Annotated in this window: 55 protein-coding genes (2 of these 55 running past the window's edge); 45 read left to right on the top strand and 10 right to left on the bottom strand. The window is 74.5% G+C overall.

What is annotated here, in order from left to right; all coding sequences use genetic code 11:
- Window positions 1-792, bottom strand: the 5' portion of a protein-coding gene (locus tag BLS70_RS16840; protein ID WP_091770304.1) for a sigma-70 family RNA polymerase sigma factor. 12 nt of this gene lie to the left of the window's left edge; 792 of the gene's 804 nt are visible here — the first part of the coding sequence; its start codon is at window positions 790-792; its stop codon lies off the left edge, out of view.
- Between the two features lie 192 nt (window positions 793-984).
- Here BLS70_RS16840 and BLS70_RS16835 point away from each other — a divergent pair, with 192 nt between their 5' ends.
- The 15 genes from BLS70_RS16835 (at window position 985) to BLS70_RS16765 (ending at window position 15,627) form a co-directional block, all read left to right on the top strand.
- Entirely contained in the window at window positions 985-2,580 is a 1,596-nt protein-coding gene (locus BLS70_RS16835; RefSeq protein WP_255362531.1) for an AMP-binding protein, read from the top strand.
- Window positions 2,570-2,830, top strand: coding sequence for a glutaredoxin family protein (locus BLS70_RS16830; RefSeq protein ID WP_091770300.1), 261 nt, complete (start codon window positions 2,570-2,572; stop codon window positions 2,828-2,830). The genes BLS70_RS16835 and BLS70_RS16830 overlap by 11 nt, the downstream gene beginning before the upstream one ends.
- Window positions 2,831-3,079: 249 nt before the next feature.
- A complete protein-coding gene (locus tag BLS70_RS16825) occupies window positions 3,080-3,739 on the top strand; it encodes a redox-sensing transcriptional repressor Rex (protein ID WP_091770298.1) in 660 nt (219 codons plus the stop codon).
- Window positions 3,736-5,097 carry a glutamyl-tRNA reductase gene (locus BLS70_RS16820; RefSeq protein WP_091770297.1) on the top strand — a complete coding sequence of 454 codons (1,362 nt, stop codon included), beginning with the start codon at window positions 3,736-3,738 and terminating at the stop codon, window positions 5,095-5,097. The genes BLS70_RS16825 and BLS70_RS16820 overlap by 4 nt, the downstream gene beginning before the upstream one ends.
- Entirely contained in the window at window positions 5,094-6,080 is a 987-nt protein-coding gene (hemC, locus tag BLS70_RS16815; protein WP_218122463.1) for a hydroxymethylbilane synthase, read from the top strand. The genes BLS70_RS16820 and hemC overlap by 4 nt, the downstream gene beginning before the upstream one ends.
- Before the next feature lie 88 nt (window positions 6,081-6,168).
- A complete protein-coding gene (locus BLS70_RS16810; protein WP_091770295.1) occupies window positions 6,169-7,713 on the top strand; it encodes a uroporphyrinogen-III synthase in 1,545 nt (514 codons plus the stop codon).
- Window positions 7,710-8,708: a porphobilinogen synthase gene (gene hemB, locus BLS70_RS16805; RefSeq protein ID WP_091770293.1), complete on the top strand. Its 999-nt coding sequence runs from the start codon at window positions 7,710-7,712 to the stop codon at window positions 8,706-8,708. The genes BLS70_RS16810 and hemB overlap by 4 nt, the downstream gene beginning before the upstream one ends.
- A 1-nt stretch (window position 8,709) precedes the next feature.
- Entirely contained in the window at window positions 8,710-9,192 is a 483-nt protein-coding gene (gene mce1N / locus BLS70_RS16800; protein ID WP_091770291.1) for a transport-regulating membrane protein Mce1N, read from the top strand.
- Window positions 9,189-10,559, top strand: a complete 1,371-nt coding sequence (hemL, locus tag BLS70_RS16795) for a glutamate-1-semialdehyde 2,1-aminomutase (protein ID WP_091770289.1) — start codon at window positions 9,189-9,191, stop codon at window positions 10,557-10,559. The genes mce1N and hemL overlap by 4 nt, the downstream gene beginning before the upstream one ends.
- 37 nt (window positions 10,560-10,596) lie before the next feature.
- Window positions 10,597-11,232, top strand: a complete 636-nt coding sequence (locus tag BLS70_RS16790) for a histidine phosphatase family protein (RefSeq protein ID WP_091770287.1) — start codon at window positions 10,597-10,599, stop codon at window positions 11,230-11,232.
- Window positions 11,229-11,804 (top strand): TlpA family protein disulfide reductase, encoded by a 576-nt coding sequence (locus tag BLS70_RS16785; protein ID WP_091770286.1) that lies wholly within the window; start codon window positions 11,229-11,231, stop codon window positions 11,802-11,804. Before BLS70_RS16790 ends, BLS70_RS16785 begins: the two co-directional genes overlap by 4 nt.
- Before the next feature lies 1 nt (window position 11,805).
- The gene (locus BLS70_RS16780; protein WP_091770284.1) at window positions 11,806-12,624 is read left to right on the top strand and encodes a cytochrome c biogenesis CcdA family protein; all 819 of its coding nucleotides are present in this window, start codon (window positions 11,806-11,808) and stop codon (window positions 12,622-12,624) included.
- On the top strand, window positions 12,621-14,219 hold the full coding sequence (resB, locus tag BLS70_RS16775; protein WP_091770282.1) for a cytochrome c biogenesis protein ResB: 1,599 nt from the start codon (window positions 12,621-12,623) through the stop codon (window positions 14,217-14,219). The genes BLS70_RS16780 and resB overlap by 4 nt, the downstream gene beginning before the upstream one ends.
- Window positions 14,209-15,180 carry a c-type cytochrome biogenesis protein CcsB gene (gene ccsB, locus BLS70_RS16770; RefSeq protein ID WP_091770281.1) on the top strand — a complete coding sequence of 324 codons (972 nt, stop codon included), beginning with the start codon at window positions 14,209-14,211 and terminating at the stop codon, window positions 15,178-15,180. Before resB ends, ccsB begins: the two co-directional genes overlap by 11 nt.
- A gap of 135 nt (window positions 15,181-15,315) precedes the next feature.
- The gene (locus BLS70_RS16765; protein ID WP_091770279.1) at window positions 15,316-15,627 is read left to right on the top strand and encodes a hypothetical protein; all 312 of its coding nucleotides are present in this window, start codon (window positions 15,316-15,318) and stop codon (window positions 15,625-15,627) included.
- Window positions 15,628-15,651: 24 nt separating this feature from the next.
- Here BLS70_RS16765 and BLS70_RS16760 read toward each other — a convergent pair whose 3' ends face one another.
- On the bottom strand, window positions 15,652-15,873 hold the full coding sequence (locus tag BLS70_RS16760; protein WP_091770277.1) for a hypothetical protein: 222 nt from the start codon (window positions 15,871-15,873) through the stop codon (window positions 15,652-15,654).
- 118 nt (window positions 15,874-15,991) lie between these two features.
- Between BLS70_RS16760 and BLS70_RS16755 the strand changes: the two genes are divergently transcribed.
- Window positions 15,992-16,420: an Lrp/AsnC family transcriptional regulator gene (locus BLS70_RS16755; protein ID WP_218122462.1), complete on the top strand. Its 429-nt coding sequence runs from the start codon at window positions 15,992-15,994 to the stop codon at window positions 16,418-16,420.
- Window positions 16,413-16,748 carry a DUF4229 domain-containing protein gene (locus tag BLS70_RS16750; RefSeq protein WP_091770275.1) on the top strand — a complete coding sequence of 112 codons (336 nt, stop codon included), beginning with the start codon at window positions 16,413-16,415 and terminating at the stop codon, window positions 16,746-16,748. The genes BLS70_RS16755 and BLS70_RS16750 overlap by 8 nt, the downstream gene beginning before the upstream one ends.
- A 3-nt stretch (window positions 16,749-16,751) precedes the next feature.
- Here the strand turns inward: BLS70_RS16750 and BLS70_RS16745 are convergent, their stop codons facing one another.
- Window positions 16,752-17,624, bottom strand: coding sequence for a 1,4-dihydroxy-2-naphthoate polyprenyltransferase (locus tag BLS70_RS16745; protein WP_091770274.1), 873 nt, complete (start codon window positions 17,622-17,624; stop codon window positions 16,752-16,754).
- The gene (gene menE / locus BLS70_RS16740; protein ID WP_091770272.1) at window positions 17,625-18,767 is read right to left on the bottom strand and encodes an o-succinylbenzoate--CoA ligase; all 1,143 of its coding nucleotides are present in this window, start codon (window positions 18,765-18,767) and stop codon (window positions 17,625-17,627) included.
- Window positions 18,768-18,808: 41 nt separating this feature from the next.
- Between menE and BLS70_RS16735 the strand changes: the two genes are divergently transcribed.
- The 4 genes from BLS70_RS16735 (at window position 18,809) to BLS70_RS16720 (ending at window position 24,364) form a co-directional block, all read left to right on the top strand.
- Window positions 18,809-19,774 carry an o-succinylbenzoate synthase gene (locus BLS70_RS16735; RefSeq protein ID WP_091770270.1) on the top strand — a complete coding sequence of 322 codons (966 nt, stop codon included), beginning with the start codon at window positions 18,809-18,811 and terminating at the stop codon, window positions 19,772-19,774.
- Window positions 19,771-21,456: a 2-succinyl-5-enolpyruvyl-6-hydroxy-3-cyclohexene-1-carboxylic-acid synthase gene (gene menD, locus BLS70_RS16730; protein ID WP_091770386.1), complete on the top strand. Its 1,686-nt coding sequence runs from the start codon at window positions 19,771-19,773 to the stop codon at window positions 21,454-21,456. Before BLS70_RS16735 ends, menD begins: the two co-directional genes overlap by 4 nt.
- A gap of 103 nt (window positions 21,457-21,559) precedes the next feature.
- Window positions 21,560-23,332 (top strand): streptophobe family protein, encoded by a 1,773-nt coding sequence (locus BLS70_RS16725; RefSeq protein WP_091770269.1) that lies wholly within the window; start codon window positions 21,560-21,562, stop codon window positions 23,330-23,332.
- A 36-nt stretch (window positions 23,333-23,368) separates the two neighbouring features.
- Window positions 23,369-24,364, top strand: coding sequence for a discoidin/SUN/FTP domain-containing protein (locus BLS70_RS16720; RefSeq protein ID WP_091770267.1), 996 nt, complete (start codon window positions 23,369-23,371; stop codon window positions 24,362-24,364).
- Window positions 24,365-24,370: 6 nt separating this feature from the next.
- On the opposite strand, the gene BLS70_RS16715 is transcribed toward BLS70_RS16720, so the two are convergent.
- Complete coding sequence (locus BLS70_RS16715; protein ID WP_091770265.1) at window positions 24,371-25,621, bottom strand: isochorismate synthase; 1,251 nt, start codon at window positions 25,619-25,621, stop codon at window positions 24,371-24,373.
- Between the two features lie 35 nt (window positions 25,622-25,656).
- Here BLS70_RS16715 and BLS70_RS16710 point away from each other — a divergent pair, with 35 nt between their 5' ends.
- Window positions 25,657-26,379 carry a demethylmenaquinone methyltransferase gene (locus BLS70_RS16710; RefSeq protein WP_091770264.1) on the top strand — a complete coding sequence of 241 codons (723 nt, stop codon included), beginning with the start codon at window positions 25,657-25,659 and terminating at the stop codon, window positions 26,377-26,379.
- Between the two features lies 1 nt (window position 26,380).
- Here BLS70_RS16710 and BLS70_RS16705 read toward each other — a convergent pair whose 3' ends face one another.
- Window positions 26,381-27,097 (bottom strand): VOC family protein, encoded by a 717-nt coding sequence (locus BLS70_RS16705; RefSeq protein WP_091770262.1) that lies wholly within the window; start codon window positions 27,095-27,097, stop codon window positions 26,381-26,383.
- Between the two features lie 120 nt (window positions 27,098-27,217).
- Between BLS70_RS16705 and BLS70_RS20890 the strand changes: the two genes are divergently transcribed.
- From BLS70_RS20890 to BLS70_RS16610, 20 genes are all read left to right on the top strand, one after another.
- Entirely contained in the window at window positions 27,218-27,361 is a 144-nt protein-coding gene (locus BLS70_RS20890; RefSeq protein ID WP_176946454.1) for a hypothetical protein, read from the top strand.
- A gap of 2 nt (window positions 27,362-27,363) precedes the next feature.
- The gene (locus BLS70_RS16700) at window positions 27,364-28,023 is read left to right on the top strand and encodes a phosphoribosyltransferase (protein WP_091770260.1); all 660 of its coding nucleotides are present in this window, start codon (window positions 27,364-27,366) and stop codon (window positions 28,021-28,023) included.
- Window positions 28,024-28,136: 113 nt separating this feature from the next.
- The gene (locus tag BLS70_RS16695; protein ID WP_091770258.1) at window positions 28,137-29,408 is read left to right on the top strand and encodes a geranylgeranyl reductase family protein; all 1,272 of its coding nucleotides are present in this window, start codon (window positions 28,137-28,139) and stop codon (window positions 29,406-29,408) included.
- Window positions 29,409-29,516: 108 nt separating this feature from the next.
- The gene (locus BLS70_RS16690) at window positions 29,517-29,879 is read left to right on the top strand and encodes an NADH-quinone oxidoreductase subunit A (RefSeq protein ID WP_439645392.1); all 363 of its coding nucleotides are present in this window, start codon (window positions 29,517-29,519) and stop codon (window positions 29,877-29,879) included.
- A gap of 22 nt (window positions 29,880-29,901) precedes the next feature.
- Window positions 29,902-30,594 carry a NuoB/complex I 20 kDa subunit family protein gene (locus tag BLS70_RS21715; protein WP_091770256.1) on the top strand — a complete coding sequence of 231 codons (693 nt, stop codon included), beginning with the start codon at window positions 29,902-29,904 and terminating at the stop codon, window positions 30,592-30,594.
- The gene (locus tag BLS70_RS16680) at window positions 30,591-31,340 is read left to right on the top strand and encodes an NADH-quinone oxidoreductase subunit C (protein ID WP_091770254.1); all 750 of its coding nucleotides are present in this window, start codon (window positions 30,591-30,593) and stop codon (window positions 31,338-31,340) included. The genes BLS70_RS21715 and BLS70_RS16680 overlap by 4 nt, the downstream gene beginning before the upstream one ends.
- Before the next feature lie 13 nt (window positions 31,341-31,353).
- Entirely contained in the window at window positions 31,354-32,673 is a 1,320-nt protein-coding gene (locus tag BLS70_RS16675; RefSeq protein ID WP_091770252.1) for an NADH-quinone oxidoreductase subunit D, read from the top strand.
- Window positions 32,670-33,722: an NADH-quinone oxidoreductase subunit NuoE gene (gene nuoE / locus BLS70_RS16670; RefSeq protein ID WP_091770250.1), complete on the top strand. Its 1,053-nt coding sequence runs from the start codon at window positions 32,670-32,672 to the stop codon at window positions 33,720-33,722. The genes BLS70_RS16675 and nuoE overlap by 4 nt, the downstream gene beginning before the upstream one ends.
- 1 nt (window position 33,723) lies before the next feature.
- Window positions 33,724-35,052, top strand: a complete 1,329-nt coding sequence (gene nuoF, locus BLS70_RS16665; protein ID WP_091770248.1) for an NADH-quinone oxidoreductase subunit NuoF — start codon at window positions 33,724-33,726, stop codon at window positions 35,050-35,052.
- Window positions 35,049-37,532, top strand: a complete 2,484-nt coding sequence (locus tag BLS70_RS16660) for an NADH-quinone oxidoreductase subunit G (RefSeq protein WP_091770246.1) — start codon at window positions 35,049-35,051, stop codon at window positions 37,530-37,532. The genes nuoF and BLS70_RS16660 overlap by 4 nt, the downstream gene beginning before the upstream one ends.
- A complete protein-coding gene (gene nuoH / locus BLS70_RS16655; protein WP_091770244.1) occupies window positions 37,532-39,004 on the top strand; it encodes an NADH-quinone oxidoreductase subunit NuoH in 1,473 nt (490 codons plus the stop codon). The genes BLS70_RS16660 and nuoH overlap by 1 nt, the downstream gene beginning before the upstream one ends.
- Window positions 38,994-39,632 carry an NADH-quinone oxidoreductase subunit NuoI gene (nuoI, locus tag BLS70_RS16650; RefSeq protein WP_255362530.1) on the top strand — a complete coding sequence of 213 codons (639 nt, stop codon included), beginning with the start codon at window positions 38,994-38,996 and terminating at the stop codon, window positions 39,630-39,632. The genes nuoH and nuoI overlap by 11 nt, the downstream gene beginning before the upstream one ends.
- A complete protein-coding gene (locus tag BLS70_RS16645; RefSeq protein WP_091770242.1) occupies window positions 39,629-40,447 on the top strand; it encodes an NADH-quinone oxidoreductase subunit J in 819 nt (272 codons plus the stop codon). Before nuoI ends, BLS70_RS16645 begins: the two co-directional genes overlap by 4 nt.
- Window positions 40,444-40,743, top strand: a complete 300-nt coding sequence (gene nuoK, locus BLS70_RS16640) for an NADH-quinone oxidoreductase subunit NuoK (RefSeq protein WP_089336423.1) — start codon at window positions 40,444-40,446, stop codon at window positions 40,741-40,743. Before BLS70_RS16645 ends, nuoK begins: the two co-directional genes overlap by 4 nt.
- Window positions 40,744-40,759: 16 nt before the next feature.
- On the top strand, window positions 40,760-42,694 hold the full coding sequence (gene nuoL / locus BLS70_RS16635) for an NADH-quinone oxidoreductase subunit L (RefSeq protein WP_091770241.1): 1,935 nt from the start codon (window positions 40,760-40,762) through the stop codon (window positions 42,692-42,694).
- Window positions 42,695-42,781: 87 nt separating this feature from the next.
- On the top strand, window positions 42,782-44,398 hold the full coding sequence (locus BLS70_RS16630; RefSeq protein ID WP_091770239.1) for an NADH-quinone oxidoreductase subunit M: 1,617 nt from the start codon (window positions 42,782-42,784) through the stop codon (window positions 44,396-44,398).
- Window positions 44,395-45,954, top strand: coding sequence for an NADH-quinone oxidoreductase subunit NuoN (nuoN, locus tag BLS70_RS16625; protein WP_091770237.1), 1,560 nt, complete (start codon window positions 44,395-44,397; stop codon window positions 45,952-45,954). Before BLS70_RS16630 ends, nuoN begins: the two co-directional genes overlap by 4 nt.
- The gene (locus BLS70_RS16620) at window positions 45,954-47,009 is read left to right on the top strand and encodes a polyprenyl synthetase family protein (protein ID WP_091770236.1); all 1,056 of its coding nucleotides are present in this window, start codon (window positions 45,954-45,956) and stop codon (window positions 47,007-47,009) included. Before nuoN ends, BLS70_RS16620 begins: the two co-directional genes overlap by 1 nt.
- A gap of 15 nt (window positions 47,010-47,024) precedes the next feature.
- On the top strand, window positions 47,025-48,158 hold the full coding sequence (locus BLS70_RS16615; RefSeq protein WP_091770382.1) for a PQQ-dependent sugar dehydrogenase: 1,134 nt from the start codon (window positions 47,025-47,027) through the stop codon (window positions 48,156-48,158).
- Window positions 48,159-48,418: 260 nt separating this feature from the next.
- Window positions 48,419-48,826 carry a hypothetical protein gene (locus BLS70_RS16610; protein WP_091770234.1) on the top strand — a complete coding sequence of 136 codons (408 nt, stop codon included), beginning with the start codon at window positions 48,419-48,421 and terminating at the stop codon, window positions 48,824-48,826.
- A gap of 49 nt (window positions 48,827-48,875) precedes the next feature.
- On the opposite strand, the gene BLS70_RS16605 is transcribed toward BLS70_RS16610, so the two are convergent.
- Complete coding sequence (locus tag BLS70_RS16605; protein ID WP_091770232.1) at window positions 48,876-49,562, bottom strand: pyridoxamine 5'-phosphate oxidase family protein; 687 nt, start codon at window positions 49,560-49,562, stop codon at window positions 48,876-48,878.
- An 83-nt stretch (window positions 49,563-49,645) separates the two neighbouring features.
- Here BLS70_RS16605 and pdxR point away from each other — a divergent pair, with 83 nt between their 5' ends.
- The gene (pdxR, locus tag BLS70_RS16600) at window positions 49,646-51,013 is read left to right on the top strand and encodes a MocR-like pyridoxine biosynthesis transcription factor PdxR (protein ID WP_091770230.1); all 1,368 of its coding nucleotides are present in this window, start codon (window positions 49,646-49,648) and stop codon (window positions 51,011-51,013) included.
- Between the two features lie 65 nt (window positions 51,014-51,078).
- On the opposite strand, the gene BLS70_RS16595 is transcribed toward pdxR, so the two are convergent.
- Together BLS70_RS16595 and BLS70_RS16590 are read right to left on the bottom strand one after the other, a co-directional pair.
- Window positions 51,079-52,182, bottom strand: coding sequence for a 2-oxoacid:ferredoxin oxidoreductase subunit beta (locus BLS70_RS16595; protein WP_255362529.1), 1,104 nt, complete (start codon window positions 52,180-52,182; stop codon window positions 51,079-51,081).
- Window positions 52,179-54,176: a 2-oxoacid:acceptor oxidoreductase subunit alpha gene (locus BLS70_RS16590; RefSeq protein ID WP_091770228.1), complete on the bottom strand. Its 1,998-nt coding sequence runs from the start codon at window positions 54,174-54,176 to the stop codon at window positions 52,179-52,181. The genes BLS70_RS16595 and BLS70_RS16590 overlap by 4 nt, the downstream gene beginning before the upstream one ends.
- Window positions 54,177-54,339: 163 nt before the next feature.
- Between BLS70_RS16590 and htpX the strand changes: the two genes are divergently transcribed.
- On the top strand, window positions 54,340-55,218 hold the full coding sequence (gene htpX, locus BLS70_RS16585; protein WP_091770226.1) for a zinc metalloprotease HtpX: 879 nt from the start codon (window positions 54,340-54,342) through the stop codon (window positions 55,216-55,218).
- Here htpX and BLS70_RS16580 read toward each other — a convergent pair.
- A complete protein-coding gene (locus BLS70_RS16580; protein ID WP_091770224.1) occupies window positions 55,215-55,607 on the bottom strand; it encodes a VOC family protein in 393 nt (130 codons plus the stop codon). The two genes, htpX and BLS70_RS16580, sit on opposite strands and share 4 nt — an antisense overlap.
- An 83-nt stretch (window positions 55,608-55,690) precedes the next feature.
- Between BLS70_RS16580 and BLS70_RS16575 the strand changes: the two genes are divergently transcribed.
- A protein-coding gene (locus BLS70_RS16575; RefSeq protein WP_255362528.1) for a sigma-70 family RNA polymerase sigma factor crosses the window boundary here: on the top strand, window positions 55,691-55,802 show its 5' portion. It continues 773 nt past the right edge of the window; the window shows 112 of its 885 coding nt (coding positions 1-112); its start codon is at window positions 55,691-55,693; the stop codon falls past the right edge of the window.

Below are 55,802 nucleotides of genomic sequence, written 5' to 3'. Positions count from 1 at the left end.
CTCCGGCAGCAGCCCCGCCAGCCGGCGCACGGCCCGGTGCTGCAGGGCCTTGATGGCGCCGTCCTTCTTGCCCATGATCGCGGCGGTCTCGGCCACCGAGAGGCCGTGGATGAACCGCAGCACGATGCACTCCTGCTGTTCGCTGCCCAGCTGCTGCACGCAGGCCAGGAGCTCGCGGTTGGTCAGGTGGGCCACGACGGCGTCCTCGGGGCCGTCGGTGGCCCGGTCGGCGTCGCGCATGTCGGCGGTGGTCACCTCGAGCCGGTACCGGCTGCTCTTCACGTGGTCCAGCACGATGTTGCGCGCGATCGTGACCAGCCAGGCGCCGACGTCGCGGCCCTGGAAGGTGAGCGAGTCGATGCGGCGCAGCGCCCGCACGAAGGTCTCGCTGGTCACGTCCTCGGCGGTCGCCCGGTCGCCGACCCGGTTGTAGACGAACCGGTAGACCAGCGTGACGTAGTGGTCGTAGAGCTGCCCGAACGCCTCGGCGTCCCCTTCCTGCGTCCGGCGCACCCACTCCCAGACGTCCGGCCCGTCGGTGGGCGGCAGGGGAGCTGCCTGTCCGTCCGGGGGCAGGGGGAGGTCGGCTGCCGGCAGGTCCGGCGCGACGGGCTCCGGTGCCACGACGTCGGGCGCGGCGGGGGAGGGCGCGGTGGGGGAGGGCACGGCGGGCGAGGGCGCGACCGCCTCACCGCTCGCCCGCGGGAACGGCGTCGGCCGTGGACGCGGGCTCGGCCGCGGGCGCCGGGCAGCGGCGGGCGCCGGCTGCTCGGCGTCGAGGGGGTGCGGCATTGCGGGCGATGACCTCCTCGTCGGCCCGCCGTACCTGGACCGTCTCCTCCCCGACGCGGACGGCGATCCAGGCGCGTGAGCTGCGGGGCTGGCCCCATGGTGACAACATCGCCCGTGCCCGTCCACGCCAGCCCGCCGGACGCTCCGTCGGCAACCCCGGCGGAACGCGAGGCCCGCGCCACCGGAGGAGATGTGTCGGACCTGGAGGCAGGGAGGTCGCTGGCCGCGCTCGTGCGGTCCGCGGCCCGTCAGCGCCCCGACGCGCCGGCCGTCGTCACCCGGGAAGAACGGCTGACCTGGGCCGAGCTCGACGCCGAGGTGGACCGCGCCGCCGCGGGGTACGCCGCCCGCGACCTGTCGCCCGGCGACCGCGTGGCGGTGCAGTTGCCCAACGGCCTGCCCTGGCTGCGGGCGGTGCTGGGGGCGCTGCGTGCAGGGCTCGTGGTCGTGCCGGTGAACACCGCCTACACCGAGCCCGAGCTCGAGTACGTCCTCTCCGACTCCGGCGCCGCGCTGCTCGTCGCGCCGGGGGAGCGCGACGAGATCGCCGGGGTGCCGGTCTGCCCGGGTGCACCCGAGGGCGACGGTGCGCCGCCCGCGGTCGCCGACGACCCCGCGGAGCTGGCCTTCCTCTGCTACACCAGCGGCACGACCGGCCGGCCGCGCGGCGCGATGCTCACGTCCGGTGCGCTGCGGGCCAACCAGGAGCAGTGCCTGGCGATGGAGCCGCCGCCGGTGCGCGCGGACGACCGCGTCCTCCTGGTGCTGCCGCTGTTCCACGTCTACGGCCTGAACGCCGGCTTCGGGCTGGTCGCGGCCACCGGTGCGTGCGCGGTGCTCGAGGAGACCTTCGACCCGCGCGGCACGCTCGCCGTGATGACCGAGGAGCACGTCAGCGCGGTCCCCGGGGCGCCGCCGATGTACCAGGCCTGGCTGGCCGTGGCCGACGCCGTCGGCAGCGACACCGACCTCCGCCGCGCCTTCGCCGCGGTCCGGCTGGCGTCCTCCGGTGCGGCCCCGCTGCCGGAGGATGTGTGGACGGCGATGCGCGACCGGGCCGCCGTCACCGTCTGGGAGGGCTACGGCCTGACCGAGGCCGCCCCCGTCGTCGCCAGCACCCTGGTCACCGGCCGACCCAAGCCCGACTGCATCGGCGGCCCCCTGCCGGGCATCGAGGTGGCCCTGCGCGACACCGCCGACACCGCGGACCCGGCCGACATCGCCGACGCCGCCCCCGAGGGCGGGGTCCGGGCCGAGGGGACCGAGGAGGACGGCCCCGACGACCTGCCCGGCGAGGGGCCGGGCGAGCTGTGGATCCGCGGACCCAACCTCTTCTCCGGCTACTGGCCCGAGGGCTCCGACGGCCCCGACGCCGACGGCTGGCTGGGCACCGGCGACCTCGCCTACCGGGACGCCGACGGGGACCTGCACCTGGTCGACCGGCGCAGCGACCTGATCCTGGTGAGCGGGTTCAACGTCTACCCGGCCGAGGTCGAGCGGGTGCTCGACACCCACCCGGCGGTCGCGGAGAGCGCCGTCATCGGCGTGCCCGACCCCCGGACGGGCGCCGCGGTGCGCGCGGTGGTGGCCCTGGAGCCGGGGCAGCAGCTGACCTTCGACGAGCTGCGCGACCACGCCGCGGGCTCCCTGGCCCGCTACAAGGTGCCCACCTCGGTGCACTTCCTCCCCAGCCTCCCGCACTCGCTGACCGGCAAGGTCAGCCGCGCCCGGCTGCGCGAGCTCGGGCTCACCGGGGCCGCGACGGACGAGGACGCCGATGGCGAGTGAGCCGGCGCCCCGCCTGCGGCTGATGACCCGGGCGGGTTGCCACCTGTGCGAGGTGGCCGCCGAGACCCTCGAGCGGATCGCCGCCGAGGCCGGACTGCGCCCGGAGGCGGTGGACGTGGACGCCGACCCGGAGCTGCAGGCGGAGTTCGGCGACCGCGTGCCGGTCGTCCTGCTCGACGGGCGCGAGCACTCCTACTTCACCGTCGACGTGCCCCGGCTGCGCCGTGACCTCGGGCTCGGAGGCGCCTGAACGACGCGTGAACGGCCGGTGCACGACCGTCGCCGACGTGGTCTCGGACACAGCGCCACCCGTTCGGGCCGGTCAGCGCAGTGTCGCCCCGTCGCGGACTTTGTTCCTGCGTTCACAAGCGGCTACCGTGGCCTCCGCGAGCACCCCGGTGCCCGTGACCACCGAACCTTGTCGTCGTCGTTCTGCGTGTCGTCGCACCGCCCGGCTTCTGCCGGGTCCTCGGGCGCGGCCGCTGTGGAGAGCCCGTTGATGCAGCCGCGGCCCCGGACCATCCCGGAGGCCACCGTCGCCCGCCTGGCCGTGTACCTCCGGGTGCTGGCCACGCTCGCCGACGGCGGCCGGAGCACCGTCTCCTCCGGTGAGCTCGCCTCGGCCGCCGGCGTGAACCCGGCCGGACTGCGCAAGGACCTCTCGCACCTGGGCCCCTGCGGCGTGCGCGGCGTGGGCTACGACGTCGACCTGCTGCGCGACCGGCTCACCCGCGTCCTGGGCGTGGGGCGGTCCCGGGCCTGCGTCCTGGTCGGCATCGGCAACCTCGGCTCGGCGCTGGCCGACTACGCCGGCTTCGGCACCCGCGGCTTCGAGTTCGTGGGCCTCTTCGACGCCTCGCCCGCCCGGATCGGCCAGCGGATCGGGAACCTGCAGGTCCGCGGGCTGGACGAGCTGGAGGACGTCGTCGCCGCGACCGGTGCCTCGATCGGGGTCATCACGACGCCGGCCGAGGTGGCGCAGGGCATCTGCGACCGGCTGGCCGCGGCCGGGGTGGGGAGCATCCTGAACTTCGCGCCCGTGACCCTCGCGGCCCCTGCCGGGGTCGACGTCCGCAAGGTCGACCTGTCCGTCGAGCTCCAGGTGCTGGCCTTCCTCGGCCAGCAGCGGGTGCCCGCCGAGGTGGGTGAGTCCGCATGAGCCTCCTCGCCGTGGGGATCAGCCACCGCACCGCCCCCGTCGCGCTGCTCGAGCAGTTCGCGATGACCGACGACGACCGGGTCAAGGCCCTGCACGAGCTGGTCGGCGGCGACCACGTCGCCGAGGCCCTGGTCCTCGCGACCTGCAACCGGATCGAGGTCTTCGCCGAGGTCGAGCGCTTCCACGGCGGCGTCACCGACGTCAGCCGGGTGCTGGCCCGCCAGGCCGGCGCCACGGTCGAGGAGCTCTCCCCGTACGTCACCGTCCACTACGAGGACCAGGCCGTCACCCACCTGTTCACCGTCGCCGCCGGGCTGGACTCGATGGTGGTCGGCGAGACGCAGGTGCTCGGGCAGCTGCGCGCCGCCTACGCCCTGGCCCGCGAGGAGGGCACCGTCGGGCGCGCCCTGCACCCGATCGCCCAGCGGGCCCTGCGGGTGGGCAAGCGCGTGCACTCCGAGACCGGCATCGACCGGGCCGGGGCCTCCCTGGTCTCCGTGGCCCTCGACCGCGCCGAGGCCCGGATCGGCGACCTCGCCGGCCGCCGGGCGCTCGTGGTGGGTGCGGGCTCCATGGGCGCCCTCGCCGCGACCACGCTGGCCCGCCGGGGTGCCGACGTCGTGATCGGCAGCCGCACCCACGCCTCGGCGCAGCGGCTGGCCACCACCCTGGGCGGGCGGGCCGTCGAGCTGGCGGACGCGCCCGCGGAGCTCGTCGACGCCGACGTCCTCGTCTCCTGCACCGGCGCCTCCGGCATCGTCGTGAGCACCGACACCGTCGCCACCGCCATGGAGCAGCGGGCGGGCCGGCCCATGGCCGTCGTCGACCTGGCGCTGCCCCGCGACGTCGACCCCGGCGTGGCGGGCCTGCCGGACGTGCACGTCGTCGACCTCGCCCTGCTGCAGGGCGAGCGGGTCGCCGCGCGCGACGCCGGCGCACCGGCCACCGGGCCGGTCGCCGCCGACGACATCGCCGCCGCGCACGCCATGATCGAGGCCGAGGCCGCGCTGCTGCGCGCCGAGCAGCAGGCCGCGGCGGTGGCGCCCACCGTCTCCGCGCTGCGCAGCCAGGCCGCCGACGTCGTGGACGCCGAGCTGCTCCGCCTCTCCACCCGGTTGCCCGACCTCGACCCGCGCTCGCGCGCCGAGATCGCCCGCACCGTCCGGCGGGTCGTGGACAAGCTGCTGCACGAGCCGACCGTCCGGGTCAAGGAGCTCTCCGCCGTGCCGGGCGGCACCGACTACGCCGGTGCCCTGCGCGCCCTGTTCGGCCTGGGCATCGACGCCGAGGTCGCCGAGACCGCCAGCCTGGCCGACGCCGTCACCGCCGACCCCGAGCGCGCCGGAGGTGCCGCGTGACCGCCCTGCGCACCTCGGCCGAGACGGCGTCGGGCACCGCCGTGCTCCGGCTGGGCACCCGCGCCAGCGTGCTGGCCCGCACCCAGTCGCAGACCGTGGCCGACGCGATCACCGCCGCCACCGGGACCCCGGTCGAGCTGGTGCACATCACCACCGAGGGCGACCGGTCGCAGGCCGCCATCGCGCAGCTGGGCGGCACGGGCGTCTTCGTCACCGCGCTGCGCGACGCGCTGCTCGCCGGTGAGATCGACCTGGCCGTGCACAGCTACAAGGACCTGCCCACCGCGGCCGCGCCCGGTCTCATCCTCGCCGCGGTGCCGCCGCGGGAGGACCCGCGCGACGCGCTGGTCGCCCGCGACGGGCTGACCCTCGGCGAGCTGCCCGCCGGCTCGCGGATCGGCACCGGCGCACCCCGCCGCGTCGCCCAGCTGCGCGCGCTGGGCCTCGGTCTGGAGATCGTGCCGATCCGGGGCAACGTCGACACCCGCCTGGGCCGCGTCGCCGGTCTTGGCGGACCCGGCGGCGGTGCTGGTGATCTGGACGCCGTCGTGCTCGCCCGCGCGGGGCTGTCCCGGCTGGGGCGCCTCGCCGTCATCACCGAGACCCTCGACCCGCTCCAGGTCCTGCCCGCACCCGCGCAGGGCGCCCTGGCCGTCGAGTGCCGCACCAGCGACGCCCGCACCCGTGAGCTGCTCGGGCGCCTCGAGGACTCCCGCACCCGGGCCTGCGCCCTGGCCGAGCGGACCACGCTGGGCACCCTCGAGGCCGGCTGCAGCGCCCCCGTGGCCGCCTACGCCGAAGTGGCCGAGGGCGAGCACGGTCCCGAACTGTTCCTGCGCGCGTCGGTCACGGCGATCGACGGCAGCGACGGCGTCCGCGGCTCGCTGAGCGGCCCGCTGGACGACGCCGCGTCGCTCGGCCGCACGCTCGCGGCCGAGCTGCTCGACCGCGGCGCGGCCGAGCTCATGGCGGTCGGCCGGTGACCGAGCTCCCGACGTCCCCCCTGGGCGCATACCGCGCCCCCCAGAACCCAGCAACAAGGGCCCTTCGGGCCAGGATCAGGAGCACGCGATGACGCGCTTCCGCAAGACCGTCGGCAGCACCGGCCGGGTCGTCTTCGTCGGCGCAGGACCGGGCGACCCCGGCATGCTGACCGCACGCGCCACGGCGGCGATCGCCGAGGCCGCCCACGTGCTCGTCGACGTCGACGTGCCCGTCGCCGTCCAGGACGCCGTCCGCGGGATCAACCCCGCGGTCGAGCTCGTCCCCGTCTCCGGCGAGCCGGCCGAGGTCGCCAAGGGCGCCGTCGCCGCGGCCAAGGGCGGTGCGGTGGTCGTGCGCCTGGTCGCCGGCGATCCCTACACCGACGACGCCGTCGTCAAGGAGGTGCTGGCCGTCGGCCGGACCTCCGTCGGCTTCGACGTGGTGCCCGGTGTCGCGCCGGCCACCGCCGTCCCCGCCTTCGCGGGCGTCGCACCGGGCAGCACGGCGCTCACCGCCGACCTGCGGAGCGGGGTGGACCTGGCCGCGCTGGCCGGTGCCACCGCCGCGACCGGCGGCACCCTGGTGCTGCGGGCCACGGTCGAGGAGCTCCCGGACGCCGCCGGCCGGCTGGTCGAGGGCGGACTGTCGGGCAGCACCCCGGTCGTCGTCACCACCGGCGGCTCGTCGACGGCGCAGAAGAGCGTCGTCGCCAAGCTGTCCGCGGTCGCCGAGAAGGCGGCCGGCCTGGACTCCCTGACCGGGCCGGTCGTGGTCACCGTCGGCGCGGCCGTCGACAAGCGCGCCCGGATGTCGTGGTGGGAGAGCCGCCCGCTGTTCGGCTGGCGCGTGCTGGTGCCCCGCACCAAGGACCAGGCCGGCGAGATGAGCGACCGGCTGCGCGCCTACGGCGCCGTCCCGGTCGAGGTGCCGACGATCGCCGTCGAGCCGCCGCGCAGCCCCGCGCAGATGGACCGCGCGGTCAAGGGCCTGGTCACCGGCCGCTACGGTTGGATCGTCTTCACCTCGGTGAACGCGGTGAAGGCCGTGCGCGAGAAGTTCGCCGAGCTGGGCCTGGACGCCCGCGCCTTCGCCGGCGTCAAGGTCGGCTGCGTCGGCGAGCAGACCGCCGATGCCGTGCGCGCGTTCGGCATCGTGCCCGAGCTGGTCCCGGTCGGCGAGCAGTCCAGCCAGGGCCTGCTGGCCGAGTTCCCCGAGTACGACGACGTCCTCGACCCGATCGACCGCGTGCTGCTCCCGCACGCCGACATCGCCACCGAGGTGCTCGCCGCGGGGCTCGTCGAGCGCGGCTGGGAGGTCGACGACGTCACCGCCTACCGCACCGTGCGCGCCGCCCCGCCGGCCGCGTCGGTCCGCGAGGCGATCAAGGGCGGCGGCTTCGACGCGGTCTGCTTCACCTCGTCGAGCACCGTGCGCAACCTCGTCGGCATCGCCGGCAAGCCGCACGCGAAGACCGTCGTCGCCGTGATCGGCCCCGCCACGGCCGCCAGCGCGCAGGAGTTCGGCCTGCGCGTCGACGTGCAGCCCGAGACGGCCGCCGTCGCCCCGCTGGTCGACGCCCTGGCCGAGTACGCCCTGTCGCTGCGCGAGTCGGAGGACGGCGAGGGCAAGTGACCACGGGCAGCGCGAACCCCGGCTTCGCGCGCGGGCGCCGGCTCCGGTCGACGCCCGCGCTGCGGCGGCTGACCGCGCAGACACGGGTGGCCCCCGCCGACCTGGTGCTGCCGGTCTTCGTGAAGCAGGACATCGCCGAGCCGGTGCCGATCGGCTCCATGCCCGGCGTCGTCCAGCACTCGCTGGACTCGCTGCGCAAGGCCGCGCACGAGGCGGCCGAGGCCGGCATCGGTGGGCTGATGCTCTTCGGCATCCCCGCCGAGAAGGACGCCGTGGGCTCCCAGGCCGACGCCGCCGACGGCATCGTCAACGTGGCCCTGCAGCAGCTGCGCGCCGACCTGGGCGACGAGCTCGTGCTCATGGCCGACCTCTGCCTGTGCGAGTACACCGACCACGGGCACTGCGGCGTGGTCACCCCGGCGGGCGTCGTGGACAACGACCCGACGCTGGACCGGTACGCGGCGGTGGCCATCGCCCAGGCCCAGGCCGGCGCCCACCTGGTGGCCCCCAGCGGGATGATGGACGGGCAGGTCGCGGCCATCCGCGCCGGGCTGGACAGCGCCGCCTTCACCGAGGTCCCGATCCTGGCCTACGCGGCCAAGTACGCCTCGGGCTTCTACGGCCCGTTCCGCGAGGCGGCCGAGGGTGCGCCGCAGTTCGGCGACCGCTCGACCTACCAGATGGACCCGCCGAACGCCGACGAGGCGCTGCGCGAGGTGGCGCAGGACCTCGCCGAGGGCGCCGACGCCGTCATGGTGAAGCCCGCGCTGCCCTACCTGGACATCGTGCGCCGGGTCGCCGACGCGGTGCAGGTGCCGGTGAGCGCGTACCAGGTCAGCGGCGAGTACGCGATGGTCGAGGCCGCCGCCGCCAACGGCTGGGTCGACCGCGAGCGGGCGATCCTGGAGACGCTCGTCGCCATCCGCCGCGCGGGTGCCGGGCAGGTGCTCACCTACTGGGCGGTCGAGGCCGCGCGCTGGCTCGCCCGCGGCTGAGATGACTCCGTACGTCGAGCCCGGGGGTTCCTGGCGACCGGTCTGGATCGTCGCCGGTGCCCTCGGGCTCTTCCTCGTCCTGGACCTGGCGCTGCCGGGCCCGGACGTCCCGCTGTGGCTGTGGGCGGTGGCCGTCATCGCCGTCCTCGGCGCGACGTGGATCGGCTGCCTGTCGGCGCAGCGGATCTGGACGGTGCGGGTGAGCTCCGACGGGCTGGTCGTCGGCATGGAGGTCATCCGGCTGGCCGACGTCGACGCAGCGCACCTGGCAACCGTCGAGGGCGGGGTGGACGCCGGGGCGCCGGTGCTCGGCGGGGGATGGGACCTGCCGCCCGGGCGCAGCGGGCTGCCGCTCCGGCTGACCGACGGGCACACCGTGCTGGTGCCCACCCGCGACCCCGTCGCGCTGCGCGCGGCCCTGCTCGCCGCTGTGTCCGACGCCTCCGACGGGCGCCCAGGAAGAGAAGGGACACTGGGGTCGTGACCTCGCCGGACAGCTCGCCCTTCCCCTACGAGGCGCCCGTCTCCGCGGAGCTCTTCGCCCGTGGCCGCGGCGTCACCCCCGGCGGGGTGAACAGCCCGGTGCGCGCCTTCCAGGCCGTCGGGGGGACCCCGCGGTTCATGGTCGAGGGCTCCGGCCCGTGGATCACCGATGCCGACGGACGGCGCTACGTGGACCTGGTGAGCTCGTGGGGCCCGCTGATCCTCGGGCACGCGCACCCCGCCGTCGTCGAGGCGGTCACCGCGGCCGCGCGCCGCGGGCTGACCTTCGGGGCGCCCACCGAGGCCGAACTGGACCTGGCCGAGGAGATCCGCGAGCGGGTCGCGCCGGTGCAGAAGGTCCGGCTGGTCAACTCCGGCACCGAGGCGGTGCTCTCGGCGGTGCGGCTGGCCCGTGGCGTCACCGGGCGCCCGCTGGTCGTGAAGTTCGCCGGCAACTACCACGGTCACGTCGACGCGCTGCTGGCCTCGGCCGGGTCCGGCGTCGCCACCCTGGGGCTGCCCGACACCCCCGGGGTCACCACCGGTGCCGCCGCCGACACCGTGGTCCTGCCCTACAACGACGTCGCCGCCGTCGAGGCGGTCTTCGCCGAGCGCGGCCCGCAGATCGCCTGCGTCATCAGCGAGGCCGCGGCGGGCAACATGGGCGTCATCCCGCCCGAGCCCGGTTTCAACGCCACACTGCGCCGGATCACCGCGGCCGCCGGGTCGCTGCTGGTCCTCGACGAGGTCATGACGGGCTTCCGGGTGTCCCGGTCGGGCTGGTACGGCCTCGACCCCGTGGACGCCGACCTGTTCACCTTCGGCAAGGTCATGGGCGGTGGCCTCCCCGCTGCGGCGTTCGGCGGCCGCGCCGACCTGATGGACCACCTCGCCCCGGTCGGGCCGGTCTACCAGGCGGGCACGCTCTCGGGGAACCCGGTGGCGGTCGCCGCGGGCCTCACCACGCTGCGGCACTGCACCGAGGACGTCTACGCGCACTGCGACGAGGTCGCCGCGGTGCTGCGCGGGGCCGCCAGCGCCGCGCTGTTCTCCGCCGGGGTGCCGCACCGCGTGCAGCAGGCGGGCAACATGTTCTCGATCTTCTTCGTGCCCGACGAGCGCCAGGTGCGGAACTACGACGACGCCCGCACCCAGGACGCCTTCCGCTACACCGCCTTCTTCCACGCCATGCTCGCCCGCGGGGTCTACCTGCCGCCCTCGGCGTTCGAGTCGTGGTTCGTCAACGCGCAGCTGTCCGGCGAGGCGCTGGACCGCGTGCTCGAGGCGCTGCCCGCCGCGGCGCGCGCCGCGGCCCAGGCCGACGGCGCCCCGGCGGCCGGGCCCGTCGAGAGCGAGCGGTCCACGTGAGGGCCAGGATGGCCATGATTGCCCCGGAGGTGGGCGCGTGAGCGAGCGCACGACGGTCCACCTGCTGCGGCACGGTGAGGTGCACAACCCGGCGAAGGTCCTGTACGGCCGGCTGCCGGGCTACCGGCTGTCCACGACCGGTGAGGCGATGGCGCTGGCGGCCGCCGAGTGGTTCGCCGGGCACGACGTCACCCACCTGGTCTCCAGCCCGCTGGAACGCGCGCAGCAGACCGCCCGCCCCCTCGCCGAGGCGACCGGCCTGCCGATCGGCACCGACGACCGGCTGATCGAGGCGGGCAACGCCTTCGAGGGCATGGTGGTCGGCGAGGCGGGCGGTGTCTTCCGCGCCCCGCGCAACTGGTGGAAGCTGCGCAACCCCTTCCAGCCCTCGTGGGGCGAGCCCTACGTCGAGATCGCCGCGCGCATGCTGGGCGCGGTCGAGGCGGCGCGCGACGCCGCCCGCGGGCACGAGGCCGTCCTGGTCAGCCACCAGCTGCCCATCTGGACCGTCCGGCTGCACCTCCAGGGCCGCAGCTACCTGCACGACCCCCGCCGCCGCGAGTGCGCGCTGGCCAGCGTCACCTCGGTGACCTACGAGGGCGACCGGCTCGCCGGCGTGACCTACGCCGAGCCCGCTGGTGCGACGCCGTCGGACGCGGTGCCGGGCGCATGAAGCGGCTGCTGCTCCTCCTCTGCGCCGGTGCGCTCGCGCTCACCGGCTGCAGCACCGGCGACGACGCCGTCGCCGTCAACAACGGCGGCGAGTTCCGTTTCGTCCAGGGCACGCCGAGGGGCGAGGTCATCCCCGAGGAGGACCGCGCCACCGCGCCGGAGTTCGGCGGCACGCTGCTCGACGGCGAGCCCTTCAGCTCCACCGACCTCGCCGGCGACGTCGCCGTCGTCAACTTCTGGGGGTCCTGGTGCGGGCCCTGCCGCGTCGAGTCGCCGGAATTCCAGGAGGTCTACGCCGACGTCCGCGACGACGGCGTCCAGTTCCTCGGCATCAACGTCAAGGACACCGAGCAGCTCGCCCGCGCCTTCGAGGAGCGGTTCGGCATCGAGTTCCCGTCGCTGTCGGACCCCCGCGGCGAGGTGGCCCTGGCGTTCCGCGACTACCCGGCCAGCGCCGTCCCCTCCACCATCGTGCTGGACCGCGAGAGCCGGGTCGCTGCGGTGTACACCGGGGCCGTGGAGGAGCAGGACCTGCGCGACGTGCTGGGCATGCTGACGGCCGAGGGGGAGTGACGTGGGGGAGACCTTCGCCGATCTCGTCAACGACGGCCCGCTGCTCGTGGCCGCGGCGGTCGCGGCTCTGGTCGGGCTGATCAGCTTCGCCTCGCCCTGCGTGCTGCCGCTGGTGCCCGGCTACCTCTCCTACGTCACCGGCCTCGTCGGCTCCGGTACCCGGACCGCCGAGCCCGCGCCGGTGCCCGCGGGCGGCGGGACGGCGACGGCGGTGCGCGCCGACGAGCGCGCGCCCCGCGGGCGCATGGTCCTCGGCGCCTCGCTCTTCGTGCTCGGCTTCACCGCCGTCTTCGTCGCCATCTCCACCGCCTTCGGCGGGCTGGGCCGGCTGCTCCTCGTGCACAACGAGGAGATCACCCAGGTGATGGGCGGGGTCACCGTGCTGGTCGGCCTCGGCTTCCTCGGCTGGCTGCCGCTGCTCCAGCGCACCAAGCGGCTCAGCGTGCGCCCCACCCTCGGGCTGGCCGGCGCCCCGCTGCTGGGCGTCGTGTTCGGGCTGGGCTGGACCCCGTGCCTCGGCCCGACGCTGGCCGCGGTGCAGAACCTGGCCTTCGCCGAGGCGACCGCCGGGCGCGGAGCCCTGCTCGGGCTGGCCTACTGCCTGGGGCTGGGCGTGCCGTTCGTCCTGGTCGCGCTGGGCGCCCGCTGGGCCGTCGGCGCCACGACCTTCCTGCGGGTGCACGCTCAGGCGGTGACCCGCTTCGGTGGCGCCGTGCTCGTGCTCGTGGGGCTGCTGCTGCTCACCGGCGCGTGGACCGACATGATGCGCTGGCTGCAGGGCTGGCTGGCGGCCAACGGCTTCGCGGACGCGTCGCTGTGACCACCACCGCCCCGCCGCGGGAGGCCCCCGCGCCACCACCGCCCGCGCGCCCCTCCGCCGGGCGCCGGGTGGCCGGCCGGCTGCTGGGCTGGTGGCGCCGGCTGACGGCGATGCGCACGGCCATCGTGCTGCTCTTCCTGCTCGCGCTGGCCGCCGTCCCGGGCTCGCTGCTGCCGCAGCGCTCGCTGTCGCAGACCAATGTGCGGCAGTACTTCGCCGACCACCCCGACCTCGCGCCGGTGCTGGACCGGCTGTACCTGTTCGACGTCTTCAGCTCGCCGTGGTTCGCCGCGGTCTACCTGCTGCTGTTCATCTCGCTCATCGGCTGCGTGGTTCCGCGCGCCGTGGAGCACGCCCGCGCGCTGCGCGCCGCGCCGCCGCCGGCCCCGCGCAACCTGCTGCGGCTGCCCGACTCCGGCGAGGTGGCGACGCCGCTGGCGCCGGTCGCCGCCCTCGACGTCGTGGAGGAGGAACTGCGGGTCCGGCGCTACCGCGTCGTCCGTCGGGGGGACGACCTCTCCGCCGAGAAGGGCTACCTCAAGGAGACGGGCAACCTGCTGTTCCACCTCTCCCTGATCGCGCTGCTGCTGGGGCTGGCCGGCGGCAAGCTGTGGGGCTACGAGGGCAGCATCCTGGTCACCGAGGGCGACGGCTTCTGCAACTCCTTCCAGCAGTACGACACCTACTCGGCCGGGCCGCTGATCGACACCGGCGACCTCTCGCCGACCTGCGTGACTCTGGAGAACTTCGAGGCCGAGTACGAGCCCGACCTCACGGCGTCGTCGTTCACCGCCGACATCCGGTACGGCGGGCCCAATGAGGAGGGTCGGCCGACGACCATCGGGGTGAACGACCCGCTGCGCTCCGCGGGCGACCGGCTCTACGTCACCGGCCACGGGTTCAGCCCCGAGTTCAGCGTGACCCTGCCCGACGGCCAGGTGTTCGAGAAGATCTCGGTGCCCTTCCTGCCCTCGGACCCGCAGACGATGGCCAGCGAGGGCGCGCTCAAGCTGCCCGACGTCGGCGGTGACACCCAGCTGGCGCTGGAGGGCTTCTTCGCGCCGACCGGCCTGGTGCAGGGCGGCGTGCTCACCTCGATCGACCCGCGACCGCTGGACCCGCGGGTCGCGGTGGTGGCCTACCAGGGCTACCTCGGGCTGGACTCGGGCATCCCGCAGTCGGTCTACTCGCTGGACGCCAGCCAGATCGAGCGCGGCCGGTTGGTCGAGGCGGGGGCGGCGAACCTGTCGGTCGGGGAGTCGATGACCCTCGAGGACGGCACGGTCATCACCTTCAGCGGCTTCCAGGAGTTCGCCGCCATGCAGTACTCGCACGACCCCGGTCAGGTGTGGGTGCTCGTCTCGGCCATCGCGCTGCTCACCGGCCTGCTCGGGCTGCTCCTGCTGCGCCGCGAGCGGGTCTTCGCCCGGGCCGCCCCCGCCCCCGACGGCGGCGGTACCGTGCTGACGCTGGCCTCGCTGACGCGGGGCAGCGGCGAGAGCGCCCCACGGTTCGCCGCCCTCACCGACGACCTGAGGGCCGCGCTCGCCGCCCGCACCTCACCACTTCCGGAGGTCTCCCCGCGTGACTCCTGACCAGTCGCTCCTCGACCTGTCGGACACCTTCTTCTCGATCGCCGTCGCGCTGTACTCGGTCGCGCTGGTGGCCTTCTGCGCACAGCTGGCCTTCGGGCGGCGTCCGGAGAGGGCCCGCGAGCTGGTCGGGGCGGGTGGCGTCCCGGCCGTGGTCGGGGACGACGGTGTCGCCGACGGGACCGCCGACCGGGGTGCGCAGCGACGCGCGCAGCGCTGGGGAAGCCTCGCCATTGCCGTCACCGTGCTCGCCGCCCTGGCGCACGCCGGCGTCCTGGTCTGCCGCGCACTCGCCCTGGACCGGCTGCCCTGGGGCAACATGTACGAGTTCGCGACCGCGGTCGTGCTCGTGTCGGTCGTCGCCTACGTCGTGCTCGCGCTGCGCTCGCAGGCCCTGCGGCACATCGGCGTCTTCGTGCTGGCCCCGGTCGTGCTGGGCATGGTCGGCATCGGGCTGTTCCTGTACGTCGAGGGTGCCCCGCTCGTCGCCGCCCTGCGGTCGGCCTGGCTGGGCATCCACGTCACCGCCGCCATCCTGGGCTTCGGCATCTTCCTGGTCAGCGGCATCGCCAGCGTCCTGTACCTGGTCCGGAGCAAGGACGAGGCCAAGCCGGCCGAGGAGCGGGGCAGCGGCTTCGTCGCGCGCCTGCCCGAGTCGTCGGTCCTCGACCGGCTGGCCCACCGCACCGCCGTCTTCGGCTTCCCGATCTGGACCTTCGCGGTGATCGCGGGTGCCATCTGGGCGGAGAGCGCCTGGGGCCGGTTCTGGGGCTGGGACCCCAAGGAGACCTGGTCGTTCATCGCCTGGGTCGTCTACGCCGGCTACCTGCACGCCCGGACGACGGCCGGCTGGCGCGGCCGCCCGGCCGCGTGGGTCAACGTCGTCGGTCTGATGGTCATGATCTTCAACCTGACCTTCGTCAACCTGGTCTCGAGCGGCCTGCACAGCTACGGCGGGAAGTAGCCCCACCGCCTCCCGGGCGATCACGGGGAGTGAGGCCGACTCCGGCGGGGCGCGGCACGTCCGTGACGGATGTCGGCCCCGCGTGCTTCCATGCAGGCATGACGGCGTCCGGACCGAGGTCCCCAGGAGGTCACCGTGGGTAAGCACACCGCGGCAGACGACTCGACGGTGCACCCGCTGGTCGCCGCTGCGCTCTCCCGCCGGGCCGGCGCTCCGGCCGGGGCGCACGGCGAGCACTCCGGGGGCAGCACGGGCTGGCCCGAGCCCGAGCCGGGCGGCGGAGGTGCCGTGGGCTGGCCGGACGACACCCGTGAGGGGCCGGACGACGTGCAGCCGGCCTCGTCCGACGAGCCGGTGGACAGCGCCGTGGCACCGGTCGTGGGCACGGCACCGCTCGCGTCCCGGCGGGGCTGGCGGCGGCTGTTCGGGGCGAGCCCGGCCGCCTGATCAGGCGGGTGGGCCCGTCCCGGCTCAGGCGGGGGTGCCGTCGTCCCGGCGGGCGCGCCGCTCGAGCTCGCGGAGGAACTCCGGGTCGTCGTCGGGGGCGAGCGGCCGGGTGGGCCGCTGCGGCCGGGGACGCCGGGGCGGCCGGGGACCACGCAGCCCTCTACCGGGCCCGCCCGGATTGGCTGCGGCCCGCATGACCAGCGCGATCACCACGATCGCCGCCACGAGCACCACCAGGAAGATCATGGTCACACCCCCTCGTCCCGCCCCAGCGTACGACCGCGGCGATACTCGGTGCCGACCGAGAAGTGCGGGCGGACGGGGAACCGGCCGCCACGAGGACGGAGACAACGCCATCGACGCCGTGGACCGGCACCTGATCGAGCTGCTGCGGGCCAACGGCCGGGCCAGCTACGCCGAGCTGGCCCGCCAGGTGGGCCTGTCCTCGCCCGCCGTGCACGAGCGCGTCGGCAAGCTGGAGGCGGCGGGTGTCATCACCGGCTACCGCGCGGTCATCGAGCCCTCCTCGGTGGGCCTGGACGTCACCGCGCTCATCGGGGTGATCGAGAGCGACTCGGTCGACGACACGGGCCTCGAGGCCGCGATGCGCGAGGTGCCGGGGATCGAGGACTGCTGGCGGGTGGCCGGCAGCGAGGGCTACGTGCTCAAGGTGCGTGTGGCGGACATCCCGGCACTCGAGGCCACCGTCAACGCGTTGAACCGGATCAGGGGCGTGGCACGCACCCGCACCACCGTGGTGCTGTCGACGAAGTGGGAGGGCCGGCATGGCTGAGCACGAGACCGCGGGACCGCCGGTGACCCCGGCCGGGCCCTCCGGTGGCCCGGCGACCCCGCCCAAGGTGCTGCCCTGGCTCGTCCTGCACACCATCGGGCGGCTGGGCATCTTCGCCCTGCTGACGCTGCTGCTGTGGTGGGTCGGCGGGCTGGACTTCTTCTCCGGGATGCTGTTCGGGTTGCTGCTGTCGATGCCGGTCGCCTACTTCGCCCTGCGGCCCTCCCGCGAGCGGCTCAGCGAGGCGCTCGTCGCCCGCAGCCTGGCGCGCCGGGCCGAGAAGGAGCAGCTCCGCGCGCGGCTCAGCGGCGGGGAGCCCTCCGCCTGACCGTCAGCCGCTGAGCGCGAGGCCGGCGGCCAGGAGCACCCCGGTCACCAGCGTGAGCCGGCCGGTACCGCCCAGCGCCGCGATGAGCGCCGGGCCGCGGCCACCGCCGAGCACGGTGCGCAGCGGGGGGACGCCCAGCGGCACCGCGAGCAGCGTGACCAGCACCCACGGCCGGACGACGCCCACGGCCACCACGACGAGCAGGGCGACCAGGAACAGCCCGGCGAAGGCCCACCTGGTGCCCCGCTCGCCCAGCAGCACCGCGAGGGTGCGCTTGCCCACGAGCGCGTCGCCGTCGATGTCGCGCAGGTTGTTGACGACCAGGATCGCCACGATGAGCAGGCCGATGGGCACTGCGACGGCGTAGGCCAGCCCCGGGAGCGTCCCGGTCTGCACGTACGTGGTGCCGACGACGGCGACGAGGCCGAAGAAGACGAAGACGAAGACCTCGCCCAGCGCCCGGTAGCCGTAGGGGATGGGTCCGCCGGTGTAGGTCCAGGCGGCCAGGATGCAGACCGCCCCCACCGCGACCAGCCACCAGCTCGTCAGCGCCGCGAGCACCAGGCCGGCGACCGCCGCGACGGCGAAGGCGAGCACCGCGGCGACCAGCACCGCCCGGGGCGAGGCGGCACCGGAGCCGACCAGCCGCATCGGCCCGACCCGGTCGGCGTCGGTGCCGCGGGTGCCGTCCGAGTAGTCGTTGGCGTAGTTGACCGCGACCTGCAGGGCCAGGGCCACGACCAGCGCCAGCAGCGCGGTGGACGGGCGGAAGCCGTCCAGCGCCGCGGCGGCTCCGGTGCCGACGAGCACCGGTGCGAGCGCGGCGGGCAGGGTGCGGGGCCGGGCGCCGGCCAGCCACTGCGCGGGGGTGGCCACTCAGACCTCCGGGATCAGGGCGGCGACCGCACGGCGGTCGGGCTTGCCGGTGTGCAGGGTCGGGACGGCGGCCAGCACGTGCAGCTGCCGCGGGGCGGCCGCCGCGCCCAGCCGGTCGCCCACCCAGCGGCGCAGCTCGGCGAGGTCCGGGGCGCGGTCGCCGGAGGGGACGACGGCGGCGACCACGCGCTGGCCCCACTCCGGGTCGGGCCGGCCCACGACGACGGCGTCGGCGATCCCGGCGTGCTCGCGCAGCACCGCCTCCACCGCCGCCGGCGCGACGTTGACGCCGCCGCTGATGAGCACGTCGTCGAGCCGGCCGAGCACGGTGAGCCGTCCGTCGGTCAGCTCCCCGGCGTCGCGAGTGCGGAACCACCCGCCCCCGAAGGCGGCGGCCGTGGCGGCCGGGTCCAGCCGGTACCCCGAGGCCAGCACGGGCCCGGCCAGCTCGATGCCGCCACCGCCGGGTCCTGCGGTCCCGCCGTCGACCACGCGCACGCGCACGCCGTCCAGCGGGACGCCGTCGTAGACGCAGCCGCCCGCGGTCTCGGTCATCCCGTAGGTGGTGACCACGCGAACGCCCTCCGCGCGGGCGCGGGCCAGGAGAGCCGGGTCGGTGGCGGCCCCGCCGACGAGGACGGCGTCGAAGCCGCGCAGCGCGTCGGGCTCGGCGTCGAGGAAGCGGACCAGCTGCGTGGGCACCAGTGCGGTGTACCGGCGGTCGCCGGCCGGCATGCGGGAGACCGCCGCCGCCAGGTCCTCACCTCGGTCGAGCACGACCGCCTCGCGTCCGGCCACCTCGCTCCGGCAGAGCACCTGCAGGCCGGCGATCGCCGAGACGGGCAGAGCGAGCAGCCAGCTGCCCGGGCCACCGAGCCGCTCCAGGGTCGCCGAGGCGGACGCGCGGACGGCGTCCGCCGACAGCAGCACGCCGCGTCCGGTGCCGGTGGAGCCGGACGTGACGACGACGAGGTCCGCGCCGGCCTCCAGCGGAACGTCCGCGCGGAGCACCGCGCGAGCGGCGTCGCCGGCCGCGGGCGGGCCGGCGGGGAGGACGGCCAGGGGGCGATCGCCGTCCAGGGCCGCGCGCACGTCGGCCTGCGTCAGCCCGGCGGCGGGGACGAGGGTCAGGTGCCGGGCCACGAGGCACGAGCGTACGGCGGCGCCCTCCTAGGCTGTCGGCCATGATCTCGAACCCCGCGAGCGGCGGTGGGCCGGCGGCGGATGCGTGGGTCTACTCGGTGCCTCTCCGCAACCGCTTTCGCGGCATCGACGTGCGCGACGGCGTGCTGCTGCGCGGGCCGGCCGGCTGGGGCGAGTTCTCCCCGTTCTGGGACTACGAGGTCGCGGAGAGCCGGCGCTGGTGGGCCGCCGCGGTCGAGGCCGCCACCGTGGGCTGGCCGGCCCCGCTGAGGGACTCCGTCCCGGTGAACGTGACCGTGCCGGCCGTCGACGCCGACCGGGCGCACGCCATCGTCGCCGCGTCGGGCTGCCGCACCGCCAAGGTGAAGATCGCCGAGCCCGGTCAGACCGAGGCCGACGACCTCGCCCGCGTGGAGGGGGTGCGCGACGCCCTCGGGCCGTCCGGCGCCGTCCGGGTCGACGCCAACGCGGCCTGGGACGTGGACACAGCGGTCGCCCGCATCCGCGCGCTCGACGCCGCCGTGGGGCTGGAGTACGTCGAGCAGCCCTGCGCGACGCTGCCCGAGCTGGCTGCCCTGCGCCGCCGGATCGACGTCCGGGTCGCCGTCGACGAGGGCGTCCGGCGCTCGGCCGACCCGCTCGCGGTCGACCTCCGCGAGGCCGGCGACGTCGTCGTCCTCAAGGTGCAGCCGCTGGGCGGGGTGCGGGCAGCGTTGCGCGTCGCCGAGGCGCACGGCCTGCCCTGCGTCGTCTCCTCGGCGCTGGAGAGCTCGGTCGGCATCGCCGCCGGGGTGGCGCTGGCCGCCGCCCTCCCGGAGCTGCCGTTCGCGTGCGGCCTGGCCACGGTCGCGCTGTTCACCGACGACGTGTCGAGCACCCCGCTGCTCCCGGTCGACGGCCGGCTGCCGGTCGTGCGGCCGGTGCCCGACCGGTTCGATGCCGTGGCCGCCGACGCGGAGACCGAACAGCGGTGGGCCGCGCGGATGGCCGCGGTGATCACGGCGTGAACCCCTCGACCGCCTTCGCCCGCGTCCTGGTCGACGAGTTGCTGCGCGGCGGCGTCACCGACGCGGTGCTGGCGCCCGGCTCGCGCTCGGCACCGGTGGCGCTGGCCCTCGCCGCCGCCGAGCGGTCCCGGCGGCTGCGGCTGCACGTGCGCATCGACGAGCGGACGGCGTCGTTCCTGGCGCTGGGCCTGGCCAAGGCGTCGGGCCGGCCGGTGCCGGTCCTGACGACGTCGGGGACGGCGGCGGCGCACCTGCACGCCGCGGTGCTGGAGGCCGACGCGTCCGGGGTGCCGCTGCTGGCGCTCACCGCCGACCGGCCACCGGAGCTGCGTTCGACCGGTGCCAACCAGACGATCGAGCAGGCCGGGCTCTACGGCGGCGCGGTGCGGTGGACGGCCGACGTCGGCGTGCCCGAGGAGGGGCGCGAGGTGGCGCAGAACCGCTACTGGCGCTCCGTCGTCGCCAAGGCGCTGATCACCGCGACCGGGGCGCTGTCGGCCGACCCCGGGCCCGTGCACCTGAACCTCTCCCTGCGCGACCCGCTCATGCCCGGCGACGACGACGGGGACGCGCTGGACGGCCCGTGGGCCGGCCGCCCGGACGGCGCGCCCTGGACCGCCGCCCAGGCCCCGCCCGGCTTCTCCGCGACGGCGCACCGGCTGGCCCCGCGCACGTTGGTCATCGCCGGCGACGGCCCGGCGCGTGCCGCGCACGGACTGGACGAGGCGTTCCCCTGGCCGGTGGTGGCCGAGCCGAGCAGCGGCTCCTGGGGTGGCCCGGCCGCGGTGCGGGGCGGCGTGCTCCTGCTCGGTGCCCGCGACTGGCTGGCCGCCCACCGGCCCGACCACGTGCTGGTGGTCGGGCGGCCGACGCTCTCGCGCCCGGTGAACGCGCTGCTGGCCGACCCCGCCGTGACGGTGGAGACGGTCAGCGCCACGCCGCGGTGGGCCGACGCGGTGCGGTCCAGCACCCGGGTGACCTCCCTGTTCGCCGGTGCCGACGGCAGCGGTGCCGACGGCGCCTGGGTGGCCGCCTGGCGGTCGGCCGCCGAGCGGGCGGGAGCCGCGGTCGACGCCGCGCTGGACGCGACGCCCGGGCTCACGGCCGCCCGGGTCGCCCGCGACGTCGTCGGCGCGCTGCCGTCAGGCGCTGTCCTGGTGCTCGGCTCCTCCACCCCGGTGCGCGACGTCGACCTGCTGGCCCGGCCCCGGGCGGACCTCACCGTGCTGGCCAACCGCGGGGTCGCCGGCATCGACGGCACGATCTCCACGGCCATCGGCGCCGCCACGGTCCACGGCGGCCCCGCGTTCACGCTCATGGGCGACCTGACCTTCCTCCACGATCTGACCGGTCTGCTGACCGGCGAGGGGGAGCCGCTGCCCGATCTCACCGTCGTGGTGCCCGACAACGACGGCGGCGGGATCTTCGCCCAGCTGGAGCCGGGGGAGGACCGGTACGAGGCCGGCTACCGGCGCGTGTTCGGCACGCCGCACGGCCGCGACCTGGTCGCCGTCGCCGGTGCTCTGGGGTGGACGGCGTCGGCGGTGTCCACGCCGGACGATCTGCGGGCCGCGCTGGCGCTGGGCGGGCCGCGGATCGTCGTCGTCCGCACCGATCAGCGAGCCGAGGCCCGCCTGGGCCGGGAGCTTCGTGCGGCGGCCGCGGCGGCGCTGCGCGGCTGACTGCGCCGCGCCGCCGTCCACAGGGAGGAGCGGATCGGACCGCGGTGACCCCTAGGGTGTCGCGCGGGCACGGCGCGCGCCGTCACTTCTGGGGAGAGAACACATGACGGCACGCTTCTGCGCGACCTGCGCGGCTCCGGTCGGACCCGACACCGCCATCTGTGCTGCCTGCGGCCACCCGGTGGCGCCGGCGCAGGGTGGGCAGGCGCCGGCCGCGCCCTACGCGCAGTCCCAGGGTGCTCCTCACCCGCAGCAGCCCGGTGCTCCCTACGGCGGGCCGCAGACCGGCGTCCCGTACGGCGCGACGGCGCAGGGCGGTACGCCGTGGGGCTCGGCGGCGCCCCAGAGCGGCGGAGCGGCGGGCCGTGGCGCGATCGACGCCCTGCTCGGCGGGGACTGGCGCGGCGCGGTCAAGGCCGCCGGGTTCTCCGTGCTGGCCATGCTCGCCCTCGGCCTGGTCGGCGTGCTGCTCCTCGCCGCCGGCGAACTCGGGTTCCGCGAGGTCGTGGCCCTCACCGCGGGTGCGGTGTGCACGGCCGTCGGCGGGGACGTCTTCGTCGAGACCTCCGCCGACATCTTCAGCGGCGACGAGTTCTTCGACAGCGGCGGCGAGGAGTTCTTCGGCGGCGGGGTCGTCAGCGGCTCCGGCAGCGTCGGCCTGCTGCCGCTCACCCTCACGCTCACCGGCCTGACGCTGCTGGCCTGGCTGTTCATCCGGTCGCTGCGCGCCCGGGGCGTGCACCGCGGCCGCGACGTGCTCCTCCAGGGCGCACGCACGGCGCTGGTGTTCACGGTCCTGTTCCTGCCGCTGGCCCTGCTGACCCGGCACCGCATCGACGAGTCCGACGACACGTTCGGCACCATCGGCCGGGTCGGGGTGTCGGTGTGGTCGACGCTGACCGGCGCGGTGCTGTTCGCCGTCGCGACGCTCGGCCTCGTCTGGCTGTTCTCCCGGCAGACCCGCGGCGGCCTGCCCACCCGGCTCGCCGCCGTCCGGGCGCAGGTGGTGGTCCCGCTGCTGGGCGCTCTGGCCGTCTTCGCGGCGGGCCTGCTCGGCGTCCTCGCCTTCCTGATCTACAGCCTCGTCCAGTACGACGAGCGGGTCGCGCAGCTCGGCGTGCTCGTGCTGGGCGGCGGCAACGGCGCGCTCGCCAGCGTCCTGTGGTCGGCGGGCGTCCCGCTGGGCACCGACGCCGGCTTCGCGGGCGCCGGGCTCGGTGCCGGCGCCTCGGAGGGCGTCGACCTGTTCACCTTCACCGACGAGAGCGCGTGGGTCTGGCTGGCGCCGGTCGTCCTGCTGCTCGTCCTGGTGGCGGTGGCGACGGTGCTCACGGTTCGCCAGAACTCGGTCGTGGACGCGCGGCGCGAGGGGTTCCGGTTCGCCGGGGCGCTGGCGGTCGTGGCCTTCGCCGCGGCGCTGCTGCTGCGTGTCTCCACGGAGTTCTCGGGCGGGGTGTCGGTGTTCGGCGGCACGGCGGACGCCTCCGCCACCTTCAACCCGCTCATCGCCGCGGTCGCCCTCGGCCTCTGGGGTCTGGTCGCCGGGCTGCTCGGCCCCGTGCTCGCGACGCGGATCTCCAGCTCGCTGGTCACCCGGCTCCGTGGCCGCTTCGGCGTCGCGGCGCCCCGCCCGGCGCCGGGCGCGGGCGGGCAGGGATGGCAGCAGCCGGGCGGTCAGCAGCCCACCCAGCAGTTCGCGGCGCCGCCCTACCAGCAGCCGCAGCCGCAGCCGCAGCCGTACGCGCCGCAGACGTACGCGCCGCAGCCGTACGCGCCGCAGCCGTACGCGCCGCAGCCGTACGCGCCGCAGCCGCACGAGCAGCCGCCCTACCCGCAGCAGCAGCCGCTCCCCCCTGTCCCACCGCCCAGCCAGTAGGAGTGATCCGATGAGTCGCGAGGAGGGCGACGCGGCATGAGGTTCTGCGGTGCCTGCGGGGTGCAGGCCGGGACCGGTCAGCGCTTCTGCATCGCGTGCGGTGCCAACCTGCAGCCGGCGGTGTACTCGGAGCGGGGCACGGTCGCGGAGCCCGTCTTCGTGTACCCGGTGCCACCGGCGGCCTGGCCGTCCGCGTACGTCGCGCCGGAGGTGGAGATCGCGCCCGCGGTGCACGAGGAGGTCGGGCCCCGGCACGCGAGCCGCGCGCCCGACCGCCGGCCGCTGGTGGTGGCTGCGCTCGCGTGCGCCGGCCTGCTCGTCGTCGGCGGCGGCTACCTGGTCGGCGACCGCCTGCTGGTCGCCGACGACGGCCCGACTGTGGCGCAGGACGGCTCCGGCACCCCCGACCCGGCCGCCGACGCCGGGCCGGCCCCCGCCCCCGGCCTCGCGGACGTCGGGGACCAGGACGTCGCCCCGGCCCCCACCGTGCCCGTGCCGCCGCCCGTGACCGCTGCGCCGCCCGCGCCCGTGCCACCACCCGCATCTGTGCCCCCGCCAGCCGTCGGCCCGCTCCTGCCCGTGTCGGTCAGCGCCACCTGCCAGGCCCCGTCGGGGGTGGACGCCGCCGGTGCGCCGGTCAGCTACGACGCGATGAACACGCTGGACGGGGTCGGCGGGACCGCCTGGCGCTGCGCGGGCTCCGCCGTCGGCCAGCGCCTGGTCTACGACTTCGGCCGCCCGGTCGTCCTCGCGTCGGTGGCTCTCGTCCCGGGCTACGACAAGACCGACCCGGTCGACGGCACGGACCGGTTCGGCGAGAACCGGACGGTCACCGCGGTGACGTGGGGCTTCGACACCGGCGTGGTCCACCGGCAGGACGTCCCGGCGCCCGGCCGGGCGATGGCCGTGGCCCGGCTGGGCGGACCCGTGTCGACGACGCGGGTGGTGCTGGAGATCGCCGGCACGGGCAACGACGGCGCGATCCGGGACTTCACGACGATCAGCGACGTCGCCTTCACCGGGTCGGGCTGATCCGCCCTAGCCCTCGAGCGCGTTCTGGAAGGCGGCGAACTTCGCCTGGGTCTCGGCCAGCTCCGCGGCGGGCTCGGAGCCGGCCACGATGCCGCAGCCGGCGAACAGCCGGGCGCCGCCGTCGGGGGTGAGCTCGGCGCAGCGCAGCGCCAGCCCGAACTCGCCGTCGCCCCGGGAGTCGATCCAGCCGACCGGTCCGGCGTAGCGGCCGCGGTCCATGCCCTCGAGCTCGCCGATCAGCGCGGCGGCGTCGGCCGTGGGCGTCCCGCACACCGCCGCGGTCGGGTGCACCGCGCCGACCAGCTCCAGCAGGCCGGCCGATCCTCGCTGGGTGCCGGTGACGTCGGAGGCCAGGTGCCGCACGTTGGCCAGCGTGAGGAGTTCGGGCTCGGCGGGAGCGGTGAGCCGGCTGCAGTAGGGCGCGAGCGCGTCCACCAGGGAGTCGACGGCCCAGGCGTGCTCCGCACGGTCCTTCGCCGAATCGAGCAGCGCCGCGGCCAGGCGGTCGTCCTCGGCGCCGGCCCCGCGCGCCGCCGTCCCGGCCAGGACGCGGGAGGACAGCTGCCGCCCGGTCCGCCGCAGCAGCAGCTCCGGGGTGGCCCCGAGCAGCCCGTCGACGGCGAAGGTCCAGCAGTCGGGGAAGCGCGCGGCCAGCCGGCGCAGCAGCCGACGGGGGTCGAGGGCGGGCTCGGCGGAGACGAGCAGGTCGCGGGCGAGCACCACCTTGTCGAGTTCGCCGGCGTCGATCCGGGCCACGGCCGTGGCGACGGCGGCGCACCAGGTGGCCGGATCGAGGGCACCGTCGGCGTAGCGCAGCCGGGGGGCGGGTCCGTCGACCGGAGCGGGGGGACGCCCCAGCTCGGGAGGCACGCCGGCGCCGACCGTGGTGATCCAGCCGACGCCGTCCCGCCGGCCCACCACGACCTGGGGGACGACGAACACCGACGTCCCGGCCACCGGGTCGAAGGCGATGCTGCCGAACAGCACCGGACCCGAACCGGGGATCCCGAGGTCGTCGGCGACGTCCAGCCCGGCGGTGTACCGCTCCCACCAGGCGGCGGCGTCGGCGAGCGCGGAGGGGCCGGTGACCTCCAGGCGCGCCGCCTCGCCCCAGCCGACCAGGCCCTCCCCGCGACGCACCCACGACAGCCCGGCGCCCTCCGGCAGGAGGTCGAGCAGGTCGCCGGCGTCCTCGGTGCGGACGGTCGTGACGGTGCGCGCGGCCGCTGCCGGAGAGGTCAGGGCAACGGTCGTCACGGTTCCAGCGTAGAAGGCCTTGTAGCGTCGCCACCGTGGTCGACCGGCGAGACACCCAGCACACCGCCGGTCTGCGGGCCGATCTGGACAAGCGTCCGGCGGAGGTCGCGGCGATGTTCGACCGCGTCGCCAAGCGCTACGACGTCACGAACACGGTGCTCTCGGGCGGGCTGGACGCCTCCTGGCGGAGGGCGACGCGGCAGGCGCTGGGCGCCCGGCCGGGGCAGACGGTGCTCGACGTCGCCGCCGGCACGGCGGTGTCCACCGTGGAGCTCGCCTCGGACGGGGTGCGCGCCATCGCCTGCGACTTCTCGCAGGGCATGCTGCGCGCCGGGGGCGCACGCGCGGTGCCGAAGGTGGCCGGCGACGCGATGGCCCTGCCGCTTGCGGACGAGAGCGTGGACGGCGTCGTCATCTCCTTCGGCCTGCGCAACGTGGCCGATCCGGACGCCGCGCTGCGGGAGTTCCGGCGGGTCACCCGGCCCGGTGGCACGCTCGTGGTCTGCGAGTTCTCCCGGCCGACGTGGGCGCCGTTCCGCACCGTCTACCTCGAGTACCTGATGCGGGCCCTGCCGCGGATCGCCCGGGCGGTCAGCAGCAACCCCGAGGCCTACGTCTACCTGGCCGAGTCGATCCGCGCCTGGCCCGGCCAGCCGGACCTCGCCGGGCGGCTGCAGGAGGCCGGCTGGTCCGACGTCGCCTGGCAGAACCTCACCGGTGGCGTCGTCGCCCTGCACCGGGGACGCCGTCCCGCCTGAGCTACGCGCGCTCCAGCACGCAGAACTCGTTGCCGTCGGGGTCGGCCAGCACCACCCAGGGGACGTCGCCCTGGCCGATGTCGACCCGCGTCGCGCCGAGGGCGAGGAGCCGGTCGACCTCCGCCTGCTGGTCACCGTCGGGTGCGAGGTCGAAGTGCAGCCGGTTCTTCGGCGCCTTCTCCTTCGCCGGGTATCCACCCCAGGTGATCTTCGGGCCGCCGTGCGGCGAGCGGATGGCGGTCTCCTGGTCCTGGTCCCAGACCAGCGGCCAGCCCAGGGCCCGGCTCCAGAACCAGCCGACCTCCTGGGAGCCGTCGGAGGCCAGCGCGCCGAGGAAGCCGCAGTCGGCGAGGAACTGGTTGCCCGGCTCGATGACGCAGAACTCGTTGCCCTCGGGATCGGCCAGCACCACATGGCCCTCCTCCGGTCGCTGGCCGATGTCGATGTGCCGGCCGCCCAGCTCGAGGGCGCGCGCCACCGTCCGCCGCTGGTCCTCGGGGGAGGAGCTGGTCAGGTCAGGGTGCATCTGGTCCGGCACGCACTTCCGCTCCGTGGTCGGCGCGAAGCGGATCGAGAACCCGGTGTCGTCCGCCGGCAGCAGCGCGATGCCCCCGCGAGGGTCGTCGGTGACCTCCCAGCCGAGCAGTCCGCCCCAGAAGCGCGCGAGGCGCTCGGGGTCGAGCGCGTCGACGGTCAGCGCCACGAGCCGACCGGTCATGCGCCTCAGGCTGCGCGCCGGAGGGGTGCGGCGCAAGGCACTTCTCCGGCCCCTCCAGGGGCCCGCCCCGAGCGTGCGAGGGGGTGGGGAGGAGGGGGGTCCTTCCGCTAGCGTCGGTCCATGACGAGCCCGCCGTCCCCGCAACCGCCGTCACCGTCCCCGTCGCCGACCGACCCGATCGCCCCGCCGGAGCCGGCTCCCTACCCGGTGCCCGATCCGGGCGACCCCATCGCGCCCCCGCCGACGGGGCCGCAGCCGGTCTGACCGTGCGCCGGGCAGCGTTCGCCGACCGCCGCGACGCGGGCCGGGCGCTGGGCGCCCGGCTGGCCGGGACGGTGCCCGGGGACGTCGTCGTGCTCGGCCTGCCGCGCGGCGGTGTGGTCGTCGCCGCCGGGGTGGCCGCCGCGCTCGGCGCCCCGCTCGAGGTCCTGCTGGTCCGCAAGCTGGGGCTGCCCCGCCAGCCGGAGCTCGCCATGGGCGCCGTGGCCGCGATCGGTGAGGCGGTCGAGACGGTGCGCACCGACCACGTCCTGACCGCCGCCGGGATCGACGACGCCACCTTCGCCGCGGTGCGGGACCGCGAGCTGGTCGAGCTGCGCCGCCGCGAGGCCGCCTACCGGGGCGACCGCCCGCCGGTGGACCTGGCCGGCCGCACCGTCGTACTGGTCGACGACGGCCTGGCGACCGGCGCGACCGTCCGGGCCGCGCTGCAGGTGCTGGCCGGACGGCGTCCCGCCCGCACCGTCGTGGCGGTGCCGGTGGGCTCGCCGGCGGCGGTCCGCGAGCTGAGTGCCCTCGCCGACGAGGTGGTCTGCCTCTTCGCGCCGGCGACGCTGCGGGCGGTCGGCGGCGCCTACGGGAGCTTCGCCCAGACGTCCGACGACGAGGTCCGCCGGGTGCTCCGGGAGGCCGCGACCGAACTGTGATGCATCCCTCTGTCCAGGGGTGCTGTCGTCTTCGTCACACCCCCGCCTAGAGTGGGCAACCGAGGCACTTTGTGAATCAATTCACAAAGTCCGGACGAGGGGAGTGGGACCGCGTGCCAGGGACGACCGACCGGAGCGCCGACGTCATCGTCGTCGGCGCCGGCCCGGCCGGATCCGCGGCGGCATGGCGGCTCCGGCAGGCGGGGCGCGAGGTCGTCGTGCTGGAGAAGGCGGACTTCCCGCGCGAGAAGGTGTGCGGCGACGGGCTCACCCCGCGCGGCGTGAAGGCGCTCCAGGACCTCGGCATCGACACCTCGCCGCAGGCGGGCTGGGTGCGGCACAAGGGCCTCCGGGTGCACGGCGGGGGCGTGGTCACCGAGGTGGACTGGCCGCGGCTGCAGCACTGGCCGGACTTCTCGCTCGTCCTGCGGCGCAGCGAGCTCGACGCCCGGCTGGCCGCCCACGCGGAGGCGGCCGGTGCGCGCGTGCACACGGGAGTCACGGTCACCGAGCCCCTGCTCGACGACGCCGGGCGGGTGGCCGGCGTGCACGCCCAGGCCGGGCCGGACAAGGAGCCGCAGGTGTGGCGGGCGCCCCTCGTCGTCTCCGCGGAGGGACTCTCCGGCCGGCTGGCCAAGGCTCTGGGCCTGGTGCGACGCGAGGACCGCCCGCTGGGGGTCGCCGTCCGCCGCTACGTCCGCTCGCGCCGCGCGGCCGACGACTACCTCGACATCTCCTTCGACCTGACGGCGGCCGGCCCCTCCCGCGACTCGATGCCGGGTTACGGCTGGATCTTCGGCATGGGCGACGGCACCGCGAACGTCGGCTACGGGCTGCTGGACACGCGGCGGGGGACCGGGGCGGACCACCGCGCGGTGCTGCGCGCCTGGCTGGACACCTTCCCGGCCGAGGAGGGCCTGGGCGAGGAGGACGCCGTCACGCCGCTGCGCGGAGCCGGGCTGCCGATGGCGCTCAACCGCGGGCCCGCCTACACCCGCGGCCTGCTGCTCGCCGGCGACGCCGCGGGTACGGTGAACCCCTTCAACGGCGAGGGCATCAGCTATGCCCTGGAGACCGGCCGGCTGGCCGCGGAGACGGCGGCCGACGCCCTGTCCCGGCCGGAGGGGCCGGCCCGCGAGTCGGTGCTGCGCCGCTACCCCGAGCGGCTCCGTGCCGCCTACGGCCGGCACCACCGCCTGGGCATCGGCTTCCTCGCCCTGCTCGCCCGCCCGGAGGTCGTCCGGTTCACCACCGCCCACGGGCTCACCCGGCCCGCGCTCGTCGCCGCCGCGCTCCGCCTCATGGGCAACCTGACCGACGGCCGGGACGGCGACGCAGTGGACCGCGCCGTCGCCGTCCTCACCCGCCTGGCCCCGGCGGTCTGACGTGGACTCCTACCTGGCCGACGTCGCTCTGCCGTCCCCGGTCGACACGGCGACAATCCGTTCCGGATCGGCACGGAACGTGACCGTCCTCACCCTAGGGTGGTGCTGATGCTGTCGACCTACGTCCCGATCCTGGGGCTCTTCGCGCTGGCCGCGGCGTTCGCGCTGTTCTCGGTCGCCGCCGCGCCCTACGTGGGCCCGCGCCGGTTCAACCGCGCCAAGCTCGACGCCTACGAGTGCGGGATCGAGCCGGTCGACCAGCCGCTGACCGGCGGCCGGTTTCCGGTGAAGTACTACCTGACCGCGATGTTGTTCATCATCTTCGACATCGAGATCGTCTTCCTCTACCCGTGGGCCGTGCACAACGAGGCGCTGGGCGTCTTCGGCCTGGTCGAGATGGTCGTCTTCATCGTCACGGTCTTCATCGCCTACGCCTACGTGTGGCGCCGCGGCGGATTGGAATGGGACTAGACGTGGGACTGGCGGTTCAGTAATGGGACTCGAGGAGAAGCTGCCCAGCGGCGTGCTGCTGACCAGCGTGGAGAAGCTGGTCAACTGGACGCGGAAGTCGTCGCTGTGGCCGGCCACGTTCGGCCTGGCCTGCTGCGCCATCGAGATGATGGCGACCGGGGCCGGGCGCTACGACCTGGCCCGGTTCGGCATGGAGGTATTCCGTGCCTCGCCCCGGCAGGCCGACCTGATGATCGTCGCCGGGCGGGTGAGCCAGAAGATGGCGCCCGTCCTGCGGCAGATCTACGACCAGATGCCCGAGCCCCGCTGGGTGCTCGCGATGGGCGTGTGCGCCAGCTCCGGCGGGATGTTCAACAACTACGCCGTCGTGCAGGGCGTCGACCACATCGTCCCGGTGGACATGTACCTGCCCGGCTGCCCGCCGCGGCCGGAGATGCTCACCGACGCCATCCTCAAGCTGCACCACAAGATCATGAACGAGCCACTGGGGGAGAAGCGGGCGCGGGAGCAGGCGAAGGCGCGGGCTGAAGGCACCGCGAAGGACCTGCTGGTCGAGATGCCCTCCACCGTGCGGGTCGACAAGGTGGCGCGCCGTGCCTACGAGCAGGCCGCTGCCGAAGGGCGCACCGGCCAGTTCGCCTTCGAGCAGCGCAACGGCAACGCCGTGCTGCTCCCCGAGGAGCGGCCGAGCGGCCAGGGGAAGGCCTGGCGATGAGCACCGATGGTGGCGAGGTCGTGCCCGGTCGCGAGGAGGCCGGCTTCGACGACGCGACGGCCCCGGCCGGTGGCTTCCGCAAGGGCGCCTTCGGGGTCAGCGGCAGCGGCGACACCTCCGGCTTCGGCGGGCTGGTTCGCGTCGAGCCGGGCGGCGCGGTCGCCCTGCACTCCACCGAGCGCCCCTACGGCGGATGGTTCGACGAGGTCACCGACGCGCTGATCGACGCGGTCGGGCAGGCCACCTACGACGCCGCCGTCCAGCGGGTGCTGGTCGACCGGGGCGAGATCACCTACTTCGTCGCCCGGGAGCACCTGCTGACCCTGGCCCAGGCGCTGCGCGACGACGAGGCGCTGCGCTTCGAGCTGTGCAGCAGCGTCTCCGGCGTCGACTACCTCGACAGCGGCGGCCCCGCCGTGGCGCCGCACCGGCCCCGGCTGCACGTGGTGCTGCACCTGACGTCCATGACCTACCGGCGGCGGATCCGGCTCGAGGTGGCGGTCACCGTCGAGGACCCGCACGTCCCCTCGGTGACCGGCATCTACCCGACGGCGGACTGGCACGAGCGGGAGACCTTCGACATGTTCGGGATCGTCTTCGACGGCCACCCGGCGCTGACCCGGATCCTCATGCCCGACGACTGGGACGGGCACCCGCAGCGCAAGGACTACCCGCTCGGCGGCGTCCCCGTGGAGTACCACGGCGCGACGATCCCGCCGCCGGACACCCGTCGGGCCTACAGGTGAAGGGCGCGTACCGATGAGCACCACCTACGACCCGTACGCCGGCTCGCGCGAGACCACCGAGGGCCGCGTCTACACCGTGACCGGTGGCGACTGGGACCTCACCTTCGCCGACCCGCACGACCAGGACCGCCTCGTGGTCAACATGGGGCCCCAGCACCCCTCGACCCACGGCGTCCTGCGCCTGGTCCTCGACCTCGAGGGCGAGACGGTGACCAAGGCCCGCGTGGTCATCGGCTACCTGCACACCGGCATCGAGAAGAACACCGAGTACCGCAACTGGGTGCAGGGCACGACCTTCGTGACGCGGATGGACTACCTGTCCCCGCTGTTCAACGAGACCGGCTACTGCATGGCCGTCGAGAAGCTCCTGGGCATCGAGGCACCGCAGCGGGCGCAGACGATCCGCGTGCTGGTCATGGAGCTCAACCGGATCGCGTCCCACCTGGTGGCACTGGCGACCTTCGGCATGGAGATGGGCGCCCTCACGGGCATGACCAACGGGTTCCGCGAGCGGGAGATGGTCCTCGACCTGCTCGAGGAGATCACCGGTCTGCGCATGAACCACGCCTACGTCCGCCCCGGCGGCCTGGCGCAGGACCTCCCCGAGGGCGCGGTCGACAGCATCCGCGAGTTCCTGAGGATCTTCCCGAACCGGGTGGCCGACTTCCACCGGCTCCTCACCGGCCAGCCGATCTGGCAGAACAGGCTCAAGGACGCCGGCTACCTCGACGTCACCGGCTGCGTCGCGCTCGGGATCACGGGGCCGGTGCTGCGGGCGGCCGGCCTGCCGTGGGACCTGCGCAAGGTGGAGCCCTACCTGGGCTACGAGACCTACGACTTCGAGGTGCCGACCGCCGACACCAGCGACGCGTGGGGCCGCTACCTGGTGCGCATGGCCGAGGTGAACGAGTCGCTCAAGATCGTCGCCCAGGCGCTGGACCGGCTGGAGCCGGGGCCGGTCATGGTCGACGACAAGAAGATCGCCTGGCCCGCGCAGCTGTCCCTCGGCGCCGACGGCATGGGCAACTCGCTGGACCACGTGCGGCACATCATGGGCCAGTCGATGGAGGCCCTGATCCACCACTTCAAGCTGGTCACCGAGGGCTTCCGGGTGCCGGCCGGCCAGGTCTACGTGCCGATCGAGTCGCCCCGCGGCGAGCTGGGCTACCACGTGGTCAGCGACGGCAGCACCCGGCCGTGGCGCGTCCACGTGCGCGACCCCAGCTTCGTGAACCTGCAGGCCACCGCGGCGATGAGCGAGGGCGGGATGATCGCCGACGTCATCGCAGCGATCGCGTCGATCGACCCCGTGATGGGGGGAGTGGACAGATGAGCGCCCTTCCCGGCTCGCCCGAGGCCGCGGCGACCACCGGCCTCGACGACAGCCCCGTGCTGCCCGCGCCGGCCGACCTGCCGCCGCTGACCGAGCAGACCCGGCTGGAGGCGCGGGAGATCATCGCCCGCTACCCGAAGGCGCGGTCGGCGCTGCTCCCGATGCTGCACCTGGTGCAGAGCTACCAGGGCTACGTCTCACCCGAGGGCGTCACGCTCTGCGCGGAGGAGCTGGGGCTGACCAAGGCCGAGGTCGGCGCGGTCGCGACGTTCTACACGATGTACAAGCGGCGTCCCACCGGCCGGCACCTGGTCAGCGTCTGCACCAACACGCTGTGCAGCGTGCTGGGCGGGCAACGGATCATGGACGCGCTGTCGGCGGACCTCGGGGTCCACCACGACGAGACCGCCGCCGACGGCTCGGTCACCCTCGAGCACGCCGAGTGCCTGGCCGCCTGCGACTACGCGCCGGTGGTCACCGTCGACTACGAGTTCTACGACCAGCAGGACGTCGCCAGCGCCCGCGAGCTGGTGGCCGCGCTGCGCCGGGGCGAGAAGCCGCTGCCCACCCGCGGCGCACCGCTCACCGACTTCAGGGGCATCTCCCGCCAGCTGGCCGGCTTCTCCCAGTACGGCGACGCCGATGCCGCCCGGGCCGCCATCGACGCCCCGGGCGCACTGGAGCCGACGCTGGCCGGGCTACGGCTGGCCGTCGAGCGCGGCGAGTCCGCCCCTGCCATGCCCGCCGGCACGCCGTCCGAGCCGGAGGACCAGGGCGAGCCGCGGGAGACGGTGCGCCCCTCGGGCCGCACCGGCGAGACCCCGGAGAAGGAGGCCGGCGACGCCCGCGTGGCGGCCGCCGACAACCCCGCCGAGCGCGCCGGTGCGGCACAGGCGCACCCGGACGCGGGCGCCGAGTACGGCCGCGGCCGCCCGCCCGGCGGGCTCGACCAGCAAGGCACCGACACACCTGCAGGGACCGAGCCGGGTACTGAAGCCCAAGGCCCCGCCACCCATCCCCGGGCCACCCCGGGCTCCGGGAAGGCCTGACATGCCCCTCACTCCCGTCCTCACCACCCGCTGGGGCGCCGACCGCTCGTGGCGGCTGTCGACCTACGAGTCGATGGAGGGCTACGCCGCGCTGCGCACGGCCCTGTCGATGGCTCCCGACGAGCTGGTCACGATGGTCAAGGACTCCGGACTGCGCGGCCGCGGCGGCGCCGGCTTCCCGACGGGCATGAAGTGGAGCTTCATCCCGCAGCCCAAGCCGGGCGAGGCCCCGACCGGACCGGCGGCGATGCCCAAGTACCTCGTGGTCAACGCCGACGAGGGCGAGCCGGGCACCTGCAAGGACCTGCCGCTGATGATGGCCGACCCGCACTCCCTGATCGAGGGCGTGATCATCTCCGCGTACGCGATCCGGTCGAAGTTCGCCGTCATCTACGTCCGCGGCGAGGCCGTGCACGCCCACCGCCGGCTGGTCGCCGCCGTCGAGGAGGCCTACGCCGCGGGCTACCTCGGCAGCGACATCCTCGGCTCGGGCTACGACCTCGAGCTGATCGTGCACGCCGGCGCCGGGGCCTACATCTGCGGCGAGGAGACGGCCCTGCTGGACTCCCTCGAGGGGTACCGCGGCCAGCCCCGGCTCAAGCCGCCGTTCCCCGCGGTCGCCGGCCTGTACGGCGCCCCGACGGTCATCAACAACGTCGAGACGCTGGCCAGCGTGCCGTTCGTCGTCCGCGGCGGCGCGGAGTGGTTCAAGGCGTTCGGCCCGGAGAAGTCGCCTGGGCCGAAGATCTACTCGCTGTCGGGCCGCGTCGTCCGCCCCGGGCAGTACGAGGCCCCCATGGGGACGACGATGCGCGAGCTGCTGGAGATGGCCGGCGGCGTGCGCCCGGGTCACGAGCTCAAGTTCTGGACGCCCGGCGGCTCGTCCACGCCCTACTTCACCGCCGAGCACCTCGACGTCCCGCTCGACTTCGACTCCGTGGCCGCCGCCGGCTCGATGCTCGGCACCACCGCGCTCATGGTGTTCGACGAGACCGACTCGATCGTCGAGGCCACCCTGCGGTTCACCGAGTTCTACGCGCACGAGAGCTGCGGCAAGTGCACCCCCTGCCGTGAGGGCACCTACTGGCTGGTCCAGATCCTCGAGCGCATCGCGCACGGCCGGGGCACCGCGCAGGACCTCGACATCCTCGTCGACACCTGCGACAACATCCTGGGCCGCTCCTTCTGCGCCCTCGGCGACGGCGCCACGAGCTGCATCACCAGCTCGCTGAAGTACTTCAAGGACGACTACGTCGCCCTGCTGCCCCCGGAGGAGCAGGCCCGGCTGGGCCGCAGCCTCCGCCTCGAGCCCGTGGGAGCTGCGTCATGACGCTGACGAACCCGACGCCGGCGCCCGCGGTGCCGCCGGGCACCCCCGGCCCGCACACCCCGCCGGACGCCGTCCACTGCACGATCGACGGCTTCGACGTCGCGGTGCCCAAGGACACGCTGATCATCCGGGCCGCCGAGCAGGTCGGTGTCTTCATCCCGCGGTTCTGCGACCACCCGCTGCTGGAGCCGGTCGGCGCCTGCCGGCAGTGCCTGGTCGAGGTCGAGGGCCAGCGCAAGCCGGTCGCCTCCTGCACCATGCCGGTCACCGAGGGCATGGCAGTGCGTACCCAGCTGTCCAGCCCGGTGGCGGACAAGGCGCAGCAGGGCACGATGGAGCTGCTGCTGATCAACCACCCGCTGGACTGCCCGACCTGCGACAAGGGCGGCGAGTGCCCGCTGCAGAACCAGGCGATGGGCCACGGCCGCACCGAGAGCCGGTTCGTCGACGAGAAGCGCACCTACCCCAAGCCGCTGGCGATCAGCACCGAGATCCTGCTCGACCGCGAGCGCTGCGTGCTCTGCGCCCGGTGCACCCGTTTCTCCCAGCAGGTGGCGGGCGACCCGTTCATCGAGCTCTTCGAGCGCGGGGCGCTGGAGCAGGTGGCGATCTACGAGGACGAGCCGTTCGAGTCCTACTTCTCCGGCAACACCACCCAGATCTGCCCGGTCGGCGCGCTCACCAGCACGCAGTACCGGTTCCGCGCCCGGCCGTTCGACCTGCGCAGCGAGGACAGCGTCTGCGAGCACTGCGCGTCGGGCTGCTCGATGCGCACCGACTACCGGCGCGGGAAGGTCACCCGCCGCCAGGCCGGTGAGGACCCGGCGGTCAACGAGGAGTGGACCTGCGACAAGGGCCGCTACGCGTTCCGCTACGTCACGTCCAACGAGCGGCTGACCACGCCGCTGGTGCGCGGCGCCGACGGCACGCTGCAGCCGGCGTCCTGGCCCGAGGCCTGGGCCGCGGCCGCGGCCGGGCTGGCCGAGGCGCGCGACGCGGGCGGGGTCGGGGTGCTGCCCGGCGGCCGGCTGACCGTCGAGGACGCCTACGCCTACGCCAAGTTCGCCCGTGTGGCGCTGGGCACCAACGACGTCGACGCCCGCGCCCGCGCCCACTCGGCGGAGGAGCTGGCGTTCCTGGCGAGCACGGTCGCGGGCACCGGTCCGGGCCGGGGCGGGGTCACCTACGACGAGCTGGGCGCCTCACCGGTCGTCCTCCTCGCGGGCTTCGAGCCCGAGGAGGAGTCGCCGATCCTCTTCCTGCGGCTGCGCAAGGCGGTCCGCACCAAGCGGACGCAGGTCTTCGACCTCGCACCCTTCCCGACGCGGGCCGCGCAGAAGCTCCAGGCCACGGTGCTCACCACGCTGCCCGGTGCGGAGGCGCGGTCGCTCCAGGCGCTGGCGCTGGGCACCTGGGGCGGCCCTGCCGTCGCCGCGCTGCGGCAGCCCGGCGCCGTCGTCCTCGCGGGCGAGCGGCTGGCCGAGGTGCCGGGCGCGTTCACCGCCCTGGTCGAGCTGGCGGAGGCCACCGGCGCCCGCATCGCCTGGGTGCCCCGCCGGGCCGGCGAGCGCGGGGCCGTCGAGGCCGGTGCGCTGCCCGCGCTGCTCCCCGGTGGACGCACCGTCGCCGACGAGGGTGCGCGTGCCGAGGTCGCGGGACGCTGGGGCGTGGACGCCGCGGCCCTCCCGTCGTCCCCGGGCCTGGACACCACCGGCATCCTCGCCGCCGTGCGCGACCGCCGGCTGGCCGGGCTGCTCGTCGGCGGCGTCGACCCGGCCGACCTGCCCGACCCCCTGCTCGCCGAGAACGCCCTGGCGGAGGCCCGCTTCGTCGTCAGTCTGGAGATGTTCCCGACGGCGGTCACGGAGTGGGCCGACGTGGTGCTCCCGGTGGCCGCCGCCTCGGAGAAGGCGGGCAGCTTCCTGGACTGGGAGGGCCGGGTGCGGTCCTTCGACGCCACGCTGCACGACACCGGCCGGCTGTCCGACGCCCGGGTGCTGCACGGTCTGGCCGATCTCATGGACGTCGACCTGCGGCTGCCGACGCCCGAGGCCGCCCGGGCGGAGCTCGCGGCGCTGGGCACCGCGCGGTCGTCCGCGGTCGCCGGCCCGGACGTCGCCGCCGCCGGAGCGCCCGCACTGCGCGCCGACGAGGCCCTGCTCGCCTCCTGGCGGCAACTCCTGGACGCCGGCACGCTGCAGCGCGACGAGCCCGAGCTCTCCGGCACCGCCCGCCGTCCCGTCGTCCGGCTCGCCGCGGAGGCCGCCGCCCGGCTGGGCGTCGCCGACGGTGCGCCGGTGACCGTGACCGGGCCCGCCGGTGCGGTGACGCTGCCCCTGCTCGTCACGCCGATGCCCGACCACGTGGTCTGGCTGCCGATGCGCTCGCCCGGCAGCGAGGTGCGCACGCACCTGGGCGCCGGTCCTGGCGCCGTCGTCCGCATCGCCGCAGCTGCCGTCCCGGATGGAGGTGCCGCGTGATGCCGCTGGCCAGCCCCGACCAGCCCACCCTCGAGGACTTCGGGAACGACGTCTGGTGGATCGTGCTCATCAAGGTCGTCGGGGTCTTCGTGGTCCTGGTGCTCCTGACGCTGTTCGCGATCGTCTTCGAGCGCAAGGTCGTCGCCCGCATGCAGCAGCGGATCGGCCCCAACCGGGTCGGCCCGCGCGGTTACCTGCAGAGCCTCGCGGACGGGCTGAAGCTGGCCTTCAAGGAAGACATCATGCCGGCGCTCGCCGACAAGCCGATCTACTTCCTGGCCCCGGTCATCGCCACCGTCCCGGCGTTCATCGCCTTCTCCGTCATCCCCCTGGGCCCGACGGTCAGCATCTTCGGCGAGCGCACCCCGCTGCAGCTCACCGACGCCCCCATCGGCGTGCTCGTGGTCCTGGCCTGCTCCGCCATGGGGATCTACGGCATCGTCCTCGGCGGGTGGGCCTCCGGCTCCACCTACCCGCTGCTCGGCTCGCTGCGCAGCGCCGCGCAGATGGTCAGCTACGAGATCGCGATGGGGCTGTCGATCGTCGCGGTGTTCCTCTACGCCGGCTCGATGTCGACCTCGGAGATCGTCGCCGCCCAGGCCGACGGCAACCAGGTGTCCTTCTTCGGATGGGAGTTCACCGGCCCCAGCTGGTACGCCGTCCTGCTCCCGGTCTCCTTCGTCATCTACGCGATCGCCGTGGTCGGCGAGACCAACCGCGCACCCTTCGACCTCGCCGAGGCCGAGAGCGAGCTGGTCGGCGGCTTCCACACCGAGTACTCGTCGCTGAAATTCGCGCTGTTCTTCCTGGCCGAGTACATCAACATGGTCACCGTCTCCGCACTCGCCGCGACGCTGTTCCTCGGCGGCTGGCGGGCGCCCTGGCCGATCTCGATCTGGGACGGCGCCAACACCGGCTGGTGGCCGCTGCTGTGGTTCTTCCTCAAGGTCGTCGTCGCCCTGTTCGTCTTCATCTGGCTGCGCGGCACGCTGCCCCGCCTTCGCTACGACCAATTCATGAGCTTCGGCTGGAAGGTGCTGGTCCCGACCGCTCTGGTCTGGATCCTCGTGGTGGCCACCATGCGCACGGTCGCCCGCGAGACCGACCTGTCCACCGGGGAGGTCACGCTCTTCGTCGGCGTCCCGGTCGCGCTGCTGGTGCTCGCCGGCCTGCTCCTGGCCAGCCGGTCCGGTCATCGCGACACCCGGCTCATGGCGGCCGATGCCGCGGCCGGCGGGGTGCACGCCGTCGACCCGGAGGCCGAGGTCCTGCCCCCGGCCGGCGCCTCGCGCCGTCCCACCGGCGGACCCACCCGCGCCGAGGGCGGGTTCCCCATCCCGCCGATGGACCTCACCGTTCCGCCGTCGCCCCGGCTGCGCCGCGAGCCCGTCGCCGGTGACGGCGGCGCGGTCGTGGCCACCGGCCGGCGCGGCACCACCACCGTCGAGGAGGACAGCCCCGATGTCCGATAACCGGTCCGACCGCACCCCCGCGAAGCGCAGCGGTGGCGAGGTGGCCCGTCCCTCGACCGACCACCTCGCCAAGCCGGCGGTCCGCGACAGCCTGATCCCGGCCGCCGTCCAGGGCTTCGGCGTCACCTTCGCCCAGATCTTCCGCAAGGTGACGACCGAGCAGTACCCGTTCGAGCCCAAGGTGACCAAGCCGCGCTACCACGGCCGTCACGTGCTCAACCGGCACCCGGACGGGCTGGAGAAGTGCGTCGGGTGCGAGCTGTGCGCCTGGGCGTGCCCCGCCGACGCGATCTACGTGGAGGGCGGTGACAACACCGAGGAGGCCCGCTACTCGCCGGGTGAGCGGTACGGCGCGGTCTACCAGATCAACTACCTGCGCTGCATCTTCTGCGGGCTGTGCATCGAGGCCTGCCCCACCCGCTCGCTGACGATGAGCAACGACTTCGAGCTCGCCGACGACAACCGCCAGGACCTGATCTACACCAAGGAGCAGCTCATGGCTCCGCTGCTGCCCGGCATGGAGCAGCCGCCGCACCCCATGCGCCTGGGGGACGACGAGAAGGACTACTACCTGCGGGTTCCGGAGGCGGGCTCGGCGTCCGAGGCCGTCGTGGGGGAGCAGGCGTGAACGAGGTCGTCATCGGCACGGGGGAGACGGTCGCCTTCTGGGTCCTCGGACCGGTCGCGCTGGCCGGGGCTCTGGGCATGGTGTTCAGCCGCAACGCGGTGCACTCGGCCCTCTGGCTGGTCACCACGATGCTGTCGCTGGGCGTCTTCTACGTGATCCAGGAAGCGCCGTTCCTCGGCGCGGTGCAGATCATCGTCTACACCGGCGCGATCATGATCCTCTTCCTGTTCGTGCTGATGATGATCGGCCGGGACTCCTCGGACTCCGTCGTCGAGACGCTGCGCGGCCAGCGGGTCGCCGCCACCGTGCTGGGCCTCGGCTTCGCCGGTCTCGTCGGCGCGGGCATCGCCCGGGCGACCGAGGACCTCGTCGGGGTGGGCCTGGCCGACGCGCAGCCGGAGGGCAACATCCCGGCGATCGCCGAGTCGCTGTTCACCGACTACCTGCTCGCCTTCGAGGTCACCAGCGCCCTGCTGATCACCGCCGCGCTCGGCGCGATGGTGCTGGCGCACATCGAGCGGGAGCCCGGCACCCGGCGTACGCAGAAGGAGCTGTCGCGGGCCCGCTTCCTCACCGAGCGGCCGCAGACCCTGCCCGGCCCCGGCGTCTACGCCCGGGCCAACTCCGTCGCCGCGCCCGCACTGCTGCCCGACGGCCGCACGTCGCCGGACAGCCAGGCCACCGGCATCGAGCCGCAGGTGGCCGACCAGATGCCGCGACCCACGGGCCGCGAGCAGCTGGGCTCCCCGGACGGCGCGCTGGGCACCCTCGACCCCGCCCCCCTCGACGGCCCGGCAGGCGGTGACCGGTCATGACGCTGACCTACTACCTGGTGCTCGCGGCGATCCTGTTCACCATCGGCGCCGTCGGCGTGCTGGTCCGCCGCAACGCCATCGTCGTGTTCATGTGCATCGAGCTGATGCTCAACTCGGTGAACCTCACGCTGGTCACCTTCGCCCGCGCCACCGGCACGGTCGACGGCCAGATCATGGCCTTCTTCGTCATGGTCGTCGCCGCGGCCGAGGTGGTCGTCGGCCTCGCCATCATCATGTCGATCTACCGGACCCGCCGGTCCGCCTCGGTCGACGACGCCAACCTGCTGAAGTACTGACGGGGACCGGGGAGACATGGAGATCATCTCCGCTGAGGTGCTGCCGTCGGAGGTGGTGCCGGCCGAGGGGTTGCTCGGCGCGTCCTGGCTGCTGATCGCGCTGCCGCTGGCGGGTGCCGCGGTGCTGCTGCTGGGCGGGCGGCGCACCGACCGGTGGGGCCACCTGCTCGGGACGGCGACGGTGGTGGGCGCGTTCCTGCTGGCGGTGCTGTGCACCTTCTCGCTGGCCGACGTCGAGGGCCGGTCGGTGGACGTCGACCTGTTCACCTTCATCTCGACCGGCCAGCTGGACGTGCGGGCGGGCCTGCTCTACGACCCGCTGTCGGCGGTGTTCGTCCTGCTGATCACCGGCGTCGGCTCGCTGATCCACGTCTACTCGATCGGCTACATGGCGCACGACCCGGCCCGGCGCCGGTTCTTCGCCTACCTCAACCTCTTCGTCGCCGCGATGCTCCTGCTGGTCCTCGGCAACAGCTTCGTCGCGCTCTACGTGGGCTGGGAGGGCGTGGGTCTCGCGTCCTACCTGCTCATCGCGTTCTGGTACACCCGCCCGGGGGCGGCGACGGCGGCCAAGAAGGCCTTCATCATGAACCGGGTCGGCGACGTCGGCCTGGCCCTCGCGATCTTCGTCATGTTCGCCCAGCTCGGGACGACGTCCTACGAGGGGGTCTTCGGCACCGTCGGCACCCTGGCCGGGGGCACGATCACCGCCATCGGCCTCCTGCTGCTGCTGGGTGCCTGCGGCAAGTCCGGCCAGTTCCCGCTGCAGGCCTGGCTGCCCGACGCCATGGAGGGCCCGACGCCGGTCTCGGCGCTCATCCACGCCGCCACCATGGTCACCGCCGGCGTGTACCTCATCGCCCGCTCGGCACCGATCTACGACGAGACGCCGACGGCGCGCACCGTCGTCCTCGCCGTCGGGGCGGTCACGCTGCTCATCGGCGCCATCGCCGGGTGCGCCTTCGACGACATCAAGAAGGTGCTGGCGTACTCCACGGTCAGCCAGATCGGCTACATGTTCCTGGCCGTCGGCCTGGGCCCGGCCGGCTACGTCGCGGGACTGGCGCACCTGCTCGCCCACGGCTTCTTCAAGGCCGGGCTCTTCCTCGGCGCGGGTTCCGTCATGCACGCCATGGACGACTCGGTGGACATGCGCCGCTACGGCGGTCTGGCGCGGAAGCTACCGATCACCTTCGCCACCTTCGGGCTGGGCTACCTCGCCCTGATCGGCTTCCCGTTCCTCTCCGGCTTCTACACCAAGGACGCGATCATCGAGGCCGCGCTGGACCGGGACGACGCCTGGGGCTGGGTCCTCGCCGGCGTCGCCGTCCTCGGCGCCGGGCTCACCGCCTTCTACATGACGCGGCTGATGCTCATGACGTTCTTCGGCCGGGCACGGTGGGCGGACGGGGTGCACCCGCACGAGTCCCCGACGGTCATGACCGCGCCGATGGTCGTGCTGTCGCTCGGCTCGATCGGCGCCGGCTTCCTGCTGGTGAAGGCCTTCCCGCTCTCGGACTGGCTGGAGCCGGTGTTCGGCGAGGAGCACTCCGCGGAGCACGTGGTCGCCCCGCTCACCGTCGGCCTGGTGGTCACCGGCGTGATGCTGCTGGGCGTACTGGCCGCGTGGCTGTTCGTCGGCCGCCGCGAGGTGCCGGTCACCGCACCCGTGCGGGTCTCGCCGGTCACCCGGGCGGCCCGCAACGCGCTCTACGCGGACACGATCAACGAGTCGCTCCTCATGCGCCCGGGCCAGTGGCTCACCCGCGCCCTCGTCTGGGTGGACAACCGCGGGGTGGACGGCGCGGTGAACGGCCTGGCCGCCGGGCTCGGCGGCTCCTCCTCCCGCCTGGGCCGCACGCAGACCGGGTTCGTGCGCACCTACGCGCTCGGCATGCTCGGGGGCGCCGTGCTGGTGGCCGGTGCGCTGCTGGCGGTGACGTCGGGATGAGTGGACGACGTGCGCGCAGCGGCCAGGTCCTGTCGATGAACGGAGAGCCAGACGTGAGTGCGCCGAGCCGAGCTTGCGAGGCGAGCCATGAGTGATTTCCCGTTCCTCGTGGCGATGATCGCCGTACCCGCGCTGGGCGCGGCGGTGGTCGCGGCGCTGCCGAAGGGCCGCGAGTTGCTGGCCAGGCAGCTGTCGCTCGGCGTGAGCCTCGTCGTCCTGGTGCTCACCGTCCTCGCGGCCGTCGCGTTCGACACCGGCGGCGAGCGGTTCCAGCTGACGACCTCGGTGGCCTGGATCCCGGACTTCGGCGTGGACTTCGCCCTCGGCGTCGACGGCATCGCGCTGGTGATGCTGCTGCTCATCGGCCTGCTGGTCCCGCTGGTCATCGGCGCCTCGTGGGAGGACGGCGCGCCGGGTGCCGACGGCGTGCCCGCGGCGGCCACCGAGGGGCGCTCCATGCGCTTCTTCTTCGCCTGGCTGCTGCTGCTCGAGGCGATGATGGTCGGCGTCTTCGCGGCCACCGACGTCTTCCTGTTCTACGTCTTCTTCGAGGCGATGCTCGTCCCGATGTACTTCCTGATCGGCCGCTTCGGCGGGCCGCGCCGGCAGTACGCCGCGGTGAAGTTCTTCCTCTACAGCCTGGTCGGTGGGCTGATCATGCTCGCCGCCGTCATCGGGTTGTACGTGGTGAGCGCCAGCGAGTTGGGGGAGGGGACGTTCGCCTTCGACGCGCTGCGGGACCTGGAGATCGACCCGGGGGTGCAGAAGCTGCTGTTCCTCGGCTTCTTCGTCGCCTTCGCGATCAAGGCGCCGCTGGTGCCGTTGCACACCTGGCTGCCCGACTCGGCCGCGGAGGCGCCGATCGGCGGCGCGGTGCTGCTCGTCGGCGTCCTCGACAAGGTGGGCACCTTCGGCTTCCTGCGCTACTGCCTGCCGCTGTTCCCCGACGCGTCGCGCTACTTCGCACCGCTCGTGCTGGTCCTGGCCGTGGTGGGCGTGCTCTACGCGGCGCTGCTGGCCATGGGGCAGAGCGACATGAAGCGGCTCGTGGCCTACACGTCGATCTCGCACTTCGGCTTCATCGCGCTGGGCATCTTCGCCTTCACCACCGAGGCCGCCACCGGCGCGGTGCTCTACATGGTCAATCACGGCATCGCGACCGGCCTGCTGTTCCTCGTCGTCGGCATGCTCATCGCGCGTGGCGGCTCCCGGCAGATCGGCGACTACGGCGGCGTGGCCGCGCAGGCGCCGAAGCTCGCGGCGGTGTTCCTCGTCGCCGGGCTCGCGTCGCTGGCACTGCCGGGCACCAACAGCTTCGTCAGCGAGTTCCTCGTGCTCATCGGCTCGTTCCCCGAGCGGCCGGTGCACACGATCGTCGCGACCCTCGGCATCATCCTGGCCGCGCTCTACATCCTGCTGATGTACCAGCGCACCATGCACGGCCCGGCGCGCGGCGTGGTCGCACCGGCCGGGGGCGACGAGCCGCCGGAAGCCGGGCCGGCGGGCGGGGCGGGTGCCACCGCGGTGCTGACGGCGCCGTCCGCCACGGCGGTGCGCTTCCGTGACCTGAGCCGCCGGGAGATCGCGGTGGTGACGCCGCTGGTGGTGCTCGTCATCGTGCTCGGCGTCCAACCCCAGCTGCTGCTGGACATCATCGAGCCGGCGGTCGTCGCGACCCTGGACGACCTCGGAGCGACCCGATGATCGACGCCCCCGACCTCTCGCTGGCGGCGCTGGCACCGCTGCTGTTCGTCTTCGGCGCGGCCTGCGTCGGCGTGCTCGTCGAGGCGTTCGCGCCGCGCGAGGTGCGGCACCCGGTGCAGGTCGCCGTCGCGCTGGTCGGCACGGGCGGCGGCCTGGCCGCGACGCTCGTGTACGCCGCCACCCACGAGTGGGGGGACGGCGCGGGCGACGTCACCGCGGCCGGCGCCCTCGCCGTCGACAAGGCCGGCCTGTTCCTGCAGGCGACGGTCGCCGGGCTCTCGGTGCTGGCCGTGCTGCTGTTCGCCGAGCGCGGGCTGGACCCGGCGCGGTCGGCGTTCGTGGCCTCGGCCGCCGTGCCGGCGGGCAGCCCGCGCGACCGCGAGCAGCTCACGGCCACCCGGGTGCAGACCGAGGTCTACCCGCTGGCCCTGTTCGCCGTCGGCGGGATGATGGTCTTCGTCACCGCGAACGACCTGCTGATCATGTTCGTCGCGCTCGAGGTGCTCAGCCTCCCGCTGTACCTGATCAGCGGGCTGGCCCGGCGCCGGCGGCTGCTGTCGCAGGAGGCGGCGGTCAAGTACTTCCTGCTGGGCGCGTTCGCCTCGGCGTTCTTCCTGTACGGCCTCGCCCTCGTCTACGGCGCCACCGGCAGCATCCGGCTCGGCGAGATCCGCCAGTCGGTCGCCGAGGACGGCGGCGACGTGCTGGTCGTGCTGGGCCTGGCGCTGCTGATCGTGGGGCTGCTGTTCAAGGCCAGCGTCGCGCCGTTCCACAGCTGGACGCCCGACGTGTACCAGGGCGCCCCGACGCCGGTCACCGCCTTCATGGCGGCGTGCACCAAGGTGGCCGCGTTCGGCGCGATCCTCCGGCTGCTGTACGTCGCCTTCGGCACCGAGGAGTGGACCTGGCGGCCGCTGGTCTACGGCGTGGCGATCGTGTCCATGGTCGTCGGGGCCGTCCTCGGTCTCACCCAGACCGACCTCAAGCGCATGCTGGCCTACTCCTCGATCGCGCACGCCGGCTTCCTCCTCACCGGCGTGCTCGGGCTGGGTGCCGACGGCGAGGGGTCGGGGCTGGCGGCCACGATGTTCTACCTGCTCACCTACGGGCTGACCACGCTCGGCGCCTTCGCCGTCCTCACGCTGGTGCGTGACGGCGACGGCGAGGCCGGGCACCTGGCGCAGTGGGCCGGGCTGGCGTCGCGGTCCCCGCTGACGGCGGCGGTGATGGCGCTGTTCCTCCTCGCCCTGGCCGGCATCCCGCTGACGGCAGGGTTCACCGGCAAGTTCGCGGTGTTCCGGGCCGCCGTCGAGCAGGGCGCCTGGCCGCTGGTGCTCGTCGCGGTGCTGGCCAGCGCGGTGGCCGCGTTCTTCTACCTGCGGGTCATCGTGCTCATGTACTTCTCGCCGCCCGCGGCCGACGGGCCGACGGTGGGCGTGCCGGGGGTCCCCACGACGGTCGTGCTCGCCGTGACGGCCAGCGCGACGCTCGCGCTGGGCATCCTGCCCGGGGCGGTGCTCGACCTGGCCGAGCAGGCGGCTAGATTCGTCGGTTGATGACCGGAGCCCGTGCCGCAGCCGACGGCACCCCCACCGAGGTCTGGCACCGGATCTCGACGCCGGCCTCCACCATGGGCCCCTGGCTGCCCGACGGACCCCTGGGCGTCGCCCTGGCCGAGGGGCTGGCGCGGGTCGAGTCGGCGCTCGCCGACTCCGTCGGCAGCGAGCACCCCTTCGTGCGCGAGGCCGCCGGTCACCTCATGGCCGCCGGTGGCAAGCGCTTCCGCCCGATGCTGGCCCTGCTGGCCGCGCAGCTGGGCGATCCGGAGCGTCCCGAGGTGACCTCGGCGGCGGTCGTCTGCGAGCTCACCCACCTGGCGACGCTGTACCACGACGACGTCATGGACGAGGCCTCCGTGCGGCGCGGAGCCCCCAGCGCGAACAGCCGCTGGACCAACAGCATCGCGATCCTGACCGGCGATCTCCTCTTCGCCCGCGCGTCGGACCTGCTGGCCGATCTGGGCCCGGAGGCGGTCCGCATCCAGGCCCGGACCTTCGAGCGCCTGGTCACCGGCCAGATCCGCGAGACGGTGGGCGCCCAGCCCGGCGACGACCCGGTGGGCCACTACCTCGAGGTGCTCGCGGACAAGACCGGCTCGCTGGTCGCCACCTCGGCCCGGTTCGGCGCCACCTTCGCCGGGGTCGACGGCGAGCTGGTCGACGCGCTCACCGCGTTCGGCGAGGAGGTGGGGGTGGCCTTCCAGCTCTCCGACGACCTCATCGACATCGTCAGCGTCGCCGGCGCCTCCGGGAAGTCCCCGGGCACCGACCTGCGGGAGGGCATCGCCACCCTCCCGGCGCTGTTCGCGTTGGCCGGCGACGACCCCGCCGAGGCGCGGTTGAGGGAACTCGTCGCGGCCCCCGTCACCGATGACGCCGAGCACGCGGAGGCGCTGGCCCTGCTGCGGTCGTCCCGTTCGCTGGAGCGGGCCACCGGGGTGCTGCGCGAGTACGCCGACCGGGCACGGGCCCAGCTGGCCGACATCCCCGCCGGCGACGTCCGCGACGCGCTGTCCGCGTTGTGCGACTACGTGGTGACGCGCACCAGCTAGCGCCATGCTGTGGGGGTGCGCCGCCCCGCTCTCGTCCTCGCCGTCCTCCTCGTGCTCTCCGGCTGCGGGGCCTCCGCCGACGAGGGCTCTCCGGACCCGGCCGGGCGAGCGCCGGCCGGTGAGGCGCCGGCCGGGGCGCCGGAGCTGCAGGTCGAGACGGTCGCCGACGGCCTGCAGAACCCTTGGGACGTGGTCCAGGCCCCCGACGGCACGCTGCTGGTGGACGAGCGCGCCGGCGGGCTGACCGCGGTCCTGCCCGACGGCACGGTGCGCGAGGTGCGGGCGGACTTCGACGACCTCTTCGCACTCGGCGAGACGGGCCTGATGGGGCTCGAGCTCGACCCCGCCTTCGAGGGGAACCGCCGGCTCTACAGCTGCCAGGGCGACCGGGACGGATCGATCCAGGTGATCGCGTGGACGGTCGCACCCGACTGGTCCGCCGCCACCCGCGCCGCCGATCCGCTCGTCGCCGGGCTGCCGCTCAACGAGGAGATCGGGCGGCACGGCGGGTGCCGGCTCCAGTTCGCGCCCGACGGCGCCCTGCTCGTCGGCACCGGGGACACCGCCGACGGCTCGGCCCCCCAGGACCCGGAGTCCCTCGGCGGCAAGGTGCTGCGGGTGGACGCGGCGACGGGAGCGGTGTCCGTGTGGACGCTCGGGCACCGCAACGTGCAGGGGCTGGCCGTGCGCCCGGGAAGCGGACAGGTGTTCTCCGTGGAGCACGGCCCGGACCGCGACGACGAGGTGAACGTGCTGCGCGACGGCGGCAACTACGGGTGGGACCCCGACGGCGGCGGCTCCTACGACGAGAGCGTGCCGATGACCGATCCCGACATCCCCGGCGCCGTCCCGGCCGTCTGGTCCTCCGGGGTGCCCACCCTGGCCACGAGCGGAGCGACGTTCCTCGACGGGGACCAGTGGGCGGGCTACGACGGGCTCCTGGTGATCGGACTGCTGAAGGAGCAGGGGGTGCTCGCCCTGCGGCTCGACGACGCGGGCGGGGTGACCGAGCAGTTCCGGGTGCCCGAGCTCGACGGCACCCACGGCCGGATCCGGTCGGTGCGCCAGGGCGTCGACGGCGCGTTGTACGTCACCACCGACAACGGTGACGGGGCCGACGAACTACTGAGGGTGACGCCTCGCCTCTGATCCTCGACCGCGGGGACCGCGCGGTGCGGGAAGTTCCTGTCCGGCCGGCAGGACCGGACGCCAGGGCCTCGGAGCATCTGTCGATCGCCCGCCGGGCGCGGGCGCCCCTCCTGGAGGTCCGCGATGCGCACATCCCGCGTACTCGTCGTCGTGCTCGCCGCTCTCGCTCTCGTCGTCCCCGGTCTGTCGTCGGCGTCCGCCGCGCCGGCACCGCCGCCCCGGGCCCCGAGATCGGCTTCGTCACGCCGGTCGTCTGGTCCGTGCCCTGGAAGGCCGACACCGTGCAGGTGCTGGGCAGCTACCGATGCCGGGCCGGGGAGCCCATCCACCTGTGGGTGTCGGTCAAGCAGGGTGGGCAGGACCCGACGGCCCCGGGCAGCAGCACCACCGTGGACGCCTGGTACGACACGAACATCACGCAGGACGTCGCGGTGCGCTGCAACGGCCGCTGGCAGACCAAGCCCGTCGATCTCGGCCGGCACCCCGTCGCGAACCGGCCGGAGGACCTCGACGACGAGGTCCCGCCGCCGCCCACCCGGCCGCTCGGGTACCTGGTGAACGGCCGGGCCTGGCTGCAGTTCTGCCTCGTGGCCGGGGAGGACGAGCAGACCGCGATGCCGGCGTCCAAGAACCGCTGGGTCCAGGTCGTCGGCGCCGGGCGCCGCTGATGCGCACGCGCGGGCCCGGCCCGGCGTCGCGGGTCGGGTCCGCGCGGCGTCACCCTGCGGGGACCGGCGTCCGCCCGGACACCCGCGCCGGCACGGCGGTGCCGGCAGGGAGCAACGGGCACGGCTCCGGGCGGCCGAGCACGGTGGTGATCGGCAGGACACCGGCCCACACCGGGTCGGGGTCGCCCGGGGCGGGCAGGTCCCGCTCGTCGTCCCCGGGTGGGCCGGTCCGGATCTTGACGCTGGCCTCGGCCAGGTCCAGGGCGAGCACCGCGGTGGCCGCCAGTTCCTTCCGGTCGGGCAGGCGGGCGGTGTCCCAGGAGCCGGGAGCCAGCTGCTCGGTGAGCGCCCGGAGGCCGAGCAGCTGCTCGTCGGGGTCGGTCACCGGGCGCGCCAGACCGTGGACCACCGCACACCGGTAGTTCATCGAGTGGTGGAACACCGACCGCGCGTAGACGACGCCGTCCACGTGGGTGACGGTGAAGCAGACCGGCGCACCGGCGAGGGCGGCGCGCAGCGTCGCGGCACCTGTCGAGCCGTGCAGGTAGAGGGTGTCGTCGTGCCGGCCGTAGCCCGTCGGCAGCACCACCGGGGCGCCGTCGAGGACGACGGCCAGGTGGCCCACCAGCCCGGCGTCGAGGACCGCGTACAGGTCGCGGCGGTCGGAGCGCGCACGCTTCGCGCCCCGGCGGACGGTGCTGCGCTCGGTCGGTGACAGCGGAGGGGTGGCGTCCATGCCCCCATGCTCGCCGACCGGGTGGCCTCCCGGAACGGCCAATCGGCTAGCGTTCCCGCAGGCCACTCGACCGGGGAGGTGCGGTGACCGGCATCCCGCCCGTCGTGCTCGACCGGTCCTCGAGCGCACCGCTGTCGGCGCAGCTGGCCGATGCGCTGCGCGGCGCGGCGGCCGCCGGGGCCCTGCGGCCCGGTGACCGGCTGCCCTCGACCCGGGAGCTGGCGGTCGCGCTCCGGGTCAGCCGCACGGTCACCAGCGCCGCCTACGACCAGCTGCTGGCCGAGGGCTGGGCCGGCGGTCGCCGGGGCGTGGGGACGTTCGTGCTGGGGGCGGTGCCCTCCGCGCCGGCGGCGCCGTCGCCGCGGACGGCTGCCGGCGAGCCCGCGCCCGCACTCGTCGACCTGCGGGCCGGGTCGCCGTGCCTGGAGGTGCTGGATCGCGCCGCGTGGCGGCGGGCCTGGCGCGCGGCGGGCGACCTGGCCCCGGACCCCCGGCCCGAGGACGCGGGCGACCCCGGCTTCCGGGCGGCGGTCGCCGAGCACCTGCTCCGCCACCGCGGGCTGGTGGCCGGCGCGGACGACGTCCTGGCCACCGCCGGCACCTCGGCCGCGGTCGGCGAGGTGGCGCGGCTCCTGCCACCGGGCAGCCGGGTGGCCGTGGAGGACCCGGGCTACTCGCGGGCGGTGGCGGCGCTGCGTGACGCGGGCATCGAGGTCGTCCCGGTGCCGGTCGACGACGACGGGCTGGTCGTCGACGCCCTGCCCGGCGGTCTCGCGGCCGTCTACTGCACGCCCGCCCACCAGTTCCCGACCGGCCGGCGGATGTCCGCCGCGCGCCGGCTGGACCTCGTCGCCCGGGCGCGCGCGGAGGGCTGGTGGGTGCTGGAGGACGACTACGACGGCGAGCTGCGCTTCGACGTCGCCCCGCTACCGCTGCTCGGCGTCCTCGGGCCCGACGTCGTCGTGCACCTCGGCACCTCGAGCAAGATCCTCAGTCCCACGCTCGGCGTGGGCTGGCTCGTCGCCCCGGCACCGGTGCGCGCGGACCTGTTGGCCCGCCGCGCCGCCACCGCGATGCGGCCGGCGCGCGCCGGCCAGCGCGTCCTCGCCGCGCTGGCGGGCTCCGGCGACCTGTCCCGCCACCTCCGTCGGCTGCGCCGCGAGATGGCCGGCCGCAGGGAACTCGTGCGGACCGCGGTCACCGCTGCGGGGCGCGTCGTCGAGGGCGACCCTGCGGGTGCGCACGTCCTCGTGCCGTTGGACGACGTCGCTGCGGAGGAGACGCTGATCGGCGAGGCCGCGCGGCGCGGCCTCGCGCTGGACGGGCTGGGCCGGCACCACCTCGACGGCGGGCCCGGCCGCCGCGCGGGACTGGTGCTCGGCTTCGCCGCGCCGACGCGTGCCGAGCTGGACCACGCGCTCCCCGCGCTCACCGCGCTGCTGCAGGGGTAGCCCGGGACGACGACGGGCCCGCCTCCCGGGGGAGACGGGCCCGTGGTGTCGGACGGAGTGGGTCGTCAGGCGTCGACGGTCCAGGTCTCGCCGCCGCCGAGGAGACCCTGCAGGTCGGCGGTGCCCTGCACCCGGGCGACGTCGAGCTGCTCGGTCATCATGCCGTCGTAGGTCGGCTTCTGGACCGAGCGGAAGACCCCCATGGGCGTGTAGCGCAGGTCCTGGGACGACAGCCGCGACAGCGCGAACGCGTACGCCGGGTTCTCGCGGGTCGCGTCGTGGATGACGATGTCCTCGGCGGCGACCTGGTTGGTCTCGGCGATGCGCAGGCCGCCGAAGTCGTCGCGGACGACGCAGGCGGCACCGTCGGGCCCGAAGACCAGCGGCTTGCCGTGCTCGAGCGGGATCGACCACTGGGTGCCGGTGTTTGGGTCCTTGAGCAGCTCGAACGCGCCGTCGTTGAAGATGTTGCAGTTCTGGTAGATCTCCACCAGCGACGTGCCCTTGTGCTCCGCCGCCTGGCGCAGCACGTCGGTGAGCCCCTTGCGGTCGGAGTCCATCGCCCGGCCCACGAAGGTGGCGTCGGCGCCCAGCGCCAGGGAGATCGGGTTGAACGGCGCGTCGATGGAGCCCATCGGCGTGGACTTGGTGACTTTCCCGACCTCGGAGGTGGGGGAGTACTGGCCCTTGGTGAGCCCGTAGATCCGGTTGTTGAACAGCAGGATCGTCATGTTCACGTTGCGGCGCAGGGCGTGGATCAGGTGGTTGCCGCCGATGGACAGCGAGTCGCCGTCACCGGTGACGACCCACACCGACAGGTCCGGACGCGAGGCGGCCAGGCCGGTGGCGATCGCCGGGGCGCGGCCGTGGATCGAGTGCATCCCGTAGGTGTTCATGTAGTACGGGAAGCGGGACGAGCAGCCGATCCCCGAGACGATCACCATGTCCTCGCGCGCGATGCCGAGGCTGGGGAGGAAGCTCTGGACCGCGTTGAGGATGACGTAGTCACCGCACCCGGGGCACCAGCGCACCTCCTGGTCGGTCTTGAGGTCCTTGGCCTTGAGGTCGGTCTTCTTCTCACCCGACTCCGCGACCGAGGCGGCCACTGCCGCGGAGATGGGGTTCCCGGGCATGCCCAGGTCGTGCACGTGCGTGTCGAGCGTGGTCACTGCATGGCTCCGTTCGCGGCGGTCCCGGCCGGGACCGCGTCGGTGCTCGTGGAATCGATGGCGTCCTGGATGACCGCGGCCAGCTCGGCCGAACGGAACGGCATCCCGCTCACCTGGGTGTGGCTCTGCACGTCGACCAGGAACTTGGCGCGCAGCAGGAGGGCGAGCTGCCCGAGGTTCATCTCGGGGCAGATGACGCGGTCGTAGCGGGCGAGGACCTCGCCGAGGTCGGCGGGGAAGGGGTTGATGTGCCGCAGGTGGATCTGCGCCACCGAGCGGCCCGAGGCCCGGATCCGCCGGCAGGCGGCCCCGATCGGCCCGTAGGTCGACCCCCAGCCGATGACGGCGACGGAGGCGTCGCCGTCCGGGTCCTCCACGTCGGTCGGGCCGATCGAGGCGGCGATCCCGTCGATCTTGGCCTGCCGGGTGCGGACCATGAAGTCGTGGTTCGCGGGGTCGTAGGAGATGTTGCCGTTGCCGTCGGCCTTCTCCAGCCCACCGATGCGGTGCTGCAGCCCGGCGGTACCGGGGACCGCCCACGCGCGCGCCAGGGTCTCCGGGTCGCGCTGGTAGGGGTGGAACTCCGGGGTGCCGTCGGTGGAGGCGGCGTTCGGGCCGGTGGCGAAGCCGACCGCCCCGGTGAGGTCCGGCAGCGAGTCGACGTCCGGCACGGCCCACGGCTCGGCGCCGTTGGCCAGGTAGCCGTCCGAGAGCAGCATGACCGGGGTGCGGTAGGTCAGCGCGATCCGCGCGGCCTCGATGGCCGCGTCGAAGCAGTCACCGGGCGAGCGGGGCGCGATGACCGGCAGCGGGGCCTCGCCGTTGCGGCCGAACATGGCCTGCAGCAGGTCCGACTGCTCGGTCTTCGTCGGCAGGCCGGTGGAGGGCCCACCGCGCTGCACGTCGATGATCAGCAGCGGCAGCTCGGTCATGACCGCGAGACCGATCGTCTCGGCCTTGAGCGCCACACCGGGGCCCGACGTCGTCGTCACGCCCAGCGCGCCGCCGAAGGAGGCGCCCAGCGCCGCACCGATGCCGGCGATCTCGTCCTCGGCCTGGAAGGTGCGCACGCCGAAGACCTTGTGCTTGGACAGCTCGTGGAGGATGTCCGAGGCCGGGGTGATCGGGTAGGCGCCGAGGAAGATCGGCAGGCCCGAGCGCAGGCCGGCCGCGACGATGCCGAGCGACAGCGCCTGGTTGCCCGAGATGTTGCGGTAGGTGCCCGCGTCCATCGGGGCCGGCTTGATCTCGTAGGAGACCGCGAAGGCCTCCGTCGTCTCGCCGTAGTTGTAGCCGGCGCGGAAGGCAGCGATGTTGGCCGCGGCGATCTCGGGCTTGCGGCGGAACTGGCGCTCGAGGAAGCGCACCGTGCCCTCGGTGGGCCGGTGGTACATCCAGCTGAGCAGGCCGAGCGTGAACATGTTCTTGCTGCGCTCGGCCTCCTTCTTGCCCAGGCCCGAGTCGGCGAGCGCGTCGAGCGTCATCGACGTCAGCGGCACCGGCACGGTCTGCCAGCCCTCGAGGGAGCCGTCCTCCAGCGGGCTGGTCGCATAGCCGACCTTCGCCAGGTTCCGGGGGGTGAACTCGTCCGAGTCCACGATCAGCAGGCCGCCGCCGGGCAGGTCGGAGAGGTTGGACTTCAGCGCCGCCGGGTTCATCGCCACCAGGACGTCGGGGGCGTCACCCGGGGTCATGATGTCGTGGTCGGCGAAGTGCAGCTGGAACGACGACACACCCGGCAGGGTCCCCGTGGGCGCCCGGATCTCGGCGGGGAAGTTCGGCAGCGTCGACAGGTCGTTGCCGAAGGACGCCGTCTCGCTGGTGAAGCGGTTGCCGGTCAGCTGCATGCCGTCACCGGAGTCGCCGGCCAGGCGGATCACGACGCGGTCGAGTGCGACCACGCTCTTCACGAGCCCGCCGGTCGCGGCGTGCGCGGCCGTCGCGGAGACCTCGTCGTTGGGCGCGCCGATGGGCGGCGGGGTGCTGGCAGTCATCAGTGGTGTACCTCCACCGGCCGAGGTTACGTGCGCGTAACCGCGCCCGGGTATGGATCCGGACACGATAGGTGCGGATTGTCAGGAGCAACCACCCGGTGGTGCGGTGCATTCCGCCAGGTCGGCCGGGAACGGCGTCCGCCGCGGCGCCGTTGAGAGGGTCGTGCAGCGCTGGAACAACGGACTCAAGACCGCCGTCCTCCTCGGTCTCATGGGCGGGCTCATCCTGTTCGCCGGCGCGCTGATCGGGGGACGGGGCGGGCTGCTCATCGCCCTCGTGATCGCGCTGGGCGTCAACGGTTACGCGTACTTCAACTCCGACAAGCTTGCGCTGCGGGCGATGCGCGCCTTCCCGGTGACCGAGACCCAGGCCCCGCAGCTCTACGCGATGGTGCGCGAGCTGGCGACCGAGGCCCGCCAGCCCATGCCGCGGCTCTACGTCAGCCCGACCGACCAGCCCAACGCGTTCGCCACCGGACGGAACCCGCGCAACGCCGCCGTCTGCGTCACCCAGGGCATCCTCGAGCTGCTCGACCGCCGGGAGCTGCGCGGCGTCCTCGCCCACGAGCTCTCGCACGTCTACAACCGCGACATCCTGATCAGCTCGGTCGCCGGCGCCATGGCCACGGTGATCACCTACCTCGCGCACATGGCGATGTTCGCCTCGCTGTTCGGCGGCCGGGGCGGCGACGACCGCGGCGGTGGCAACGCGCTGGGCGGGCTGCTGCTCGTCTTCCTCGGCCCGCTGGCCGCCGGTCTGGTGCAGATGGCAGTGAGCCGCAGCCGCGAGTTCCAGGCCGACGCGACCGGCGCGCAGCTCTCGCAGGACCCGCTGGCGCTGGCGTCGGCGCTGCGCAAGATCGAGCGGGGCGCGGCCGCGCGGCCGCTGCCGCAGGAGGACCGGCTGGTCACCCAGAGCCACCTGATGATCGCCAACCCGTTCCGCGGTCAGGGCATGGCGTCGATGTTCGCCTCGCACCCGCCGATGCCCGAGCGCATCGCCCGCCTCGAGGCGATGGCCCGGGACACCGGTCCGCGCTAGCCGCCGGCGGGCTGGAACAGCTCCACGGGGTTCCCGCACGGGTCCTCGACCAGGACCTGGCGACCGCCCGGACCGTCGAGGACCTCGTTGCGGAAGGGGACGCCCGCTGCCGTCAGCCGGGCCACCTCGGCGTCGATGTCGTCCACCAGCAGGTGGATGCGGTTCCAGCCGCCCGGCGCCGGCACCCGCCCGTCGGGCATGGGCCGGCCGGCCGAGCTGACCGGGCCGCTGACCAGCAGGCGCAGCGAGCCCCGCACCAGCTCGGCGACGGCGGGACGGGCGTCGAACCCCACGCGGAAGCCGAGCACGCCTCCGTAGAAGTCGACGGCGGCACCGACGTCGTCGACCAGGTAGCGGACGCTGCCGAGCTCTCGTCCGGGCTTGTCCATGGTGGTTCTCCTCTGCTCTCGGTCACATCACGGCGGCCTGCGCCGTCACAGGACTGACGGACCCCGACGGGAGGATGTGACGGGTGAGCGAGGACGCCGCAGTGCCGGACCAGCTCCTGGCCGAGCAGTTCGAGGCCCATCGTGCGCACCTGCTGGCGGTCGCGTACCGCGTGCTCGGTGCCGGGGACGAGGCGC

The sequence above is a fragment of the Blastococcus aurantiacus genome, from assembly GCF_900102425.1.
Taxonomy (GTDB): domain Bacteria; phylum Actinomycetota; class Actinomycetes; order Mycobacteriales; family Geodermatophilaceae; genus Blastococcus; species Blastococcus aurantiacus.
The sequence above is the reverse complement of the archived record's forward strand: the minus strand, read 5'-3'. Positions and strand labels throughout refer to the sequence as shown.

Excerpts from the sequence above, each read along its gene's own strand:
- BLS70_RS16830 (WP_091770300.1), top strand. The coding sequence starts at position 2,570 with ATGGCGAGTGAGCCGGCGCCCCGCCTGCGGCTGATGACCCGGGCGGGT.
- BLS70_RS16825 (WP_091770298.1), top strand. The coding sequence starts at position 3,080 with ATGCAGCCGCGGCCCCGGACCATCCCGGAGGCCACCGTCGCCCGCCTG.
- BLS70_RS16820 (WP_091770297.1), top strand. The coding sequence starts at position 3,736 with ATGAGCCTCCTCGCCGTGGGGATCAGCCACCGCACCGCCCCCGTCGCG.
- BLS70_RS16810 (WP_091770295.1), top strand. The coding sequence starts at position 6,169 with ATGACGCGCTTCCGCAAGACCGTCGGCAGCACCGGCCGGGTCGTCTTC.
- mce1N (WP_091770291.1), top strand. The coding sequence starts at position 8,710 with ATGACTCCGTACGTCGAGCCCGGGGGTTCCTGGCGACCGGTCTGGATC.
- BLS70_RS16785 (WP_091770286.1), top strand. The coding sequence starts at position 11,229 with ATGAAGCGGCTGCTGCTCCTCCTCTGCGCCGGTGCGCTCGCGCTCACC.
- BLS70_RS16760 (WP_091770277.1), bottom strand. The coding sequence starts at position 15,873 with ATGATCTTCCTGGTGGTGCTCGTGGCGGCGATCGTGGTGATCGCGCTG.
- BLS70_RS16750 (WP_091770275.1), top strand. The coding sequence starts at position 16,413 with ATGGCTGAGCACGAGACCGCGGGACCGCCGGTGACCCCGGCCGGGCCC.
- BLS70_RS16735 (WP_091770270.1), top strand. The coding sequence starts at position 18,809 with ATGATCTCGAACCCCGCGAGCGGCGGTGGGCCGGCGGCGGATGCGTGG.
- BLS70_RS16725 (WP_091770269.1), top strand. The coding sequence starts at position 21,560 with ATGACGGCACGCTTCTGCGCGACCTGCGCGGCTCCGGTCGGACCCGAC.
- BLS70_RS16720 (WP_091770267.1), top strand. The coding sequence starts at position 23,369 with ATGAGGTTCTGCGGTGCCTGCGGGGTGCAGGCCGGGACCGGTCAGCGC.
- BLS70_RS16705 (WP_091770262.1), bottom strand. The coding sequence starts at position 27,097 with ATGACCGGTCGGCTCGTGGCGCTGACCGTCGACGCGCTCGACCCCGAG.
- BLS70_RS20890 (WP_176946454.1), top strand. The coding sequence starts at position 27,218 with ATGACGAGCCCGCCGTCCCCGCAACCGCCGTCACCGTCCCCGTCGCCG.
- BLS70_RS16690 (WP_439645392.1), top strand. The coding sequence starts at position 29,517 with ATGCTGTCGACCTACGTCCCGATCCTGGGGCTCTTCGCGCTGGCCGCG.
- BLS70_RS21715 (WP_091770256.1), top strand. The coding sequence starts at position 29,902 with ATGGGACTCGAGGAGAAGCTGCCCAGCGGCGTGCTGCTGACCAGCGTG.
- BLS70_RS16680 (WP_091770254.1), top strand. The coding sequence starts at position 30,591 with ATGAGCACCGATGGTGGCGAGGTCGTGCCCGGTCGCGAGGAGGCCGGC.
- BLS70_RS16675 (WP_091770252.1), top strand. The coding sequence starts at position 31,354 with ATGAGCACCACCTACGACCCGTACGCCGGCTCGCGCGAGACCACCGAG.
- nuoE (WP_091770250.1), top strand. The coding sequence starts at position 32,670 with ATGAGCGCCCTTCCCGGCTCGCCCGAGGCCGCGGCGACCACCGGCCTC.
- nuoF (WP_091770248.1), top strand. The coding sequence starts at position 33,724 with ATGCCCCTCACTCCCGTCCTCACCACCCGCTGGGGCGCCGACCGCTCG.
- BLS70_RS16660 (WP_091770246.1), top strand. The coding sequence starts at position 35,049 with ATGACGCTGACGAACCCGACGCCGGCGCCCGCGGTGCCGCCGGGCACC.
- nuoH (WP_091770244.1), top strand. The coding sequence starts at position 37,532 with ATGCCGCTGGCCAGCCCCGACCAGCCCACCCTCGAGGACTTCGGGAAC.
- nuoI (WP_255362530.1), top strand. The coding sequence starts at position 38,994 with ATGTCCGATAACCGGTCCGACCGCACCCCCGCGAAGCGCAGCGGTGGC.
- nuoK (WP_089336423.1), top strand. The coding sequence starts at position 40,444 with ATGACGCTGACCTACTACCTGGTGCTCGCGGCGATCCTGTTCACCATC.
- nuoL (WP_091770241.1), top strand. The coding sequence starts at position 40,760 with ATGGAGATCATCTCCGCTGAGGTGCTGCCGTCGGAGGTGGTGCCGGCC.
- BLS70_RS16630 (WP_091770239.1), top strand. The coding sequence starts at position 42,782 with ATGAGTGATTTCCCGTTCCTCGTGGCGATGATCGCCGTACCCGCGCTG.
- nuoN (WP_091770237.1), top strand. The coding sequence starts at position 44,395 with ATGATCGACGCCCCCGACCTCTCGCTGGCGGCGCTGGCACCGCTGCTG.
- BLS70_RS16620 (WP_091770236.1), top strand. The coding sequence starts at position 45,954 with ATGACCGGAGCCCGTGCCGCAGCCGACGGCACCCCCACCGAGGTCTGG.
- BLS70_RS16605 (WP_091770232.1), bottom strand. The coding sequence starts at position 49,562 with ATGGACGCCACCCCTCCGCTGTCACCGACCGAGCGCAGCACCGTCCGC.
- BLS70_RS16590 (WP_091770228.1), bottom strand. The coding sequence starts at position 54,176 with ATGACTGCCAGCACCCCGCCGCCCATCGGCGCGCCCAACGACGAGGTC.
- BLS70_RS16580 (WP_091770224.1), bottom strand. The coding sequence starts at position 55,607 with ATGGACAAGCCCGGACGAGAGCTCGGCAGCGTCCGCTACCTGGTCGAC.